This window comes from Variovorax sp. efr-133-TYG-130 (assembly GCF_030208835.1).
In the GTDB taxonomy this organism is placed as follows: domain Bacteria; phylum Pseudomonadota; class Gammaproteobacteria; order Burkholderiales; family Burkholderiaceae_C; genus Variovorax.
Window position 1 is genome coordinate 57672 of record NZ_JARVTD010000037.1, and the last position, 57671, is coordinate 115342.

46 protein-coding genes and 2 pseudogenes (2 of these 48 cut by a window edge) are annotated in these 57671 nt (G+C 68.0%); 34 read left to right on the forward strand and 14 right to left on the reverse strand.

The features are described from left to right. The 9 genes and pseudogenes from QRN67_RS28725 to QRN67_RS28765 form a co-directional block, all read left to right on the forward strand. Positions 1 to 783 carry the 3' portion of an MFS transporter gene (locus tag QRN67_RS28725; protein WP_106937165.1) on the forward strand. Its footprint begins 435 nt before the window's first position, so the window shows 783 of its 1218 coding nt (coding positions 436–1218); its start codon lies off the left edge, out of view; the stop codon is at positions 781 to 783. 14 nt (positions 784 to 797) lie between these two features. Beyond that, on the forward strand, positions 798 to 1778 hold the full coding sequence (locus QRN67_RS28730; RefSeq protein ID WP_285414628.1) for a hypothetical protein: 981 nt from the start codon (positions 798 to 800) through the stop codon (positions 1776 to 1778). Positions 1779 to 1845: 67 nt separating this feature from the next. Then, positions 1846 to 3219 carry a cache domain-containing protein gene (locus tag QRN67_RS28735; protein ID WP_285414629.1) on the forward strand — a complete coding sequence of 458 codons (1374 nt, stop codon included), beginning with the start codon at positions 1846 to 1848 and terminating at the stop codon, positions 3217 to 3219. Next, positions 3216 to 3851: a response regulator transcription factor gene (locus QRN67_RS28740; RefSeq protein WP_106937168.1), complete on the forward strand. Its 636-nt coding sequence runs from the start codon at positions 3216 to 3218 to the stop codon at positions 3849 to 3851. Before QRN67_RS28735 ends, QRN67_RS28740 begins: the two co-directional genes overlap by 4 nt. 759 nt (positions 3852 to 4610) lie before the next feature. Further along, complete coding sequence (locus QRN67_RS28745) at positions 4611 to 5075, forward strand: hypothetical protein (protein ID WP_285414630.1); 465 nt, start codon at positions 4611 to 4613, stop codon at positions 5073 to 5075. 13 nt (positions 5076 to 5088) lie between these two features. Further along, the gene (locus QRN67_RS28750; RefSeq protein WP_285414631.1) at positions 5089 to 5565 is read left to right on the forward strand and encodes a hypothetical protein; all 477 of its coding nucleotides are present in this window, start codon (positions 5089 to 5091) and stop codon (positions 5563 to 5565) included. 369 nt (positions 5566 to 5934) lie between these two features. Next, positions 5935 to 6495, forward strand: a pseudogene (locus QRN67_RS28755) (class I SAM-dependent methyltransferase); the annotation flags it as partial. Positions 6496 to 6715: 220 nt separating this feature from the next. Continuing rightward, complete coding sequence (locus tag QRN67_RS28760; RefSeq protein WP_285414632.1) at positions 6716 to 7195, forward strand: type VI secretion system amidase effector protein Tae4; 480 nt, start codon at positions 6716 to 6718, stop codon at positions 7193 to 7195. Continuing rightward, the gene (locus tag QRN67_RS28765; RefSeq protein ID WP_285414633.1) at positions 7192 to 7437 is read left to right on the forward strand and encodes a hypothetical protein; all 246 of its coding nucleotides are present in this window, start codon (positions 7192 to 7194) and stop codon (positions 7435 to 7437) included. Before QRN67_RS28760 ends, QRN67_RS28765 begins: the two co-directional genes overlap by 4 nt. Position 7438: 1 nt before the next feature. On the opposite strand, the gene QRN67_RS28770 is transcribed toward QRN67_RS28765, so the two are convergent. Continuing rightward, the gene (locus QRN67_RS28770) at positions 7439 to 9568 is read right to left on the reverse strand and encodes a putative bifunctional diguanylate cyclase/phosphodiesterase (RefSeq protein WP_285414634.1); all 2130 of its coding nucleotides are present in this window, start codon (positions 9566 to 9568) and stop codon (positions 7439 to 7441) included. A gap of 217 nt (positions 9569 to 9785) precedes the next feature. Between QRN67_RS28770 and QRN67_RS28775 the strand changes: the two genes are divergently transcribed. From QRN67_RS28775 to QRN67_RS28790, 4 genes are all read left to right on the forward strand, one after another. Beyond that, a complete protein-coding gene (locus QRN67_RS28775; protein ID WP_285414635.1) occupies positions 9786 to 10829 on the forward strand; it encodes an SAM-dependent methyltransferase in 1044 nt (347 codons plus the stop codon). 121 nt (positions 10830 to 10950) lie between these two features. Next, positions 10951 to 11751 carry a DUF1295 domain-containing protein gene (locus tag QRN67_RS28780; protein WP_285414636.1) on the forward strand — a complete coding sequence of 267 codons (801 nt, stop codon included), beginning with the start codon at positions 10951 to 10953 and terminating at the stop codon, positions 11749 to 11751. Positions 11752 to 11756: 5 nt separating this feature from the next. Next, positions 11757 to 12413, forward strand: a complete 657-nt coding sequence (locus QRN67_RS28785; protein ID WP_106937715.1) for a DUF6134 family protein — start codon at positions 11757 to 11759, stop codon at positions 12411 to 12413. 76 nt (positions 12414 to 12489) lie between these two features. Beyond that, on the forward strand, positions 12490 to 13494 hold the full coding sequence (locus tag QRN67_RS28790; protein ID WP_285414637.1) for an alpha/beta fold hydrolase: 1005 nt from the start codon (positions 12490 to 12492) through the stop codon (positions 13492 to 13494). Between the two features lie 41 nt (positions 13495 to 13535). Here the strand turns inward: QRN67_RS28790 and QRN67_RS28795 are convergent, their stop codons facing one another. Both QRN67_RS28795 and QRN67_RS28800 read right to left on the reverse strand, forming a co-directional pair. Then, positions 13536 to 16655, reverse strand: a complete 3120-nt coding sequence (locus tag QRN67_RS28795) for an autotransporter outer membrane beta-barrel domain-containing protein (RefSeq protein WP_285414638.1) — start codon at positions 16653 to 16655, stop codon at positions 13536 to 13538. 287 nt (positions 16656 to 16942) lie between these two features. Then, entirely contained in the window at positions 16943 to 17167 is a 225-nt protein-coding gene (locus QRN67_RS28800) for a DUF1059 domain-containing protein (RefSeq protein WP_285414639.1), read from the reverse strand. A 155-nt stretch (positions 17168 to 17322) separates the two neighbouring features. Between QRN67_RS28800 and QRN67_RS33240 the strand changes: the two genes are divergently transcribed. After that, entirely contained in the window at positions 17323 to 17757 is a 435-nt protein-coding gene (locus tag QRN67_RS33240) for a helix-turn-helix transcriptional regulator (RefSeq protein WP_350226958.1), read from the forward strand. A gap of 18 nt (positions 17758 to 17775) precedes the next feature. Here the strand turns inward: QRN67_RS33240 and QRN67_RS28810 are convergent, their stop codons facing one another. Both QRN67_RS28810 and QRN67_RS28815 read right to left on the reverse strand, forming a co-directional pair. Beyond that, positions 17776 to 19089 carry an MFS transporter gene (locus QRN67_RS28810; protein WP_285414640.1) on the reverse strand — a complete coding sequence of 438 codons (1314 nt, stop codon included), beginning with the start codon at positions 19087 to 19089 and terminating at the stop codon, positions 17776 to 17778. A gap of 60 nt (positions 19090 to 19149) precedes the next feature. After that, the gene (locus tag QRN67_RS28815) at positions 19150 to 20790 is read right to left on the reverse strand and encodes a GMC family oxidoreductase (RefSeq protein WP_285414641.1); all 1641 of its coding nucleotides are present in this window, start codon (positions 20788 to 20790) and stop codon (positions 19150 to 19152) included. 107 nt (positions 20791 to 20897) lie between these two features. On the opposite strand from QRN67_RS28815, the gene QRN67_RS28820 reads away from it, so the two are divergent. Both QRN67_RS28820 and QRN67_RS28825 read left to right on the forward strand, forming a co-directional pair. Beyond that, a complete protein-coding gene (locus QRN67_RS28820) occupies positions 20898 to 21704 on the forward strand; it encodes an IclR family transcriptional regulator (RefSeq protein WP_285414642.1) in 807 nt (268 codons plus the stop codon). Between the two features lie 64 nt (positions 21705 to 21768). Next, positions 21769 to 22995: a DUF2252 domain-containing protein gene (locus tag QRN67_RS28825; RefSeq protein WP_285414643.1), complete on the forward strand. Its 1227-nt coding sequence runs from the start codon at positions 21769 to 21771 to the stop codon at positions 22993 to 22995. Positions 22996 to 23005: 10 nt separating this feature from the next. On the opposite strand, the gene QRN67_RS28830 is transcribed toward QRN67_RS28825, so the two are convergent. From QRN67_RS28830 to QRN67_RS28845, 4 genes are read right to left on the reverse strand one after another with little or no spacing between them, the layout of a single operon-like run. After that, positions 23006 to 23797: a sulfite exporter TauE/SafE family protein gene (locus tag QRN67_RS28830; protein ID WP_285414644.1), complete on the reverse strand. Its 792-nt coding sequence runs from the start codon at positions 23795 to 23797 to the stop codon at positions 23006 to 23008. Positions 23798 to 23832: 35 nt separating this feature from the next. Beyond that, the gene (locus QRN67_RS28835) at positions 23833 to 25569 is read right to left on the reverse strand and encodes a cobaltochelatase CobT-related protein (RefSeq protein WP_285414645.1); all 1737 of its coding nucleotides are present in this window, start codon (positions 25567 to 25569) and stop codon (positions 23833 to 23835) included. Next, positions 25566 to 26549 carry an AAA family ATPase gene (locus tag QRN67_RS28840; protein ID WP_285414646.1) on the reverse strand — a complete coding sequence of 328 codons (984 nt, stop codon included), beginning with the start codon at positions 26547 to 26549 and terminating at the stop codon, positions 25566 to 25568. The genes QRN67_RS28835 and QRN67_RS28840 overlap by 4 nt, the downstream gene beginning before the upstream one ends. 26 nt (positions 26550 to 26575) lie before the next feature. Further along, entirely contained in the window at positions 26576 to 27409 is an 834-nt protein-coding gene (locus tag QRN67_RS28845) for an IclR family transcriptional regulator (RefSeq protein WP_285414647.1), read from the reverse strand. Positions 27410 to 27570: 161 nt separating this feature from the next. Between QRN67_RS28845 and xsc the strand changes: the two genes are divergently transcribed. After that, positions 27571 to 29394: a sulfoacetaldehyde acetyltransferase gene (gene xsc, locus QRN67_RS28850; RefSeq protein WP_285414648.1), complete on the forward strand. Its 1824-nt coding sequence runs from the start codon at positions 27571 to 27573 to the stop codon at positions 29392 to 29394. A 7-nt stretch (positions 29395 to 29401) separates the two neighbouring features. After that, positions 29402 to 30604, forward strand: coding sequence for an acetate/propionate family kinase (locus tag QRN67_RS28855; protein ID WP_285414649.1), 1203 nt, complete (start codon positions 29402 to 29404; stop codon positions 30602 to 30604). A gap of 15 nt (positions 30605 to 30619) precedes the next feature. Here QRN67_RS28855 and QRN67_RS28860 read toward each other — a convergent pair whose 3' ends face one another. Then, a complete protein-coding gene (locus tag QRN67_RS28860) occupies positions 30620 to 31561 on the reverse strand; it encodes a LysR family transcriptional regulator (protein WP_285414650.1) in 942 nt (313 codons plus the stop codon). Positions 31562 to 31643: 82 nt separating this feature from the next. On the opposite strand from QRN67_RS28860, the gene QRN67_RS28865 reads away from it, so the two are divergent. From QRN67_RS28865 to QRN67_RS28880, 4 genes are all read left to right on the forward strand, one after another. Then, positions 31644 to 34589, forward strand: a complete 2946-nt coding sequence (locus tag QRN67_RS28865) for a molybdopterin oxidoreductase family protein (protein ID WP_285414651.1) — start codon at positions 31644 to 31646, stop codon at positions 34587 to 34589. Then, positions 34586 to 35416 (forward strand): 4Fe-4S dicluster domain-containing protein, encoded by an 831-nt coding sequence (locus QRN67_RS28870; RefSeq protein ID WP_350226960.1) that lies wholly within the window; start codon positions 34586 to 34588, stop codon positions 35414 to 35416. The genes QRN67_RS28865 and QRN67_RS28870 overlap by 4 nt, the downstream gene beginning before the upstream one ends. Before the next feature lie 4 nt (positions 35417 to 35420). Then, positions 35421 to 36353 carry a dimethyl sulfoxide reductase anchor subunit family protein gene (locus QRN67_RS28875; RefSeq protein ID WP_285414653.1) on the forward strand — a complete coding sequence of 311 codons (933 nt, stop codon included), beginning with the start codon at positions 35421 to 35423 and terminating at the stop codon, positions 36351 to 36353. An 84-nt stretch (positions 36354 to 36437) separates the two neighbouring features. Further along, a complete protein-coding gene (locus QRN67_RS28880) occupies positions 36438 to 38630 on the forward strand; it encodes a histidine phosphatase family protein (RefSeq protein WP_285414654.1) in 2193 nt (730 codons plus the stop codon). A gap of 40 nt (positions 38631 to 38670) precedes the next feature. Here QRN67_RS28880 and QRN67_RS28885 read toward each other — a convergent pair whose 3' ends face one another. The 3 genes from QRN67_RS28885 to QRN67_RS28895 all read right to left on the reverse strand — a co-directional run bounded on the left by QRN67_RS28885 (position 38671) and on the right by QRN67_RS28895 (position 40986). Next, positions 38671 to 39495, reverse strand: coding sequence for a hypothetical protein (locus QRN67_RS28885; protein WP_285414655.1), 825 nt, complete (start codon positions 39493 to 39495; stop codon positions 38671 to 38673). An 82-nt stretch (positions 39496 to 39577) separates the two neighbouring features. After that, positions 39578 to 40108 (reverse strand): Lrp/AsnC family transcriptional regulator, encoded by a 531-nt coding sequence (locus QRN67_RS28890; RefSeq protein WP_285414656.1) that lies wholly within the window; start codon positions 40106 to 40108, stop codon positions 39578 to 39580. An 89-nt stretch (positions 40109 to 40197) separates the two neighbouring features. Beyond that, a complete protein-coding gene (locus tag QRN67_RS28895; protein ID WP_285414657.1) occupies positions 40198 to 40986 on the reverse strand; it encodes a DeoR/GlpR family DNA-binding transcription regulator in 789 nt (262 codons plus the stop codon). A 225-nt stretch (positions 40987 to 41211) separates the two neighbouring features. Between QRN67_RS28895 and deoC the strand changes: the two genes are divergently transcribed. From deoC to QRN67_RS28940, 9 genes are all read left to right on the forward strand, one after another. Further along, a complete protein-coding gene (gene deoC, locus QRN67_RS28900; RefSeq protein WP_106937203.1) occupies positions 41212 to 42279 on the forward strand; it encodes a deoxyribose-phosphate aldolase in 1068 nt (355 codons plus the stop codon). Between the two features lie 5 nt (positions 42280 to 42284). Continuing rightward, a complete protein-coding gene (locus QRN67_RS28905; protein ID WP_285414658.1) occupies positions 42285 to 44726 on the forward strand; it encodes an aldehyde dehydrogenase family protein in 2442 nt (813 codons plus the stop codon). 126 nt (positions 44727 to 44852) lie between these two features. Then, on the forward strand, positions 44853 to 45305 hold the full coding sequence (locus QRN67_RS28910; protein WP_106937205.1) for an RbsD/FucU family protein: 453 nt from the start codon (positions 44853 to 44855) through the stop codon (positions 45303 to 45305). A gap of 6 nt (positions 45306 to 45311) precedes the next feature. Continuing rightward, on the forward strand, positions 45312 to 46259 hold the full coding sequence (locus QRN67_RS28915; protein ID WP_106937206.1) for a ribokinase: 948 nt from the start codon (positions 45312 to 45314) through the stop codon (positions 46257 to 46259). A gap of 25 nt (positions 46260 to 46284) precedes the next feature. Further along, a complete protein-coding gene (locus QRN67_RS28920; RefSeq protein ID WP_285414659.1) occupies positions 46285 to 47337 on the forward strand; it encodes an ABC transporter permease in 1053 nt (350 codons plus the stop codon). 13 nt (positions 47338 to 47350) lie between these two features. Continuing rightward, positions 47351 to 48355 carry a substrate-binding domain-containing protein gene (locus QRN67_RS28925; RefSeq protein WP_285414660.1) on the forward strand — a complete coding sequence of 335 codons (1005 nt, stop codon included), beginning with the start codon at positions 47351 to 47353 and terminating at the stop codon, positions 48353 to 48355. Between the two features lie 11 nt (positions 48356 to 48366). Beyond that, the gene (locus tag QRN67_RS28930; RefSeq protein WP_172839966.1) at positions 48367 to 49944 is read left to right on the forward strand and encodes a sugar ABC transporter ATP-binding protein; all 1578 of its coding nucleotides are present in this window, start codon (positions 48367 to 48369) and stop codon (positions 49942 to 49944) included. After that, positions 49941 to 50978 (forward strand): ABC transporter permease, encoded by a 1038-nt coding sequence (locus QRN67_RS28935; protein WP_285414661.1) that lies wholly within the window; start codon positions 49941 to 49943, stop codon positions 50976 to 50978. The genes QRN67_RS28930 and QRN67_RS28935 overlap by 4 nt, the downstream gene beginning before the upstream one ends. A gap of 151 nt (positions 50979 to 51129) precedes the next feature. Then, a complete protein-coding gene (locus QRN67_RS28940; protein ID WP_285414662.1) occupies positions 51130 to 54741 on the forward strand; it encodes an indolepyruvate ferredoxin oxidoreductase family protein in 3612 nt (1203 codons plus the stop codon). Between the two features lie 10 nt (positions 54742 to 54751). On the opposite strand, the gene QRN67_RS28945 is transcribed toward QRN67_RS28940, so the two are convergent. Then, complete coding sequence (locus QRN67_RS28945) at positions 54752 to 55705, reverse strand: phosphate acetyltransferase (RefSeq protein ID WP_081271249.1); 954 nt, start codon at positions 55703 to 55705, stop codon at positions 54752 to 54754. Between the two features lie 98 nt (positions 55706 to 55803). On the opposite strand from QRN67_RS28945, the gene QRN67_RS28950 reads away from it, so the two are divergent. From QRN67_RS28950 to QRN67_RS28955, 3 genes and pseudogenes are all read left to right on the forward strand, one after another. After that, positions 55804 to 56520 carry an SIR2 family NAD-dependent protein deacylase gene (locus tag QRN67_RS28950; protein ID WP_285414663.1) on the forward strand — a complete coding sequence of 239 codons (717 nt, stop codon included), beginning with the start codon at positions 55804 to 55806 and terminating at the stop codon, positions 56518 to 56520. 278 nt (positions 56521 to 56798) lie between these two features. Further along, positions 56799 to 56900: pseudogene (locus QRN67_RS33245) on the forward strand (type VI secretion system tube protein Hcp); the annotation flags it as partial. Between the two features lie 131 nt (positions 56901 to 57031). Then, positions 57032 to 57671: the start of a type VI secretion system Vgr family protein gene (locus tag QRN67_RS28955; RefSeq protein ID WP_285414664.1), read on the forward strand. 1352 nt of this gene lie beyond the right edge of the window; the window shows 640 of its 1992 coding nt (coding positions 1–640); the start codon lies at positions 57032 to 57034; the stop codon falls past the right edge of the window.

A 57671-nucleotide genomic window follows, 5' to 3' on the forward strand; every position in this document is an offset into this window, starting at 1 on the left:
ATGGCCGGCCTGCTCGGCGGCATCATGCTGGCGCGGCCCTTTGCCAGCATGGTGGCTTCCGCATTGGGCTGGCGCGCGGTGTTCTGGCTGTCGGCGGTGCTGATGGCCGCGCTCATCGTGGTGCTGTGGCGCGTGCTGCCGCAGCGCCGCCCGCACGCGTCGGTGGGCTATGCGCGCACCATGGCCTCGCTGCCGGGCATCGTCTGGAACACGCCGGTGCTGCGCCGGCGCGGGCTGTACCAGGGAATGATGTTCTCCGGCTTCCAGGCCTTCTGGACGGCAGTGCCGCTGGCGCTGGCGCATGAATTCGGCATGGGGCAGGGCGGCATCGCGGCATTCGCGCTGGCCGGCGCCGCCGGTGCGCTCATGGCGCCCATCGCCGGCCGGCTGGCCGACCGCGGGCTGACCCGTCCGGCCACGGGCATCGCCATTGCGGTGGCGCTGTTCTCCTTCCTGCTGGGGGCGGTGGCCATGCACTACCGCTCGCTGGCCGGGCTGGTGGCGGCCGGCATCCTGCTCGATGGCGCGGTGCAGCTGTGCCAGGTGCTCAACTTCCGCAGCCTCTTCATGCTGGCGCCGGAGCTGCGCGGCCGGCTCAACGGGCTGTTCATGACCTTCATCTTCATCTGCGCGGCGGTGGCCTCCGGCATTGCGGCGGCCGTGTATGCCTTCCATGGCTGGAGCGGGCTGTGCCTGCTGGGTGGCGGCTATGTGCTGGTGGCGCTGCTGTACTACGCGACCGAGTTCCGCCAGCAGCCTGCTGCGGCGGCGGCCAGCCGGTAGTTGCCTTGCAGCCGATGAGTTCGCCGGTTTTTTCGCGCTCCATCCAGGTAACCCAGACAGACGCCAGCGGCATCTGGCCCATCCTGGTGCTCTGCACGGCCTACTCCGCGTTGCTGGTCGCCGGGGCGGCATGGGCGATCGACCTGGACGCCAAGGGCTGGCACATCGCGCTGGACATGTTGGCCTTGCTCGCACTCGTGGCGCTGTGGCTGGTGGGCCTGGTGGCCGTTGTGCGCGCATGGATCTGGGTCGAGACGCATTGGCTGGCCAAGGGCCGGGCCAGGCCGTTCAGCGAATGCACGCCCGTCGACATCGGCGAAGCCGGCTTCTCCGTGCAGGGCCTCGGCCACGTCGACTGGATCGACGTGCTGGCCCTCGAAGGCATTCCCGACAGCGACAACTACCTGATCGTTCATACACGGCCATTCAGAAAGCTGATGCTGGCGGCGCCCGTCGATGAACTCGTGCCGGTCTTCAACCACTATCTTGCACAGGCAGGCAGCGCCAAGGCAACGCGGGCAGGCACGCTGCAAAGCCGCGCCCTGGTTTTCTGCTGGCGGTGCTTTCTGGCGTGGATCTGGGCGGGCTATGCGCTGGCGGGCGCAGGTGGCATCGCGCTGCTGCTCAATGCGTCGAATGCGGGATTCGTGAAGACCATGGTGGGCCTCTGCGTTCTCATGCCGCTGGTTGCCTGGCTGGTCTGGGCCGTTCCGATCTCGCGGATCAGCACCTTCGCGCCCTCGCGTGTGCGGGCCTTCGAGCTCCACGGTACGCGGCTGCGCAGCACCGACGACGAATGGCAGTCCGACCTGCTGCAATCGCGCATCAGCCTTCGCCGTGCGAGCGGCATCGGCTACGAATTTTCTTTCCTGGCCATCCGCCCTCCTGCGGGCAAGGGGCTCGACCTGATCCTGCAAGGCGGCGCCGAGCAGGAGGCATTGCTCGACGCACTGAGTGACCGAGGCCTGCTGCCCGCGTTGAACCCGCAAGACTGAGCAGCATCAGCAGCCCGCCCAGGCGGCCGGCATCGGCAGAAGTGCGCGGTGGTAGGCTTGCCGCCCGATGAATCTCCGCCTCAAGATCGTTGCGCTTGCCGTCGCGCCCTTGCTCATCGCACTGGTGCTGGTGGCCCTTGCCGTGCGCCACCAGGAGCACGACCTTGCCCAGCGCGAGCGCGCCCTCATCGAGAACAGCTACATGGCCCAGCGCCGCAGCGAACTGCGCAGCTACGTGGACCTGGCCGTGAGCAACCTGCTGCCGCTGTACGAATCCGGCCAGGACGACGAGGCCACCCGCAACGAGGCACTGCGCCGGCTGGCCGCGCTCAACTATGGCGACGACGGCTACTTCTTCGTCTACGACATGGAAGGCAACTCCCTCATGCATTCGCGCCAGCCCGAGCTGGTGGGCCAGAACCTCTGGGGCATGCGCGATTCGCAAGGCCGCTACACCATCCAGGACCTGATCAAGGGCGCGAAGGAAAAAGGCGGCGCCTACGTCGAATACGAATGGCGCAAGCCGTCGAGCGCGCAGCTGGCGCCCAAGCTCGGCTACGTCACCGCCATGCCGCGCTGGAACTGGATGGTCGGCACCGGCCTGTACCTGGACGACATCCAGTCGACCATGGACACCCTCGACCGGCAGATGAACGCCAACGTCACCGCCACGCTGCTGTGGATAGCCGGCATTGCCGCGCTGTGCCTGGGCGTGGTCAGCGCCGCCGGGCTGCTGCTGAACCTCAGCGAACACCGCACGGCCGAAGCCAAGCTGCGGCTGCTCGCGCGGCGCGTGGTGCAGTCGCAGGAAGAAGAGCGCGGCCACCTTGCGCGCGAACTGCACGACGGCACCAGCCAGACGCTGGTGTCGGCCAAGCTGCTCATCGAATCGGCCGTGGAGTCGCTGGAAAGCCGGCACCAGCCCACGCCGACCGCGCTGCCCAAGGCGCTGCAAAGGCTGAACGATTCGCTGCTGGAGGTGCGCCGCATATCGCACCGGCTGCGCCCCGCGCTGCTCGACACCCTGGGCCTGCCCGCCGCGCTGGAGCGGCTGGTCGACGAGTTCCGGGACGAAGGCGTCGTCGATGCGTCGATGATGATCGAGGGCGAAGCCTTCGAGCTGCAGCCCGAGGTGAAGACCGCGCTCTTCCGCCTCACGCAGGAAGCGCTGACCAACGTGCGCAAGCATGCCGACGCACAGCACGTGCACGTGGCGCTGGCCTTCGACGAGAAAGACGGCGTGCGGCTCGAGGTGAGCGACGACGGCACCGGCTTCGACATCGATGCCGTGCAGCTCGACCCGCGCCGCGGCATCGGCCTGCGCAACATGCGCGAGCGCATGGAAGCCATAGGCGGGCAGCTGGCCATGCACTCGAACCAAGGCCGCACCTCCATCGAGGCCGAAGTGCCGGCCCGCAACGCAAGGGCCGCATCCGCATGACCGCCGACACCATTCGCCTCTTCCTGGTGGACGACCACCCGCTGGTGCGCGACGGCCTGCGCGCGCGGCTGGGCAGCATGCCCAACCTGGAGATCGTCGGCGAGGCCGGCAGCGCGGCCGAGGCGCTCGCGCAAGTCGACAGCGTGCGGCCCGACCTCATGCTCATGGACGTCGGCATGAAGGACATGAACGGCATCGAGCTTGCGGCCCTGCTGCTGCAGCGCCAGGGCGCGCCGCACATCGTGATGCTCAGCATGTACGACAACCCCGAGTACGTGCAGAAGGCCCTGCAGGCCGGCGCGCGCGGCTACGTGCTGAAAGACGCGCCGGCGGCGGAGATCGTCGCGGCCATCGAGGCCGTGTCGGCGGGCGGCACCTTCCTGAGCCCCGCCGTGTCGAAGAAGCTCTTCCGCACGCAGGAGCCGCGCCCCCTGCTCACGCCGCGAGAGAGCGAGATCCTCTCGGCGCTGGGGCGAGGGGAATCGAGCAAGCAGATCGCGCGCGACCTCGGCCTGAGCGTGCGCACGGTGGAGGCGCACCGGCAGAGCATCAAGCGGCGGCTGGGCATCGAGGGGCAGGCGGAGCTGATCAAGTACGCCGTGGAGCACGCGCGGAAGTTCGGGCAGAGCTGATTCGACTGGCCGATAGCGGTCGCATCGCGAATACCTGCGCCATTCGAGAACTTCTGGGCAGAAGTTTTTCTCGCGCCGGGCTGGTTTTCTCTACAGTGAATGCCCTTGTGATTCCACACCCTGCTACCGGTGCAACGCGCATTGATGCAGGCGTGGAGCGCAAAAGGCGACGGCCAAGGTGCGCGAACACCTTGACCGTCTAACCAAGTGACGTGCATTTACTTTGGAAAGCGAGCACACCAAATGGCTGGACGAATTATGGCCGGGCCTGCAAGGCCGGCATCCGCGGACGCGACCACTCCCACTACACCGGGGGCGTCCGATCTTCTCGAGAACAAGCTGGAGCAACTGAACTCGCTGCTGTGGTGCTTCTACGGCGCCGGGGACGGATGGTTCCAGGATGCGGGGGAGGCGCATCGGGAGAATCTGCTTTGGATTGCTTCGGATTTGGCGCGGGAGGCTGTGGCGTTGTTTCAGGAGATGAGTCCGGCTGGGTAGGGGGCTCGGGGCGCCGAGTCTCTAGCGATGGCTTGGTGCTTACCGTGGCCTTTTGGCCCCATTCGCGCGTTTCCGCTTTGCGGCGGAAGCTGACCACCGCTGGCCGGGGATAGACTTCGCTTTTAGGCCAAGATCAGACATTCCGTTGCCGATTTGGAACGTCCTCTGACTGCGAGAAGACGTTCGAATCTACGCAGTTCAAATGACCGCTTTCGGCAGTGGCCAAGTGACCCAATACCCCTCACGGTACATTTTTCACCCATGGACATCACACTTCTTACGGGGCTAGCGAGCAGCCTCAAGACCACCTATGACCTCGGCGTTGCTGCTGTGGGAATACGCGATGCAAACAAGCTAGCGCTGACGGTGAGCGAGATGAACCAAAAGCTGCTGTCCGCTCAGCATGCTGTCTTCGGAGCCTTAAATGAGTCCATGGAACTCCAGAAGCGTCTTTTAGAGTCAGAGGAGCTGAACAAGCAATTACAGGCGAAGCTCAGCGAACGCGGTAGGTATAGCTTGGCGGAGGTTTGCTTCGGAAATTTCGCTTACGTGAGCACCCCGAACGACAGTACGCCCAACCCAGAACCAGTGCATTACGTTTGCCAAGCGTGTTTCGACAAGGGTCAGAAGTCAGTCCTGCGCTATCTCCATGGGGCCAATAACTCGGCTTACCTGCTGTGCCCCTCGTGCACGAGTCAGATATGGCTCGCACAACCCACCGTGTAGCGCTGGAAAACCTATGACGCAAAGCCACCTTGCCCGCGTAATTGATCGGACCGCTCTGATCGAAAACATGCTCGATCAGATCCTGTCCGGCTTCTGTAGGCCGGCGCAGACCGCTCAGTTGTTCTTTGGCGAGGTTCTCCTAGACAGTTCTGTGATGCCCCTGGGATCGAAGGTAAAAGCAGTGATGGCGCTGGCTCAGATGCTGGACATCAAGCTGGACCCAGCCGCTATGCATAAGGTGATTTCTTTGCGCAACGCTTTCGCCCATCACGCGACAGACTCCCATATGACGTTTGATGTCACAGACGATCCAAGTGCTGCCAGCATTTCCCCAAAGCTGTACATCCTCAGCACCTCGGGAAAGATTCGTAAGGTCAAGCACACGGAGGCGTTGGAGGAGTTTGACCTTGCGTTTATAGAAGCACGGAACGCTCTCCTTGCCTTGAGTGCGCAAGTTGCGAGCCTAGTGGCACAGCCGCGGGCCGGCTAGAGTTCCTGCGCGTTGGGGACGTAAGGGAAAATAAAGCAGACGAAGGAATTCGTCGCACGCTCTCCGGGTGAGGCTCAGTCGGTGAGGTCTGGCCGTTGTTCAGGTTTGAGCCCGATCGGGACAGTCAGTCGTCGCGGCCTTACGACCGGAATCCGCCGCGCGCAATAGACACTTCACTTCCTCCTAGTCGCATTTAATGCCGACGGTCTGCTTGCCTACGTCGGCAAGGATTTCCTTCGCCCACTCTGCTATTTACTGGCTGGGGCCTGTGGCGCGTCCGAGCAGTCGCGGACGCTGCGCCATGACCATGTACCGCAGTTTTTGGAACGCTGCTGTCTGATCTGGTCGGTCGACGTAAATGCGGCGCCTGCGGATGGCCGCATCAACATCGAATGGCAGCAGGCCGACGCGCTCGAGCTGCCATTCGAAGACGCCTCGTTCGATGTCGTCTGCTGCCAGTTCGGCGCGATGTTCTTCCCCGACCGCACCGCCGGCTATGCCGAGGCGCGCCGCGTGCTGAGGCCGGGCGGGCGCTTCGTCTTCAGCGTGTGGGACCGCATCGAGGAGAACGCCTTTGCCGATGAGGTCACCGAGGCCATGGCCGAGCTGTTCCCGCAAGACCCTCCGCGATTCCTGGCGCGCACGCCGCACGGCTATCACGACGTTGCGCTGATCCGCGAAGACCTGCGCCGCGCCGGCTTCGCCAGCATCCATATCGACACGCGCGAGAAGCAGAGCCGCTCGCCCTCGGCGCGCGACGTGGCCACTGCCTATTGCCAGGGAACGCCGCTGTGCAACGAGATCGAGTCGCGCGACGCCAACGCGCTGCAGCGCGCCACGGACCATGCGGCACAGGCCATTGAGAGCCGTCATGGCGAAGGCCCGGTGGCCGGCAAGATCCGGGCGCATGTGATTGTGGCGGCGGGATAAGTTTGGGGCTTGGCATGCAATGGCTGCGAACAAGTTGCTGTTGTTCGTAGGCGCCCAAGGCGGCTCTGCGCGATGGCGCTTCTGTGGCTTTCAGCCGGATCGTGCCGGATCGCTTGTGCAGTTTCACCTTCATCGATATCTCGTCCGGGTCGCGTAGGATGGCAAGCTCAAACGAGAGCCTTGCAAGGCTCCAAGATCCGATCTTCATCAGGGGGAATCAATGCCAACATTCGCTACGCTTTGGGCCAATCATCCGAAGGTCAAAGGTGATGACACCTTGTTGGATGAGAAGGTCTACACAGATCAATGTGCGATTGATGTCGGTGCAGCCTTCATTCGATCTGCCATGGATATGCGATCCTTCAAAGGGGTCTATTCGTGGCAGAAGGACAAGCCCAGGTATCCGATACGAGCGCAGGAACTCGCAAACTGGCTTGATTCTCCAGCGGCAGGGCTGATGCATCGAACCGAGAAGTACACAGGCAAGGACGGGTTCGAAAAAATTGCCGGCCGCACCGGAATCATCTTCATCCAGAACTATTGGGGAGAGGGACGGCAGGGTGACCACATTGATCTATGGAATGGCTCCCGCTTGACCAAATTCTCTTCCTGGTTTCGTATTCACTGGCATTTGTCGGTCGAAGGATGGGCAACCGATATGAGGAAGGCAGAAGCCATTTGGTTCTGGCACGTACCATGAACGTAGTTCTTCGAATTCTCTTCATCGCCTGCGGCGCACTGCTGCTCGGATTCATCTCGAATGCCATCCTGATCGGAATCGGGCATTGGTATGAAATGAAAGTGGCGCGCAGCGAATACGACCTTTCCGATGCCTTCATGATCGCGATCTTTGTGCAGGCACTTTGCGTCGTTGCCGGCGCTTTCACCGGCAACTGGCTGTACCGGCGCTGGCGCAACAAGAAGAAAAGCGCCGGAACCTGACCTAAGCCGCCTCCGCGTACCGGCTCGAATACCAATCCAGCAAATCCCCCGCAGGCAGCGGACGCGAAAACAGAAAGCCCTGCAGCTCGTCGCATCCCATCGCGATCAGTATGTCGCGCTGGGCCTCGTTCTCCACGCCTTCGGCCACCACGCTCAGGCCCAGCGCGTGGGCCAGGCGGATGACGGCGTCGATCACGGCCCTGGCGTCTTCCTTGGTCTGCAGGTCCTGCACGAAGCTGCGGTCGATCTTGACCTGGCGCGCGGGCAGTTTGCGCAGGTGGCTCAGGCTCGAATAGCCGGTGCCGAAGTCGTCGATCGACAGGAACACGCCGACCCGCGCCAGCCCTTCGAAGGTGCGCTGCGTGGCCTTGATGTCTTCCATGGCGACGGATTCCGTGATCTCGCACAGCAGCAGCGTGGCCGGCACGTCGTGGCGCAGCAGTGCCCGTTCGACGCGCGCGACGAAGTCGACCTCGCGCAGCTGCATGACCGACAGGTTCACGGCCACGCACATGCGCGTGCCCTGGGCCTGCCATTGCGCGATCTGCCGGCAGGCCTCGTCGAGGATCCAGTCGCCCAGGTGCACGATGAGGCCGAAGCGCTCGGCCAGTCCGATGAATTCGGTCGGGCCGATCAGGCCGTGCTGCGGATGGTTCCAGCGCACCAGCGCTTCCACGCCGCTGATGCCGTGGCCTGTTCCGTTGATCTTGGGCTGGTAGTAGAGCTCGAACTGCTTGAGCTCCACCGCGCGGCGCAGGTCGCTCTGCAACTGCAGTTGCTTGGCGGCATCGGCGCCCATGTGCGACTCGAACATCACGTAGTTGCCGCCGCCCGCGCGCTTGGCCTCGTACATGGCCGCGTCGGCGTTGGCCACCAGCTTGTCGGGCTCGCCCTGTTCAGGGTGCAGCACGATGCCGATGGAGCATGCGATCTGCAGCTGCTTGCCCTGCACGCTGAAGGGCTCGCCGAGCGCGCGCAGCACGCGGTTGGCGGCTTCCGCGCATTCGGCCCGGTCGCGCACGCCTTCGAGCAGCAGCAGGAACTCGTCGCCGCCGATGCGGGCCACGGTGTCGCCTTCCCGGGTGGTGCGGGCCAGCCGCTCGGCGGCGACGCAAAGGATGCGGTCACCGGCCGAGTGGCCGAAGGAGTCGTTGATGGGCTTGAACCCGTCGAGGTCGACGAAAAGAACCGCAATGCGCTCTTCGACCTGCAGCTGGTTGGCGCGGTTCATGCGCGCCAGGGCGTGGCGCAGCCGGTCTTCGAACAGCACGCGGTTGGGCAGGCCGGTCAGCGCGTCGGTGAAGGCGCGCTTCTGCAGTTCCTGGTTGGCCTGGGTGAGTTCGGCATTGGCCTCTTCGAGCGAGCGCGACAGGCGCCTGGCGACCAGCTGCAGCCGCGATTCCAGTATGGAGGTGAAGAGCGTGCCCAGCAGCAGCAGCCCCGAGGCCAGCCCGACGATGGCGGTGAGCCCGGTGCCGCCCAGCTGGCCGGCGCTGAGGCAGACCGAATCGGCCGGGAAGCTGGCCGCCGCCATGCCGGTGTAGTGCATGCCGCAGATCGCGATGCCCATGACCACCGAGGCCAGAAACTGGAAGGCCACCCGGTGGTTGCTGTGGGCATTGCCCAGGTACTTGAAGATGAACAGCGCCGCGGCCGAGGCGCCCAGGCCTATCAACAGCGACAGCAGCACGGTGGGGGCGTGCCAGACGATGGGCGGCGCCATGTCGAGCGCGGCCATGCCGATGTAGTGCATGCCGCAGATGCCGACGGCCATTGCCAGCGAGGCCACGGCGATGCGGCGCAGTCCGTAGTCGGCCTTGCTGGCCACCCACAGCGCGACGCCCGACGCCATGACGCCGGCCACCCACGAGGCCAGGGTCAGCCCGCCGGAGAAGCCGAGCGAAATGGGCAGCGAAAAACCCAGCATGCCCACGAAGTGCATCGACCAGATGCCCGTGCCCATGGCCAGCGAGCCCAGCGCCCACCACAGCAGGTGCGGCCGTCCGCTGGCGTGCCGCACGCGGCGCGACAGGTCGAGGGCCACGTAGGAAGCAAGGGTCGCGAGGAGCAGGGACGCGGCGACGGCCCACAGGTTGTGCTGCGACGGAAGAAAGGCGGGGAGATTGTTCACGGTGACGGTGCAAAAGCCGTGCGAGGGCGCCTGGCGAGCACCGCGCCGGCGCTCATGTCCTCAGGCAGAAGCCGGCCATCGCGGATGAGTCTGCCACAGTTTTTCCGGCGGCCGCCTTACCATGCGATCAGGAAAAACGGGTGCATCCAGTCGCCGCTTGGCTGCGTACGGGTGTCAGTGGCACGCATTCCGGCGTGCCTTCAGCCGAGGAAAAGTCATGCCGCAGGACATCGCATTCGCCATCCGCTGGGTCGAAAAGGGCCTGGTGCCTGACCCGGTGGTTCGCCGGGGCATTCGCCGGTTGCTGAAAGACCGGCTCGCGGAGCTGCATTCGGGCAACGCGCTGGCGGTGGCGGAGCTGACGCAGGATTTCGTCGCCCGCATGGGCGCGGCCAACCTGGCGCCGCTGCCCGAAAAAGCCAACGAGCAGCACTACGAGGTTCCGGCCGCCTTCTTCGGCGAAGTGCTGGGAAACCACCGCAAGTACAGCAGCTGCTACTGGCCCGAGGGCACCCGCACGCTGGAAGAGGCCGAATCCGCCGCGCTGGCCGCCACCTGCGAGCGCGCCGGCCTGGCCGACGGGCAGGACGTGCTGGAGCTGGGCTGCGGCTGGGGCTCGCTCACGCTCTGGATGGCCGAGCACTACCCGGGCAGCTGCATCACGGCGCTGTCCAACTCCAATTCCCAGCGCGAATACATCGAGGCGGAGGCGGCGCGCCGCGGCCTGGGCAACGTGCGGGTGCTCACGCGCGACATCAACGTGTTCGACACCGACGAGCGCTTCGACCGCGTGGTGTCGGTCGAGATGTTCGAGCACCTGCGCAACTGGCCGCAGGCCTTTGCCAACGTGGCGCGCTGGCTCCGGCCGGGCGGGCGCTTCTTCATGCACGTGTTCGCCCACAAGGAGGCGCCGTACCCCTTCGAGGTGCGCGACCCCAGCGACTGGATGAGCAAGTATTTCTTCTCCGGCGGCATGATGCCCAGCGACGACCTGGCGCTGCACTGCCAGGACGACCTGCGCCTGCTGCGCCGCTGGCGCTGGGAAGGCAGCCACTACCAGCGCACGGCCGAGGCCTGGCTGCGCAACATGGACGCGCGACGCGACACGCTGCGCCCGCTGTTCCAGGCCACCTACGGCGCCGAGGCCAACGTATGGTGGACGCGCTGGCGGCTGTTCTTCATGTCGGTGGCGGAACTGTTCGGCTTCGACCACGGCCAGCGCTGGTGGGTGAGCCACTATCTGTTCGAGCGACGTACATGAGGCTCGCCCCCAGGCTTCGCGCACTTCGTGTCGCTTCTCCTTCCCCCTGCCGGGGGCGCCGCCTGTGGCCCGGCGGAGCCGGTTCCACGGCGTCTCTTGAATCTTCGAGGGCGGTTGCGTCATGAGCGGCATGGTGTCGGTTGCATTCGCCGGTTTGGCCCTGACGGCGTCTCTGGGCTTCCTGACATGGGTGGCCAGCGTGGTGCGGCATGACGTCAGCCTGATCGACCGCATCTGGTCGGTCTGCATCGTGGGGGCGGGCATCGTCTATTTCCTGCTGCTGCCGGTGCAGACGGTGCGCGGGCTGTGCATGGCGGTGCTGGGCGCGGCGTGGGCGGTGCGGCTTTGCCTGTATGTCACCTGGCGCAACTGGGGCCACGGCGAAGACCGGCGCTACCAGGCGATCCGCGCGCGCAACCAGCCGAACTTCGGCTTCAAGAGCCTGTACCTGGTGTTTGCGCTGCAGGCGGTGCTGGCCTGGATCGTTTCGGCGCCGTTCCTGCCGGGCATGGCGGCGGCGCGGCCGCTGGGCGCGCTCGATACGCTGGGCATGGTGCTGGCGCTGTTCGGCATCTTATTCGAGGCGATCGGCGACGCGCAGATGGCGCGCTTCAAGGCCGACCCGAAGAACAAGGGCCAGGTGATGGACCGCGGCCTGTGGCGCTACACGCGCCATCCCAACTACTTCGGCGAAGTGTGCGTCTGGTGGGGCCTGTGGCTGCTGGCACTTGGCGGCGCGGGGTGGAGCGGGGCATGGAGCGTGGTGTCGCCGCTGCTCATGACCTGGCTGCTGCTGAAGGTCTCGGGCGTGAGCATGCTCGAAAGCGACATCGGCGAGCGCCGCCCGGCGTATCGCGACTACATCGCGCGCACCAATGCCTTCCTGCCGGGGCCGGTGCGCGGAAACCGCAAGGCGCCGTGAGCAAAATGACGAAGAAGCACTGGCTCTGCGCGCTGGCCGCATTGGCCGCGCTGTCGAACGGGGCGGCCACCGCCTCGGCCGCCGGCCCGTCGGGCGGTGAATGGGATTTCCGCGTGCTGCTGGACGACTCCCCCATCGGCGAGCATCGCTTTGCGCTGGCCACCAACGGCGGCGAGCGCAAGCTGGTGAGCGACGCGCGCTTCGCGGTCAAGCTGCTGGGCGTGACGGTGTACCGCTACCGGCACGAGGCCACCGAACTGTGGCGCGGCGACTGCCTGCACCGGCTCACCTCCAAGACCGACGACGACGGCACGCCCGAGAAGGTCACCGCCGAGCCCGCTGGCGACAACGCGCTGGCCGTTGCCACGCCCAAGGGCACCCAGTCGGTCGACGGCTGCGTGATGAGCTTCGCCTACTGGAACCCCGCGATCCGCACGCAGGCCAGGCTGCTGAATTCGCAGAGCGGCAAGCTGGAGCAGGTGCGCATCAGCAAGGCCGGCAGCGGCACGGTGGAGGTGCGCGGCCAGCCGGTGGAGGCCACCCGCTGGCGCATTGCGACCGACGCGCAGCCGATCGACGTCTGGTATTCGCAGCAGGGCGAATGGCTGGGGCTGGACTCCACGGTCAGCGGCAACCGCAAGCTCAGCTACCGGCTGAAGTAGCGGGGGCTGTGGCGGTGCCCGCCCGGCGGTGGCACCATCTGCCGCAGTGAAGCCCTCGTTGAAACATATGTCGTCGATGCGCATCGTCCTGGCTGGCGCGGCTTGCCTCGCCTTCGCCGTGCTGGCGGGGGTGGTGTGCGAGCAGCTCGGCCGCTACCGCGCAATGCGCGACTTTCCCCCGCCCGGCAGGATGATCGACGTCGGCGGCGGGCGGCGCATTCAGCTCGACTGCCGCGGCAGCGGCTCGCCCACCGTGGTGTTCGAGGCGGGCCTGAGCATCGACGGCTCGCTGAGCTGGGCGCCGGTGCAGCCGCAGGTGGCCGCCCACACGCGCGCCTGCTCGTACAGCCGCGCGGGGCTGATGTGGAGCGACCCTTCGGACGCGCCCTACAGCGCCAGGCAGGTCGCGCAAGACCTGCATACGGCACTGGCCCGCGCGGGCGAGCGGGGGCCGTTCGTGCTGGTGGGCCAGTCCATGGGCGGGCTCTACGCCATGAACTTCACGCAGCATTTCGGCGACGAGGTGGCGGGGCTGGTGCTGGTCGATCCCTCGCACCCGGACCAGGTGGCGCGGGTGGCGGCCTTCATGGTGGAAACGCGGTCGCTGCAGTCGCGCATCGGCGTGGCGCTGGCGTGGTCGGGGTTGTTGCGGGCTGCGGCCTCGGCGCTTCTCTCGCACGCGCCGCACCAGACGGCGCACGACGCGCAGGCGGTTCGCGCCTTCGCGCCCAAGTCGATGCGCACGCAGCTGATGGAAGGCGATGCGATGGACGACACGCTTGCCGAGACGCGCGGCTTCAGGAACCTGGGCAACCGCCCGCTGGTGGTGCTGACGGCGATGGCGCCCTACACCGAAGCCGAGCTGCACGGCATGAAGATCACGCCAGCCCAGGGCACGCAGGTGCAGGCCATATGGAAGCAGATGCACGCGGAAATGGCAGGCTGGTCTTCGCGCAGCGTGCACCGGCTGCTGCCGAATGCGGGGCACGACATCCAGTTCGACGACCCGCAGGCGGTGATCGACGCGGTGCTGTCGGTCGTCACCACCGTGCGGTCCGACCAGGGGGCCGCGCCGCACTGAAGCGCGGCGCCCCCGCCTGGCCTACCTGCCTGCCTGCCTGCCTACCAGCGGATCTTCACGCCCACGCTGCCGTTGATGCCGCTGCGCACACGGGTGTCGCCACCCGAAGACCACAGCTTGCCGAGCTCCGCATAGAGGCTCGTGCTCTGCGTGAGCTGCAGCGTGGCGCCGGTCGCCAGCTCGCTGCTGGTGCCGCCGGTGCGCGTGGCGATGGGGGTGCTGCCGGCCGGGCCGATGAAGTTCGCCACGTCGGTGCCGCTGCTGCTGCGGTACACGTTCACGCGAACATAAGGCTGCAGCCGGCCGGCGGACGTGTCGATCTCGCCCTTGAGCCGTACGCCCGCACGCGCGAGCCAGCCGTCGTGGTTGTTCTGCTGCACCAGCGCGCCGCTGATACCGGTGTCACCCAGGTCGAGCCGCTGGCGCACCAGCTGCACCTGCGGCTCGATGACCCAGCCGTCCGCGATGGCGAAGGACTGGCCCACTTCCACGGACGCCAGCAGGCTGTTGCCCTTGCCGCTGCTCGAGAAGCCCAGCGTGGGCGAAGCGGTGTAGCGGTGGCGCCCGGCCTGCAGTACGCCGTCCACGTACAGGCCGCTGTCGTTCTTCCAGGTGGCATAGGCGCCCAGGTATTCGCTGCGCAGGTTGTTGGTGCCGGCCGCTGCGTTCTGCAGTCCGCCGACGAAGCCGTTCACGCGCATGTCGCCCTCGAGCTGGCCGACGTACACGCCCACGCGCCAGTTCGGGTCGGCCCACAGGTCGGTGCCGGCCTGGAAGCCCGTGAGGCGCCCGCTGCTGTTGGGGCTGACCGTGCCGCTCTGGCCGATGGTGCGGTCGGTGCTGATGACGCGGCCCCAGGCCTGCCGGTAGCCCATCTCGGGCGTGGCGGTGTTGGTGCCCGAAAGGCCGGTGCCGGTGTCGTCGCCCACGCGCTGGTGCAGGTTGGACAGCATCGCGAGGTTGGACTGGCGCAGCTGCTCCGGCAGCGCCGCGTACAGCGGTACTTCGGCGCGGTAGGTGGGTACGAGCACGCCACCCCCAGTGCCGCCCCCGGTGCCACCTCCGGTGCCGCCGCCCGTGCTGCCGGTTCCGCCGCCCGTGACGGGCGCGCCCGTGACCGGATCGACGGTCATGGTCGAGCGCAGATACCAGTTCTCGCCCGCACCGCTGGCGTCGGCCGCGTACAGGCGGTACTGGTAGGCGCCAGCGTCCACATGGCCGCCCGCGAGGTTGAAGGCGCTCTTGGTGGTCTGCGCGGTGGTCGTCGCGCCGTTCACGGCGCTGATCACCTCGATGCCGTTGCCGCTGGTGAGCGCGCCCAGGCCGCCCAGGTTGGTGATCTGCACGTTGGTGGTACCGCTGGCAATGGCGGTGCTGCCGCTGAGGATCAGCCGGTCGGTCGCGCTGCTGTTGCCGCCCAGCGCCGTGCCCAGCCGCAGCGTGCCGCCGTTGCCCACCCACGGGCCGGTGACGGTGAGCGTGGTGCCGGGCGCGCTGCCCACCAGGGAGACGGTGCCGCTGTTGGCCACCGAGGCCACCGTCTGGCTGCGGCCCGCCAGGTCCAGCGTGGCGCCCGAGCCGACCGTGAAGGCGCTGGCGCTGCTGAAGGTGTTGGCCGCGCCGGCGGCCAGCGTGCCTGCCGATACGTTGGTGCTGCCGGCGTACGTGTTGGCGCCGCTCAGCGTCAGCGTGCCCGCGCCGCTCTTCACGAGTCCGCTGGCGCCCGAGATGGGGCCGGTCCAGCTCAGGTTGTTGCCGTTGGTGTTGATGGTGCCGGTGCCGCCGAGCAGCAGGGCGCTGCCCACGCTCAGGCCGTTGGCGCCGGCGATCACGCTGGCGGTGGCGCCGCTGTCGATGGCCACGGCGCCCGTCAGCGAGTTGCCGGTGTTCAAGGTCAGGCTGTTGGCGCCGCCGGTGAATTCGATGGCCGAAGCGCGCGTCACGCCGTCGCCGCCCAGACCGCCCGCGATGCTGCCGCTGTTGACGATGGCGATGTTCGCGCCCGCCACGCCCACGCCGCCCACGCCGTTGGCGCCGATCGCGCCGCCGTTGCTGTTGGCGCCGCCCGCGCCACCGGCGCCGCCGGTGATGCTGCCGCTGTTGGTGAGGGTTGCGCCGCTGCCGGAGGACCATACGCCGGCGCCGCCGTCGCCGCCGCCGCCCGGCGTGCCGGTGCCGCCAGCGCCGCCGCCGGCCGCACCGCCGGCGCCACCCGCGCCACCGGTGATCTGGCCGGTGTTGGTCATGAGCACGGTGCTGCCCGCGAGCGTGACGCCGTCGCCGCCGGCCCCGCCGCCGCCGCCCGAGGCGTTGGGGCGCGGCGTCGCCAGTTCGGCGCCGCCCGCGCCGCCCACGCCGCCGGCGATGGTGCCGGTGTTGCCGAACGTGAGCCCCGGCGTGGTGGCGTTCAGGTAGAAGCCGACGCCGCCGCTGCCGCCGCCGCCGGCCTGCGAGAACGCATTGCCGCCCGCGCCGCCTGCACCACCCGTCGACGAGCCGGTGGCCGTGTAGCTGCCCAGCGGGCCGTTGAGGATGGAGCCGTAGCCGCCCGCGCCGCCGCCGCCGGCCGCCCAGTAACCGTTGCCGCCCGCTCCGCCGTTGCCGCCGGTGTAGCTGTTGGACGTGGTGCCGACGTTGTTGCCGATCGTCGCGCCCTGGAAGCCGCCGCCGCCGCCCCCGCCGTAGCCGTTTCCGTTGTTGGCGTCGCCTGTCTGGGCCTGGCCGGCGCCGCCGTCCGCTCCCTGTATCACGCCGGGGCTGACGACCGTGCTGCCGCTGCCCGCCGCGCCGCCCGCGCCCGCCGTGGCACCGCCGGGGAAGTTGGTGGTGCTGGCGGCCGAGCCGGCCGTGACGCCGGAGGGCGTCGACGAGCCGCCGGTGCCCCCGGTCGCGTTGATCGTGGTGTCGTTCAGGCCGCCGTTGCCGCCGCTGCCGTTGCTGCCGCCGGAGCCGGCGTTCAGCGTCGGGTCGCCGACAGGCTGGCCGCCCGTGCCGCCCGCGGCCAGCACCGGCCCCGCTCCGAGGAGCAGTGCGGCGGCCACGGCCACGGCCCGCAGGTCGCCGCCCTTGGCGGACGACCGTGAATGGCCGCGCGAAGTTTCAGGCGCGGCCACCCAAGTACCGAGCGTTGGATTCCAGAGGGTGCGGAAAATCTTGTTCATGGCGTCTTTTCATTAGTGGCTTGTTGCGTGCAGGCGCCCGTATGCAGCAGCAAGCTCTTCCTCTTGCTCCTCCACACGCCGCGAATCTCAAACTTCAAGCCAAAAATGTAAGTACGCGTACAGGCTGGCGATATGCCTGAAAGGGGGTACCTGCCTGGAGCGCACCGACGCCCGAAAGGCGTGCTTCCAGACCCTGCGCAAGCCCTTGGGCGGGCTTGGCACCGAACTGCATCCACACGTAACCGATGTTTCTTGGTGGATGCAAAAGTATTCAGTTTGCCGAGGCCTCAGGCCGGAACCTTCTGCGCGGGCGAGGTTTGCAGCGGTGGCGTACCGGCCTTGAACATGCCCGCCAGCTGCTTGCGCAGTTCCGGCGTGTCGGTGTGGCCGTGAACGGCCACGGCGTGCTGGACGGCGGCATCGAGCAATTCGCTCTCGGTGTCGGCCGAGAGCGCGACGCTGCAGTTCATCGTGCTCGGGTACTCGCGGCAGTCGATGTATTGGCGTGACATGGCAGCTCCTGGAACATGTCCTTGCGGACGGGCGGCTTGCTGGCCCCATGCCTGCCTATACTGAATTCGCGGCAAGGAGCCCGCGAGCATCCTGCGTCCCGATGCGAGCGGGCGCCATACGCAGCAATGCGTATCCGCCGTGAAAGGGGCATGCCATGACGCATCTGACGCGCAACGATTGCGCGAGCGCGCTTCGCCTGCTGGAGCAGCTCGAGTCCTGGCGTTCGCCCGTGCGTTATCGCGGCACGGGCCGCGGCAACGGCTTGCGCGAATTGCGTCGCGCCGAACTGCAGGCCGACTACTACCGGCGCGTGGGGCTGGAGCATGCGGTGGCGGTGGCCTTCCTGTACCGGCTGGCCTGCCGCGCGGAGGCGCCGTTGCCTGAGGTGCCGCCTGTCGGCCTGACGCCCCGCGAGGGCGACGTCATGCACTGGCTCTCGCGCGGCAAGACCGACGCCGAGATCGCCGCCTTGCTGTCGATAAGCCCCCGCACCGTCCACAAGCATCTGGAGCATGTGTACGTGAAGCTGGGCGTGGAGACCCGGACGGCGGCCGTGATGCGTGCACTCGCCATGGGCAGGACCCCATGACGAACAAAGGCTGCGCCGTCAGCGCGAGGCCACCGCCACCGGCGCATCCGCCGGCGACGCACTCCGGCCGATCATCCACGCGCACACCGCCGACACCACGCCCGCGAACAGCACGTACAGGCAGATCTGCCACGGCTCGCCGCCGCCGGACTTCAGCAGCGCGGTGGCAATGATGGGCGTGATGCCCGAGGCGAAGATGCCCGAGAACTGGTAGACGAAGCTGATGCCCGTGTAGCGGACCTTGGCGTCGAACAGGTCGCAGAACAGGGCAGCCTCCGGCCCGTACACCGACGCATACAGGATGCCGAAGGGCACGATGATCGACAGCCATATCAGCAGCACGTTGCCGCCGCTGTGCGTCATCAGCCAGAAGCCCGGGAACGCCGACACGGCGGTGATGAGCGAACCCCACATGTACACCTTGGGCCGCCCCAGCCGGTCCGACATGCGCCCGAAGAACGGAATGGCGAAGCACATCGCCACCGCCGCGGCCATCACGCCCAGCAGCGCCTCGGTGCGGCTGATCTTGATGGTGCTGGTGAGGTAGTTGATGGAGAACACGCCGAAGATGTTGAAGAACACCCCGTCGATGTAGCGCGCGCCCATGCCCTTGAGCACGTTGCCGGGGTAGCGCCGGATCATGTCCATGAACGGAATGCGCAGCTCGGCGTTGCGCGCCTTCACGGCCGCGAACTCCGGCGTTTCCTTCACGTGCAGGCGGATGTACATGCCCACCATCACCATCGCGCCCGAAATCAGGAAGGCGATGCGCCAGCCCCACGACAGGAACTGCTCGTCGGTCAGCAGCCACGACAGCAGTGCCACCACGCCCGAGGCCAGGCACAGGCCGATGGCCAGCCCGATCTGCGGCAGCGAGGCATAGAAGCCGCGCTTTTCCTTCGGCGCGTATTCGTAAGCCATGAGCACCGCGCCGCCCCATTCGCCGCCCAGGCCGATGCCCTGCGCCACGCGCAGCAGCAACAGCAGCAGCGGCGCCGCGATGCCGATCTGCGCATAGGTGGGCACCAGCCCGATCAGGAAGGTGGCCACGCCCATGATCATCAGCGTGATGACGAGCATGCTCTTGCGGCCGATCTTGTCGCCGAAGTGGCCGAAGATCACGCCGCCCAGCGGCCGCGTGACGAAGCCCACCGCAAAGGTGGTGTACGCCAGCAAGGTCGACACCACCGGGTCGCTGCCCGGGAAGTAGAGCTTGTTGAACACGATGCCGGCCACCACGCCGTACAGGAAGAAGTCGTACCACTCGATGGTGGCGCCCACCAGCGCCGAAACCACCACCCTGCGAATCGCTTTCTCGTCGCTTGCGCTCATGTCGTTGTCTCCGATGAGGTTGTCGTGGCGGCCTCTGCGGGCCGTGGGTTTGCAAAAAACTCAGTGCGCGGCGGTTGCCGCTCTCACGTCCTCTCTGATCAGGTCGACGGCCTTCTCGGCCATCATCACGGCGGGTGCGTTGGTGTTGCCCGACACCAGCGTCGGCATTGCCGAGCAGTCGATCACGCGCAGCCCCGCCACGCCGTGCACCCGCAGCCGCGCGTCGACCACCGCGAGCGCGTCGCTGCCCATGCGGCAGGTGCCGGTGGGGTGGAAGATGGTGGCGCCGTTGTTGCGGCAGAACTCCAGCAGCCTGTCGTCGCTCGTGATGTCGGGGCCGGGCTTCACCTCGCGCTTCACGTAGGGCCGCATCGCGGGAGACTCGGCAATCGCGCGCGCCGCCCTCACGCCGGCCACGGTGGTGGCGCGGTCCAGTTCGGTGGCGAGGTAGTTGGGCTGCATCGAAGGCGGCTCGGCCGCGTCGGTCGAGCGGATGCGGATGTACCCGCGCGACTCCGGCCGCAGCTGGCACACCGACATCGTGAAGCCGGAGTAGGGGTGCACCTTGCCGCCCGCCATGTCGGCCGACAGCGTGGCCACGTGGAACTGGATGTCGGGCGTGGCCGCCACGGGCCGGCCGTGCGCATCCTTCAGCGCGCGCATGAAGCAGCCGCCCTGGTTGATGCCCACGGCCAGCGGGCCGGTGCGGTGCAGCAGCCATTCCAGGCCCATGCCCATCTGGCCGAACCAGGAGTTGAGCTGGTCGTTGGTGGTGATGGGCTTGGTGCACTCGTAGCCCAGGCGGATCTGCAGATGGTCCTGCAGGTTCTCGCCCACGCCCGGCAGCTCGCGCACCACCGCAATGCCGAAGCGGTCGAGCAGCGCGCGCGGTCCGATGCCCGAGAGCTGCAGCAGCTGCGGCGACTGGATCGACCCCGCCGACAGCAGCACCTCGGCGCGGCAGCGCGCGGTCTTGAGCACGTGGTCTTGCCGGTAGGTGATGCCGACGGCGCGGCGCCCCTCGAACACCAGCTTGTCCGCCAGTGCGCCGGTCTCGATGCGCAGGTTGGGCCGCCGCTTCACGGCCGGCGTCAGGTAGGCCTTGGCCGTGCTGCAGCGCCAGCCCTTGTGCGTGGTCAGCTGGTAGTAGCCGGCGCCTTCCTGCGCGGCGCCGTTGAAGTCGCCGGTGCGCGGCACGCCGGTCTGCTGCGCGCCGTCGATGAAGGCTTCGATCAGCTCGTGCCTGGCCGCGATTTCCGACACCTTCAGCGGCCCGTTGCCGCCGTGGAAGGCGTCGGCGCCGCGCTGGTTGCCTTCGGACTTGATGAAGTAGGGCAGCACGTCGTCGTAGCCCCAGCCGGGGTTGCCGAGCGCGGCCCAGTGGTCGTAGTCCTCGCGCTGGCCGCGGATGTAGATCAGCCCGTTGATCGAGCTGGAGCCGCCCAGCGTCTTGCCGCGCGGCCAGTAGATGCGCCGGCCGTTCATGTTCGGGTCCGCGTCGGTCTCGAAGCGCCAGTTGTAGGTGGGGCTCCACATCGTCTTGCCGTAGCCGATGGGCAGGTGGATCCACAGCGACCGGTCCGCCGGCCCCGCCTCGAGCAGCAGCACGCGGGTGGCCGGGTCTTCGCTCAGCCGGGCGGCCAGCACGCAGCCGGCGGAACCGGCGCCGACGACGATGTAGTCGAACGCTTCTTCAGACATGCAATGGGCGCCTGTTGCTTCGGTGGAGTGGAACAATCGCTTCGCTCGGCCGCATCCTAGGCCAATGATTTTCGGAACGCAACGTTCCATTTTTAAGGTTTACCCGCATGCCCCGTCCAGCGCGCCCGTCCGCCGCAGTGGTTTCCATCGAGGAGCCGGAGTCCGCATCCGCCTCCGGTTCGTCGGCCGAACGCAGCCTTCGCCTGCTGGCGCTGCTGGCCAACGAGGGCAGGGCGCTCACGCTCGCCGACCTGGCCGCGCAGCTGGGCCTGCCCAAGGGCACCGCGCACCGCATCTGCACGCAACTGCTGGCCGGCGGCTTCCTGGCGCGCGACGTGGACGAGCGCTCGTTCAGCGTCGGCCCCGCGCTGCGCAAGCTGGCCTTCGACACGCTGAACCACGGCGTGGTGCGCGGACTGCGCCACGAAGTGCTGTCGGCACTGGTGCGCGAGGTCGGCGAGACCTGCAACCTCACCACGCTCGATGGCGCGCAGGTGCTCTACCTCGACCGCGTGGAAGCGCAATGGCCGCTGCGGCTGACGCTCGACGTGGGCTCGCACGTGCCGCTGCACTGCACCGCCAGCGGCAAGCTGTTCCTGGCGCAGATGCCGAAGAAAGAACGCGACGCGCTCATCGACGGGCTGCCGCTGGAGCGCATGACCGCCAACTCCATCACCGGCGCTGTAGCGCTGCGCGCCGAGTGCGACGCCATCGCCAAACAGGGCTATTCATGCGACCGCGAGGAGTTCATTGCCGGCCTGGTGGCGGTGGCCGTGCCGGTGCGCGATGCGCAGGGCGCGGTGCGCGCCGCGCTGGCGGTGCATGCACCCACCGCGCGGATGTCGATGGACGATGCACTCGAGCGCATCGACGCGCTCAAGGCTGCCGCCGCAAAGATGACCGCGCTGCTCTGAAACCTGCCGGCTCCGCCGTGCCGGCGGCTTCGGAATCCGCCATGACGCCAAAGGGAACACACGCATGCTGAACGTCGCCGATACCATCCGCAACTACAACGCCGGCCGCGACCCCGAGCGCCTGGCGATGAAATACGCCAACCTGCGCACCAACCCCTTCGTGTTCCTGCGCGGCACCTGCCACCTGTTCTACGAGCGCCTGCCCCAGGACGCGCTGTTCGCCGGCAAGGCGCCCGCCGGCTGGGTTTGCGGCGATGCGCACCTGGAGAACTTCGGCAGCTACAAGGGCGACAACCGCCTCGTGTACTTCGACCTCAACGACTTCGACGAAGCCGCGCTGGCGCCCGTCACCTGGGATCTTGTGCGTTTCCTGTCGAGCATCCTCGTGGCCGGAGACGGCCTCTGCGCCACCACCGACGACGCCGATGCGCTTTGCAACACCGCGCTCGACGCGTACGCCGGTGCGCTGCAGTCGGGCAAGGCGCGGTGGGTGGACCGCGACAACGCCGGCGGCCTGATCGGGCAACTGCTCGACACCCTCAAGGCGCGCACCAGGCCGGCCTTCCTGGACAAGCGCACCGACCGCAAGGGCCACGGGCGCGTCATTCGCATCGACAACAAGCGTGCGCTCGCCGCCACCGATGCGCAGCGCGACCGCGCGACGAAGCTGGTCGACGGCTACGCCGCGACGCAGGACAAGCCCGGGTTCTTCAAGGTGCTCGACGTGGCGAGGCGCGTCGCCGGCACCGGCAGCCTGGGCGTGGAGCGCTACATCGTGCTGGTCGAGGGCAAGGGCTCGCCCGACGGCAACTACCTGCTCGACCTGAAGGAGGCGCTACCTTCATCGCTGGTGCCGCGCCTGAAGCTCGCGCAACCCGCCTGGCCTTCGCAGGCGCACCGCGTGGTGGGGCTGCAGCGCCGCATGCAGGCCGTGTCGATGGCCTTCCTGCAGCCCATCGCCGGCGCCGGGCCGGATGCTGCCGCCTCCTACGTGCTGCGCGGCCTGCAGCCCAGCGAAGACCGCGTGAGCCTTGACGTGAAGCGAACCTCGCCCGACCAGATCCGCGGCGTCACCGACGAAATGGGGCAGCTCATGGCATGGGCGCAGCTGCGCAGTTCAGGCCGCCAGGGCTCGGCCACCGCCGACGCCTTGATCGACTTCGGCGGCTCGGCGAAGTCCTGGCGCAAGGACCTGATGGCGGCTGCGCACCAGTGCGCGGCGCAGGTGGTGAAAGACTGGAAGGATTACTGCGGGGCTTTTGACGCGGGGGCGATGGGGCCGTCCAAATAGCGCCAGCCACTTACCCGATCAAACCCGCCACCGACCGCACCACACTCACCGCCGCCAACCCGATCAGCAGATTCAGCACATGCTTCCTGAACTGCTCCGGCGACACGCCCTTGAACGAGCGCTGTCCCCACCAGATGCCTGCAAGCATCGCCGGTGCCAGCCACAGCGCCCACTTCAGCGTGTCCGGCCCCAGCAGGTTGCCGGATGCATGCGCCGATGACGGCATCAGCGCCGCGCAGACAAGCGACACCACGTCGCTGAACAGCAGCAGCGCGATCAGCGTGGCGCGCAATCGGGCCGGCGCCATCTTCGCGGTGCTCAGCAGCACGGCGATGGCGATGCCGCCGATGGCGGCCACGCCGTTGATGAAGCCCGATGCCAGGCCCGCCGACAGCCGCACGCCGCGTGTCGGCACCAGCGTGGCGCGCGCGCCGGCGCGCAGCAGCAAGGCGGCCGACATCAGCAGGGCGCCGATCAGCAGCCGCAGCGGCGTCTCCGGCAGCCACGCGAGCAGCGCCACGCCGACGGGAATGCAGATCAGGTTGCCCAGCATCAGCCAACTGAGCCACGGCATGTCGATGTCGCGCGCGATGCCGCGCAGCTGGCTCAGGCTCGCCAGTATCTCGAGCATGAAGATCGCGGGCACCACCAGCGCGGGCGACACCACCAGCGACATGCCCGCCACCGTGATGGCCGAGAAGCCGAAGCCCGCGAAGCCGCGCACGATGCCGGCCGCGAACACCACGCACAGGCTGTAGGCCAGCGTGGCCGGTGCCAGTGGTGGCACCAGGAGCGCGGACACGATTGCCGACATTGAGTCCATGAGACCGTAACGCGTCAGCGGCGGTGGCGTCCGGCCATCAACCCGATCACCTCGCGAAAGATGGTGTTGCCGCTGCTGCCGGCCAGGTCGAGCACATGGCTGCGGCTGTAGCAGGGGCTCAGATCGAGGCCCACGCCGATGCCTGCAAGGGCGATGTCGCCGCGCTGCTCCTGGCGCGCGACCACGTCTCGCAGGTGGTGGTCGAGGTAGTGCGCGTCGTTGGCCAGGTGCGTGGCGCTGTCCATCGGCGAGCCGTCGGAAATCACGAGCAGCAGCTTGCGCGCCTCGCCGCGCTGGCGCAGCCGCGTGCAGGCCCAGTCGACCGCTTCGCCGTCGATGCCTTCGCGGAACAGGTCGGCCTTCAGCAGCGCCGCCATTGCGGGGCGCGCGCGACGCCACGGTGTGCCGGCGGCCTTGAAGACGATGTGGCTGCGCTCGTTGAGGCGGCCGGGATGCGGCGGCCGGCCGGCACGCACCCATTCGCGCTGCGGGCGACCGCCGTTCCATGCGCCGGTGGTGAAGCCCAGCACTTCGCTGGCCACGCCGGCCTGTTCGAGCGCGCGTGCGAACACGTCGACCATCATCGCGACCGATTCGGCATGCTCCTTCATCGAGCCCGAGCAGTCGATGAGGAAAGTGACGATGCAGTCGGCCAGCGGCTCCATGCGCTCGGTGCGGAACAGGCGGCGCTCGGTGGGCGATGCGACGAGCTGCGCGAGCCGGCGCCCGTCGATGAGGCCTTCTTCCTGCCCGCCGTCCCAGCCGTCGCGCTCCGGCTCTGCCAGCAGGGCGCGCAATTCGCGCGCGAGGCGGGCGATGTTCACGCCCTGCGCGGCGATGCGGCGGTCGAGCTTTTCCCGGTGCTGCGCGAGCACTTCCTTGCGCGCGAGCGTGGCGGCGTCGTGCTCGCGGTCGTAGGCCGTGGTGAAGACGCGGTAGGCGCCGCCCGCGTCGTCGAGCACCGTGCTGCGGCCCGACTCGGCGGTGGTGAAGCGCTCGACGATCTCCTGGTCCATGTCGGCCACGAGGCTGAACACGCTGCGCTTGTCGTCCACATGCGGATCGCGCGCGGTGTCGCTGCCTTCCTCGCCGGCCTCGTGCAGCATCGCGGCCACGGTGCGCGCGATGGCGAGGGCGTGCACCGCATAGGCGGCCTGGTCGTCGCGGTCTCTGCGCAAGCCCGCCAGCGCATGGCCGATCAGCGGCGCAAGCGCGAAGCGCGTGGCTTCGAGCATGTCCTCTGTTTCTTCCACCACCTGCTGGCCGCTCACGCGGGCGCGGCAGATCTGCGCCACGGCGTACAGCAGCAGGCCGCGCGCAGTGTCGGTCAGCCCCGAGTGATGGAAGGCCAGCGACCATTGCTCATGCCGGTGCCGCAGGTTGCGGCGCATGCCGGCCATGGCGTCGGGCGCCAGCGCCTCGGCGCGGAACTGCTCCAGCATTTCGAACAGCATGCGTTCGACCGGCTCCTGTGGCTGCAGTGTTGCATGCAGCGCCGCATCCGACACGGTGAGCCGCAGCGCGAGCCCGTCGGCCACGCCGCGGAACGAAGCAAAGTCGTCGGTGTCGGGCGAGGGATGCAGGTGCGGCGCGAACCACGGCAGCGCGATGCGGCCGCGGTGCAGCCGCCGTCCGCGAAAGTGCAGGTCGCGCTCGCCGCTGAAGGCGCGCACCACGCCCGCGCAGAGCTCCGCGACCTGCTCCTCCTGCCGCACGCGGCGCTGCATCGCGCTCGCGGGCTCGGGGCTCATTCGCGCGGACCTGCGCAGAGCTGGTGCGACTCCTTCAGCTCGCGGTCGAAGCAGCGCTGGAAGTACTCGGCCACCAGCGGCCGTTCGGCGTCGTCGCACTTGTTGACGAAGGAGAGACGGAATGCGAGCGCCGGGTCCTTGAATATCTCGATGTTCTCGGCCCAGGTGATGACGGTGCGCGGCGACATCAGCGTCGACAGGTCGCCCGCCGCAAACCCTTTGCGCGTGAGGTCGGCCACGGCCACCATCGACGCGACCAGCTTCGTGCCCGCCTCGCCGGCCAGCGAAGGCACGCGCGCCTGCACGATGGCGATTTCTTCTTCGGCCGGCAGGTAGTTGAGCGAGGCCACGATGTTCCAGCGGTCGATCTGCGCATGGTTGAGCCGCTGCGCGCCGTGGTACAGGCCGTTGAGGTTGCCCAGGCCCACCGTGTTGGCGGTGGCGAACAGGCGGAAGAAGGGGTGCGGCCGCAGCACCTTGTTCTGGTCCATGAGCGTGAACTTGCCGTCGCGCTCCAGGATGCGCTGGATGACGAACATCACGTCGGGCCGGCCCGCGTCGTACTCGTCGAAGATCAGCGCCACCGGCCGCTGCAGCGCCCAGGGCACGATGCCTTCCTGGAACTCGGTGACCTGCTTGCCTTCGCGCAGCACCACCGCGTCCTTGCCGACGAGGTCGAGCCGGCTGATGTGGCCGTCGAGGTTCAGGCGTACGCAGGGCCAGTTCAGGCGCGCCGCCACCTGCTCGATGTGCGTCGACTTGCCGGTGCCGTGCAGCCCCTGCACCATCACGCGCCGGTCGCGCGTGAAGCCGGCCAGGATGGCGAGCGTCACGTCGGGGTTGAAGCGGTAGACGGCATCGACCTCGGGCACGTGATCGTCACGTTCGCTGAAGGCGGGCACCTGCAGATCGGTGTCGATGCCGAACACCTCGCGCACGCTGAGCATCCGGTCGGGGCGAAGGTCGGCGGTGTCGGTCACGTTGGGCTTTCTGGAAAGAAGAAGGGTCAGGCCTGCGCGCGGTCGGAGAACGCCGCGCTGGCATCGATGCGGCTCAGTGCCTTGGCTGCACGCTGCATTGCTGGCAGCAGCGTCTTCGCCTTGGCCGCATCGAGTCGCATCACCGGCGCCTGCACCGCGATGCAGAGGTTGGAGGGCGCGTCGTCGCCTGAAGGCACCAGCGTGGCGATGCACAGGAGGCCGGGCAGGAACTCTTCGTGGTCGATGGCGTAGCCGTCCTTGCGGATGCGCTGCACTTCCTTTTCCAGCGCATCGGGGTCGGTCAGTGTCTTGGGCGTGTACGGCTCCAGCGGCGCGTTCGACAGCAGCCGCCGGCGTTGCGCCGGGCTCATCTGGGAGAGAAAGATCTTGCCGCTGGCCGAGCAGTGCACAGGCACGCGCGAGCCCGAGTGCAGGTAGAAGCGCAGCGGCGCGGCGGTTTCCACGCGGTCGAGGTACACCACCTCGCTGCCCGACAGCGCCGTGAGGTTGCAGCTCTCGCCGATTTCTTCCACCAGCTGGCGCAGCACCGTGTGGCGCGCGCCGTGCAGGCTGTCGTTGAGCAGCAGGTTCTCGGCCAGCCGCCGCAGCCGCGTGCCGATGCCGTAGTGCCGGCCGTCGCCTTCGCGCTGCAGCAGCCCCGCGCCCTCGAGCTGCTGGAGCATGCGGTGCAGCGTGGGCTTGGGCAGGCCGGTTTCTTCCACCAGCCCCTGCAACGAGTAGCGCTGGTCTTTCGCGGCCATGACTTCGAGCAGCGCGAACAGGCGCATGGTGGGCGTGTCGCCCGCCGGTTCGGCGGCTTCCACGGGGAGCCCTTTGACGATCTTCATGGGCCGGATCATAGATGTTTTACAAAAAAAGAGACAAGGCGTACCGATTTTTGTAAATTGTTTGACGCGGTGCCGATGCCGTCCTATATTCCGCCGGAATGAATTCCGGAACAAGTCGTTCCGACTTTTTGGGTGCAAGCCAACGCCCATCATCCTTTCAGGAGACGCCTTCCATGAGCCAGAAGCCAGCCGCAGCCCCCACCCGCGAAGCCGTCAAGGGCGTGCAGAAGATGACGCCCTCCGAGGCATTCGTCGAGACCATGGTCGCCAACGGCGTGACCGACATCTTCGGCATCATGGGCTCGGCCTTCATGGACGCGATGGACATCTTCGCGCCCGCCGGCATCCGGCTGATCCCGGTGGTGCACGAGCAGGGCGGCGCCCACATGGCCGACGGCTATGCGCGCGTGTCGGGCCGCCACGGCCTGGTCATCGGCCAGAACGGCCCCGGCATCAGCAACTGCGTGACGGCCATTGCCGCGGCCTACTGGGCGCACAGCCCGGTGGTGATGATCACGCCCGAGACCGGCACCATGGGCATGGGCCTCGGCGGCTTTCAGGAAGCCAACCAGCTGCCGATGTTCCAGGAGTTCACCAAGTACCAGGGCCACGTCAACAACCCCAAGCGCATGGCCGAGTACACCGCGCGCTGCTTCGACCGCGCCATCTCCGAGATGGGCCCGACGCAGCTCAACATTCCGCGCGACTACTTCTATGGCGAGATCCAGTGCGAGATCCCGAAGCCGATGCGCGTGGAGCGCGGCGCGGGCGGAGAGAACAGCCTGAACGCGGCGGTCGAGCTGCTGGCCTCGGCCAGGTTCCCTGTGATCCTCTCGGGCGGCGGCGTGGTCATGGGCGATGCGGTGGAAGAGTGCAAGGCCCTGGCGGAGCGCCTGGGCGCGCCGGTGGCCAACGGCTACCTGCGCAACGACTCCTTCCCCGCGAGCCATCCGCTGTGGGCCGGCCCGCTGGGCTACCAGGGCTCCAAGGCGGCGATGAAGCTCATCGCGCAGGCCGACGTGGTGCTGGCTCTGGGCTCGCGCATGGGCCCCTTCGGCACGCTGCCGCAGCACGGCATGGACTACTGGCCGAAAGACGCGAAGATCATCCAGGTCGAGGCCGACCACACCAACCTGGGCCTGGTGAAGAAGATCACCGTCGGCATCCACGGCGACGCCAAGGCCACGGCCAAGGAACTGCTCAAGCGCCTGCAGGGCAAGACGCTGGCCTGCGACGCCACCAAGGCCGAGCGCGCCGAAAAGATCAAGGCCGAAAAGGCCGCGTGGGAAAAGGAACTCGACGAGTGGACCCACGAGCGCGACCAGTTCAGCCTCGACGCCATCGAGGAAGCCAAGGGCGAGAAGACGCCCACCGGCGGCAGCTACCTGCACCCGCGCCAGGTGCTGCGCGAGCTTGAGAAGGCCATGCCGCCGCGCGTGATGGTCTCCACCGACATCGGCAACATCAACGCCATTGCCAACAGCTACCTGCGCTTCGAGGAGCCGCGCAGCTTCTTCGCGCCGATGAGCTTCGGCAACTGCGGCTACTCGCTGCCCACCATGATCGGCGCCAAGTGCGCCGCACCCGACCGCCCGGCCGTGGCCTATGCCGGCGACGGCGCCTGGGGCATGAGCATGGTGGAAATCATGACGGCCGTGCGCCACGACATTCCGGTGACGGCCGTGGTGTTCCACAACCGCCAGTGGGGCGCGGAGAAGAAGAACCAGGTCGACTTCTACAACCGCCGCTTCGTGGCCGGCGAACTGGAAAGCGAGAGCTTCGCGGGCATCGCCAAGGCCATGGGCGCCGAAGGCATCGTGGTCGACAAGCTCGAAGACGTGGGCCCGGCGCTGAAGAAGGCCATCGACATGCAGATGAACGAAGGCAAGACCTGCGTCATCGAGATCATGTGCACCCGCGAGCTGGGCGACCCCTTCCGCCGCGACGCGCTGTCCAAGCCGGTACGATTCCTCGACAAGTACAAGGACTACGTCTGAAGAACCCATGACCGATTCGCTGCTGACGCTCAACGCGGGCTCCTCGTCCATCAAGGTCGCATTGTTCGGTGCGGCACATCCGGGCGGCGGCGATGCGTTGCCGTCGGCGCGCTGGTCGGGCCAGGCGGACGGTCTGGGCGCGGGCCTGCAGGCGCGGCTGCGCATTCGCGATGCACAGGGCAAGACGCTGCTCGACGAGCCGCTCGATGGCGCACGCGCCTCGCACCAGGGCGCGCTGGCCGCGCTGCTCGAATGGCATGCGCAGCAAGGCGAGGGCGGGCGCATCGCGGCGGTGGGGCACCGCATCGTGCATGGCGGCACGGACTTCGTGGCGCCGGTGCGCGTCGACGCGGCATTGCTCGATGCACTCGCCAAGCTGGAGCCTTTGGCGCCACTGCACCAGCCGCACAACCTGGCGGGCGTGCGCGCGGCCATGGCCGCCTTCGAGGGCGTGCCGCAGGTGGCGTGCTTCGACACGGCCTTCCATGCGGTGGAGCCGGAGGTCAACCGGCGCTTTGCGTTGCCGCGCGAGTTGCACGACGCTGGCGTGCGGCGCTACGGCTTCCACGGCCTCTCGTATGAATCGATCGTTGCGCAGTTCGCGGGCATCGCGCCCGAGCTGGCGCAGCGGCGCGTGATCGTCGCGCACCTGGGCAATGGCGCGTCGATGTGCGGCATGGTCAACGGCCGCTCGGTCGCGACGACCATGACCTTCTCTCCGCTGGACGGCCTGACCATGGGCACGCGCTGCGGCCGCATCGACGCGGCCGTGGTGCCCTACCTGATGCGATCGCGCGGCATGTCGGCCGACGCGGTCGAGAAGCTGCTGTTCCGCGAATCGGGCTTGCTGGGGCTGTCGGGCGTGTCGAGCGACATGCGTGCGCTGCAGGCTTCGGCAGAGCCGGCGGCTGCCGAGGCGATCGCGCATTTCGTGGAGCAGGTGGTGCAGCACATGGGCATGCTGGCGGGCGCCTTGCGCGGCGTGGATGCCATCGTGTTCACCGGAGGCATCGGCGAGAACGACGCGCCGCTGCGCCAACGCATGCTCGAAGACTGCGCCTGGCTGGGCGTGCAGATGGATGCAGCCGCCAACCGGGACGGCGCTGCGCGGCTCACCATGGCCGGCAGCCCTGTGAGCGCCTGGGTGCTGCGCACCGACGAAGAAGCGGTGATCGCGCGCCACACCGCGCGCGTGCTGCACATGGGCTGAGCGCGGGCTGAGCGCTCAGCGCGCGGCGGCGCTGGTGGCCATGCGCGGCACCGTTGCGCCGCAGTGGCGCAGGAAGTCGGCGGTTGCGCCGCCCAGCAGCTTGTCGCGGTGCATCACCGTCGCCAGCTTGCGCACGCCGGCCGGCAGCCGCGTGCGCAGTTCGACCAGGTGCCCGTCTTCCAGCGCCTGCGCCACGGTGTAGCGCGACAGGCAGGCCAGCCCGGTGCCCGTGGCCACCACGCGCTTGATGGCCTCGGTGCTGCCGAGTTCGAAGCCCACGTTCACCTGCTCCAGGTTCTGGATCAGCCAGGCATCGGTGACCTGCCGCGTGCCCGAGCCGTGCTCGCGCAGCACCCAGGTGGCCTGCGACAGTTGCTTGTGCGTGGCCACGCGGCCGGCCAGTGCATGGCCCGGCGCGGCCACGATCACCAGTTCGTCGCTGCGCCATGCGCGCACCACCAGGTCGGGGTGGGTCTGCGGGCCTTCGATGAAACCCACGTCGACGTCGAAGCCCGCCACCGCCTCGATCACGTCGCGCGTGTTGGCGATGTGCAGCCGCACCTGGCTCTGCGGATGCAGCGCGGTCCATTGCGACATGCGCTCGGGCAGCAGGTATTCGCCGATGGTGAAGCTCGCCGCCACGCGCAACGGCGCCGCATGCTCGGCGCTGAAGAGGGCCTGCACCTCGCCCGCCTGGTCGAGCAGCGCCTGCGCCTTGGGCAGCAGGGCGCGGCCGTTCTCGTTGAGCACCAGCCGGCGGCCGATGCGGTCGAACAGCAGCACGCCGACCGAGGTTTCCAGGTCGGCCAGCGCGCTGCTCGAGGCCGACTGCGAACGCGCGATGCGGTCTGCCGCCGCACGGGTGCTGCCGCCGCGCGCGGTGGCCACGAACACCTCCAGCTGCCGCAGGTTCAGGCGCAGGCGCTGCGCCGAAAGTTGATCTGTTTTTCCGGTCATGGTGAGAGATATTCTGCGCTTTTCCGATTGATCGGGTGTGCCTAACATCGGCTGCGCCACGCCTGAAAACAAAGGACCGACAGTGTTCAGTTTCCTGTCCCGCGAGCCCGTGCACGACCCGCTGTCGGCGCCCACTCCCACGGCCGACACCACGGTCAAGACCACCACCTGCTACATGTGCGCCTGCCGCTGCGGCATCCGCGTGCACCTGCGCGAGGGCGAGAAGGGCCCGGAGGTGCGCTACATCGACGGCAACCCGGACCATCCGCTGAACCAGGGCGTGATCTGCGCCAAGGGTTCGTCGGGGATCATGAAGCAGGTGTCGCCCGCGCGCATCACGCAGCCGCTGTTGCGCAAGGCCGGCAGCGAGCGCGGAGCGGCCGAGTTCGAGCCCATCAGCTGGGAGCGCGCCTACGACCTGCTGACCGAGCGCCTCGCGAAGATCCGCGCCACCGACCCCAAGAAGTTCGCGCTGTTCACCGGCCGCGACCAGATGCAGGCGCTCACCGGCCTGTTCGCGCGCCAGTTCGGCACGCCCAACTATGCGGCGCACGGCGGCTTCTGCTCGGTCAACATGGCCGCGGGGATGATCTACACCATCGGCGGCAGCTTCTGGGAGTTCGGCGGGCCCGACCTGGAGCGCGCCAAGCTGTTCGTGATGATCGGCACCGCCGAAGACCATCACAGCAACCCGATGAAGATCGCGATCAGCAAGTTCAAGCGCTCGGGCGGGCGCTTCATTTCGATCAACCCGGTGCGCACGGGCTATTCGGCCATTGCCGACGAGTGGATTCCCATCAAGCCGGGAACCGACGGCGCGCTGTTCATGGCGCTGCTGCACGAGCTGATCGCAAGCGAACTCGTGGACCATGCCTTCCTCAAGCGCTTCACCAATGCGCCGCAGCTCGTGGTGCTCGACGACTGCGAGCGGCAGGGCCTGTTCGCCTTCGACCCCGACCCGCAACGCGGCCCGCCCGGCGACGGACGCAATCCGCACAACAAGCTGGTGTGGGACAAGGCCAGCGGCAGCGTGAAAAACGCCTACCCCGAAGGCATCGAGGAAGGCTGCGACCCGGCGCTCGAAGGTCACTACACGCTGGCCGACGGCACGCGCGTGGCGCCGTCGTTCCAGTTGCTGCGCGATCGCGTCGCCGCCTGCACGCCCGAGTGGGCGCAGTCCATCACCGGCATCGACGCGGCGCGCATCCGCAAGCTGGCGCGAGAAATGGGCGAGACCGCGCTCAAGCAGGCCTTCGAGCTGCCGATTCCGTGGACCGACGCCTGGGGCAAGAAGCACCCGACCACGCAGGCGCGGCCGGTGGCCTTCCATGCGATGCGCGGGCTGGCGGCGCACTCCAACGGCTTCCAGACGGTGCGCGCGCTGGCGGTGCTGATGAGCGTGCTCGGCACCATCGACGCACCCGGCGGCTTCCGGCACAAGGCGCCGTATCCGCGCCACATCGTGCCCAACTACCGGGCCTTCAACGACCCCGGCATGATCCAGCCGAACACGCCGCTCAATGCGGCTCCGCTGGGCTTTCCGGCCGGCCCGGACGAGCTGGCCATCAACCCCGACGGCTCGCCGATACGCATCGACCATGCCTTCTCGTGGGAGCACCCGCTGTCGGCGCACGGGCTCATGCACAACGTGATCACCAACGCGGCCAAGGGCGACCCCTACCGCATCGACACGCTGCTGATCTTCATGGCCAACATGGCCTGGAATTCGAGCATGAACACCATGGCCGTGCGCGAGATGCTCAACCGCAAGGACGAGAAGGGCGAGCACATGATCCCGTTCCTGGTGGTGTGCGACGCCTTCCAGAGCGAGACCGTGGCCTTCGCAGACCTGGTGCTGCCCGACACCACGTACCTCGAGCGGCACGACGTGATGGGCATGCTCGACCGGCCGATCTCGGAGTTCGACGGGCCGGTCGATTCGGTGCGCGTGCCGGTGGTGCCGCCGACGGGCGAGTGCAGGCCGTTCCAGGAGGTGCTGATCGAGCTGGCTTCGCGGCTGAAGTTTCCGGCCTTCACCACGCCGGAGGGCGGGCGCAAGTACACGGGCTACCCGGACTTCGTCGTCAACTTCGAGCCGCAGCCGGGCATCGGCTTTCTCATGGGCTGGCGCGGCAAGGACGGCACCGAGCACCTGCGCGGCGCGCCCAACCCCAAGCAGTGGGAGGCCTATGCGCAGAACAACTGCGTGTTCCAGTACCACATGCCCGAGACCATGCACTACATGCGCAACTGGAACCGCGAGTACCTGGACTTTGCCAAGGACAAGGGCTGGCGCCAGCGCAACGACCCGGTGCAGCTGGCGCTGTATTCCGACACGCTGCAGAGCTTCAGGCTCGCGGCACAGGGCAAGAGCCCGGGGCGGCAGCCGCCCGATGCATTGCGCGAGCGCATCGACAAATACTTCGACCCGCTGCCGTTCTGGTATCCGCCGCTCGAAGAAGCGGCGACCGACCTGGCCGCCTATCCGCTCAACGCGCTCACGCAGCGGCCGATGGCGATGTACCACTCGTGGGACTCGCAGAACGCATGGCTGCGGCAGATCCACAGCCATAACTACCTGCACGTGAATCCGCTGACCGCGCAGGCGGCGGGCATTGCGGACGGCGGCTGGTGCTGGGTCGAGAGCCGGTGGGGCCAGGTGCGCTGCATGCTGCGCTACAGCGAGGCGGTGGAGCCGGGCACGGTGTGGACCTGGAACGCCATCGGCAAGGCCGACGGTGCATGGCAACTGGCACCGGGAGCCGACGAGGCGCGCAAGGGCTTCCTGCTGAACCACCTGATCAGCGAGGAACTGCCCTGCGCAGGCACCGCGAGCGGGACCATCAGCAACTCGGATCCGATCACCGGGCAGGCGGGGTGGTACGACGTGCGGGTGCGCATACGGCCGGCGGAGCCCGGCGAGCCTGAAGAAAGCTATCCGCAGGTTGCGAGCATGCCGGCGGTGCCTGGGGTGCTGGGGAAGGCGGCGAGTGTGCTGACGTACTTTGCGGGGAGGGGGAAGAAATGATGCAGTGGCTCAAGGATCTGCTGTCCCCCGTGTCGCTCCCTCCCCCTCTGGGGGAGGGCGGGGGTGGGGGCATCGGCGTTGGAGCTGGAAGCCTTGTTGCATCGAAGGCCGGCGTGCCCCCACCCCGACCCTCCCCCAGAGGGGGAGGGAGCAATGCAACCCAGCGCGCAGAGCAGGGCGAAACCCTCGCCAAGCAACTCGCCCTCGTCATCGACCTCAACGTCTGCGTCGGCTGCCACGCCTGCGTCACGTCCTGCAAGCAATGGAACACCTCCGGCAGCGCAGGCCCGCTGGCCGATGAACGCCCCTATGCCGCCAACCCCACCGGCACCTTCTTCAACCGCGTGCAGACCTACGAGGCCGGCGCCTTTCCCGTCACCGAGACCATCCATTTCCCCAAGAGCTGCCTGCACTGCGAAGACCCGCCGTGCGTTCCGGTGTGCCCCACGGGCGCGAGCTACAAGCGCAAGGAAGACGGCATCGTGCTGGTCGACTACGACAAGTGCATCGGCTGCAAGTACTGCGCATGGGCCTGCCCCTACGGCGCGCGCGAGCTCGACGAGGAGCGCCAGGTCATGACCAAGTGCACGCTGTGCGTGGACCGCATCTACGACGAGCAGTTGCCCAAGGAAGACCGCAAGCCGGCCTGCGTGAAGGCCTGCCCGACCGGCGCGCGCATCTTCGGCGACGTGAAGGACCCGGACTCCGAAGTGTCGAAGGCCATCCGCGAGCGCGGCGGCTACCAGCTGATGCCCGAGTGGGAGACCGGCCCGGCCAACCAGTACCTGCCCCGGCACATCACGCAGCCGGCGGACGCGAAGGAGTAGCCGCATGCATCCCGCGTTCTCGATTCTTTTCTTCACCACGCTGGCCGGCGCCGCGCAGGGGCTGGTGTTCGCGCTGGCGCTGGCCGTGCTGTTCGGCCTGGAACTGGCGCCGGGCTTCCTGGGCATTGCGCTGGGCGTGGCCGAGGTGCTGCTGGTGGCGGGCCTTGCCGCATCGTTCATGCACCTGGGCCGCAAGACGCGCGCATGGCGGGCGGTGTTGATGTGGCGCACTTCGTGGATGTCGCGCGAGGTCATCGTGCTGCCGGTGTTCATCGCGCTGGTGGCGTCGTGGTGGCTGTCGCTGCGGCTGGGCGCGGGCGCGCCGTGGTCGTGGCTGTTGCCGCTGCTGGTGCTGTGCGGTGCGATGCTGCTCTGGTACTGCACCGCAATGATCTACGCCTGCCTGCGCTTCATCGAGGAATGGGCGCACCCGCTGACGGTGCTCAACTTCACGTTGATCGGCCTGTCTTCGGGGCTGGTGCTGGCATGCGCGATGGCGGCCCCGAGCGGCGAGGCGCGCTTCGTGCAGGTGTTCGGGCCATGGGCGCTCGTCGCCACGCTGGCCGCCTGGGCCGCGCGCGGCGGCGCCTTGCGGCGCAATGCGCGCCTGCGCCACAAGTCGACCTTGCAGTCGGCCACGGGCATCCGCGCGCAGAAGCTGGTGCAGAAGTCCATGGGCATGTCGGCCGGGTCGTTCAACACGCGGGAGTTCTTCCATGGCGTGTCGCTCGCGGCGCTCGGGAACATGAAGCTCGGTTTTCTGCTGCTGGCCTTCGTGCTGCCCGCGTTGCTGGCGGCATGGGGCGTCGCGAGCGCGTCGGTGCTGCCGTGGCTGCTGGCGGTCGCCGTGCAGGCGCCGGGCCTGCTGGCCGAGCGCTGGTTTTTCTTCGCGCAGGCCAGGCATCCGCAGAACCTCTATTACCAGGTCGTTTCCTAGGCTTGTTGCGGTTTGCGCCACGGGTCATCGGCGCGTCATGCACGGATGGAAGGATTCGAAACTTTTGTTTCCTGCCCTTCCTCCATGTTGCCGAACCTGCCCCTTCCCCGTGCCTTGACCGGCCTGCCGTCTTCGTCCCTCGGCCTTGTTGCGCTGCTGCTGGCCTCTTGCGGCGGGGGAGGCGGCGGCGGCGGCGGCGTTCTTTTCGCACTGCCTCCGGCCGCCACGACGCCCGCGCCCGCACCTGCGGCTTCTTCGAACGTGAGCGGTGTGGTCGTGGGAAGCTATTTCGTCAACGCGAAGGTCTGCCTCGACATCAACGCCAACGGCCGCTGCGATGCCGACGAACCCTCCACGCGCACCGACAAGCAGGGCGGCTTCACGCTGGCTGGCGCAAGCGCAGGCATCGTGGCCGAGATCGGCACCGATGCCACCGAGCTCGATCCCGCCACCTCCACCTCGAAGCCCGTGACCTCGCGGCTCGTGCTGCGCGCGCCGAAAGAGGCACCGGGCGTCGTCGACTACCAGTCGACCGCCGTGGTCGCCGAAATGGAAGCCGGCGGCCTGGACTTCAAGGCGGCCAGCAGCAAGGTCGCCATCTCGGTCGGCGTGGTGGCAGCCAAGCTGCTCGGCGACTTCAACACCGAGGGCGATCCGGTGGCCAAGGCCGCGCTCAAGGCCGCGTCCGACGAGGGGCTGCAGCGCATCCGCGATGCGCTTGCGTCGGCCGCCGCCGGCGACGACGTCAAGGCCGTGCTGACCGCCGCGGCCCTGACCGACCGCTACTACCAGACCAAGGCCCCGTACCGTCCGCAGCAGGACGTGAGCACCTACGAGGCGCCGCCCGCGGGCTTTGCGCCGGTCTACACCGAGATGATCGCGCGCCACGGCTCGCGCGGACTGTCCAGCCTCAAGTACGACCTGGCCGTCTACAACATGTGGGAGAAGGCACGGGACGATGGTGCGCTCACGCCGCTCGGGCAGAAGCTCGGGCCCGACGTGCTGAAGATCATGAAGGCCAACTTCCTGCTGGGCTACGGCGTGGCGGGCATCAGCACGCCTGGCTACGGCAACGAGACGCAGGTCGGCATCAACGAACACACGCAGTTGGCGGCGCGGCTGGTGCAGCGGCTGCCGGCCTACTGGAAGCAGGTCGGCGACAGCGCCGGCTCGGCGCCCCGGCAGATCGTGACCGTCACTTCCGGCGTCGACCGCGCGGTCGACAGCGGCAACTTCTTCGTGCAGTCGCTCAAGGCGGCGCAGCCCGCGCTGGCGCCGCTCGTCACCTACCCGGCGGCACCGGTGCCTTACCCCGACACCGGCGCCGCGGTGAGCCAGCCGGCCGGCACCAACCGCTTCCTGCTGTACTTCCACAAGCTCGTGAAGGCCACCGACCAGGTGACCAAGCCGGCTGACCCGCTCTACACGACCTACCAGGACAGCCAGGCCTACCAGGCCTACAAGTCCGGCGACGCCGACCTGGCCGCCAAGCAGAGCGGCCTCACGGTCACGCCCGAGGCCGCGGCGGCCGGCCGGGTGCTGCTGGAGCGCCTGTTCGCCAAGAGCTTCGTCGACAAGATCGCCGACGGCAGCTACAGCTTCGCGAATACAGGCACCCGCACTTTCGCGAGCGACGACGGCAAGTTCTCGTCCAGCCTGAGCGGTGACGGCAAGACCACGATCAAGTCCCTGGGCGACGCCGGTTCGCTGCTGTACGAGCTCTACGTGATCGCTCCGGCCATGCGCAGCGAGGCCGGCGTCGACTTCGCCGCCTACATGCCCGCCGCGCAGGCGAAGTTTTTCGCCGCGCTCAACGACGGCTCCGACTTCTACGACAAGGGCCCCGGCATGACCGAGAAGGGCGACATCACTTCGCGCATGTCGCAGATCCTGGTGGACGACATGTTCAACGAGGTCGACGCCATCGCGCGCGGCGACCGCTCGCACGCCGCCAAGCTGCGCTTCGCGCACGCCGAGATCCTCATGCCCTTTGCCGTGCGCATGGGCCTGAAGGGCTTGGACCAGAGCGTGCCCAAGGCCGCCAACTTCAGCTACGGCAGCAATGCATGGCGCGGCGAGTACGTGTCGCCGATGGCTGCCAACATGCAGTGGGACGTGTATGCCGACGCCAGCGGCAAGCTGCTGGTGAAGATGCTCTACAACGAGAAGGAAACCGACTTCAAGGCCGCCTGCGACGGCGCGAAGAAGGCGGGCACCGCCCACTACTACGACTACACGGCCCTGAAGGCCTGCTACGGCCACGCGGTGGCGCAGTAGGCCTGCTTCGTGTTGCCGCGGCGGTCGGCAGCGGCTGCGCCTACTTGCGTACCGGTTCGCGTATCGCGGCCCGCGCGAGCCGCCACGCCGCCAACAGGAACACCAGCGGCAGCACGATGGTCTGCAGCACGAACAGGGAGATCAGCTTCACGATGCGCTCCGCCCAGTCGGAGGCGGATTTCAGGATCTGGTCGTAGGTCGCCTTGAGGTTGGGCAGCTTCGGCAGCCAGCGTTCGACGCGATCGCGCCAGCCTTCCTGCGCCACGGGGGCTTCCTGCGTGGCATCGACGACGGCGATCGGCGACTTCTCGATGCCCGAGAGCGCTGCCTGGTAGTCGTTGGCCATGAACACGCGGTAGAGGCCTTCGTTGGCCACGGCCGCAAGCGGCACCGCGAAGCGCACCAGCAGCAGGCCGATCAACGCCGATTGCAGCCAGCGCGGCGAACTGCCGCGCCGCCAGCGCCACACGATCCAGGCCAGCGCCACCGCGCAGACCAGGTAAGACATGAGGTGGTGCGCGCCGATGCTCAGCAGCACCAGCTGAATGCCGAAAGACACGCTGGCCGCGAGCATCACCGCCGCGAATTGCTCGATGAGTTCGTTCAGCGGCTTCAGCGCCTGCCCCGGCGCGAAGCTCACGCCCACGCCGCCCGGCGTGGCGTCGACCTGCGTGCCCTGCGCCACCGACACCACCGCGCCCAGCGCGCGTGCCGCGGCAAAGGTGGTCAGCGCGCGCTTCAGCCCGTCGTTGACCTGGGCTCGCGCGGGCGCGTCGATGGGCGCGACCCAGCAGCCGACGAACACCAGCACGGCGATGAGCAGGAGATAGGCGCGTTGCAGCAGGAGGGGCTTGGGCAGGGGCATGGTCGAGGCGCGGTCGGGGCGGAGGATGCGGCCATTCTCCACACGGCCCCCGGCACGCGGTGCCGATACCCTTGAGCGGCGTCTAGCTTCTGCGCGGGCCCGTGGCGCGCGGCTTGCCTGGCGTGCCCGGCAGCAGGTGGTCGAGCGGCAGCGCCGTTTCCGACTTGATCTCGCGCAGCACGATGCTCGAGCGCACATGCGTCACGCCCGGCAGGCTGAACAGCACCTCGTGCAGGAAGCGCTCGTAGTGCTTCATGTCGGGCACGGTCACGTTGAGGATGTAGTCCGCCGGGCCGGTGGCCGACACGCAGCGGATGATCTGTGGGCTCGCCGCCACGGCTTCTTCGAAGCGCTGCACCATCGCCTCGCTGTGGCGGTCGAGGTTGACCTCGGCCACGGCCGACACGTGCAGGCCGACCTGCTCGGGGTCGACCAGCGTGGTGTAGCCGCGAATGACGCCGGCCGCCTCCATGTCCTTGATGCGCTTCCAGCAAGGCGTGGGCGACAGCCCGATGGTCTCGGAAATCTGCTGCACGGTCTGTCGCCCGTCGTGCTGCAGCGCGGAGAGGATCTTGAGGCAGTGCTCGTCGAGTGAAACGGTGCCGGCATTCATCGCGGGATCGCAGGTAGTGGCGTCGCAGCGATTCTCACTGATCGATGTGTCCGGCCGGTGCTGTGCCCCGGCCGCCGCCGGCGCCGAATCTATGCGTCGCGGGCGCGCGCGAATTCCAGCGGCAGGTCCTTGAACTGCTTCTTCAGCGAAGCGTCGGGCGAGCCGCCCACCACGATGCGCGCGAAGGCATCGAGCGGACTGAAGAACGCCGGGCGCAGGGTGCCGAGCTTGCTTTCGTCCACCACCAGGAAGCTCTGCGACGCGCAGCGGATGGCCGCCTGCTTCACTGGCACTTCGTGGAAGTTGGAGCAGCTCGCGCCGCGTTTCAGGTCGATCCCGCCCGCCGAGATGAAGGCCTTGCTCACGCCCAGCCTGGCGAGGTACTGCAGGCCCTCGTCGGAGAAGAAGGTGGCCGAAGAGGGGTGGTAGAGCCCGCCCATCAGCATCAGCTGCGTGTTCGGACGGCGGCTCAGCACCTGCGCAATGTTCGTGGAGTAACACGCCACGCTCAGCGGCATTTCTGGCGGCAGCGCCTCGGCGAAATGGACCATGGTGGTGCCGCAGTCGATGAACAGGCTGTCGTGCGGCTGCACCAGCCTGGCGGCGTGTTCGCAGGCCAGGCGCTTGTTGGCCGCGTGCTGGTCGCTGGCCTCGTCGAGCGAGTAGCGCTCGGCACCGGGCAGCGTGGTGGCCAGCACGTAGCCCCCGAGGACGGAGAGGGGCGATTCAGCCGACGACAGGTCGCGGCGGATGGTCATTTCCGTCACGTCGAGCTGCAGCGCCGCCTGCTTGATCGGCAGCGGGCCGCCGGCCTCGACGAGTTCCTGCATCCTGGCCAGGCGCATGGCCCGGGCTTCGGCTCCGGCTGTTCTTCGCATGTTCGGTTTTCTCAGATCCACGTGGCGGAGTATCGGTCATGGCACGCTGGATTAATGTTTCTTGAAAAACATATTGCGCTGATAAATGTTGTTGTAATAACATTTAGGCCAACACGAACAGCATCAAGGCTGAGCAGCCACGCGGCGCAGCCCGGAGACAAAAGACATGCCCATTGCCTGCCCGCCGCAGCCGCGGCCCTTGCGCCTGACGGCGCCCGCCCATCCATGACCTCCACTTCCCTCGTTCGCCCCAGCGGCGCGGTGCGCTCGCGCCCGGCGCCGCCGGCTTCCGCCAATGCGGATGCCCCGGCCTTGCCGGCGGCGCCCGCGCAGGCGCATGCCGCCGCTGCCCGCAACACCGCCCAGCCGTTCGACGCGGGCTGGATCGAAGGCATCCGCTTCAACCTCTCGGCTGCGGAGCGCCGCGTGGCCACGCTGCCCGGCCGCCGCTCGGTCAAGAAGGACGCGCAGGCCGGCTGGCTGCTCAAGGCGATCACCTGCATCGACCTCACCACGCTCAGCGGCGACGATACCGCCGAGCGCGTGAAGCGGCTCTGCGCCAAGGCCGCGATGCCGGTGCGCCCGGACCTGCTGGCCGCCCTCGGCTTCGCCGACCGCAAGCTGCACACCGGGGCTGTGTGCGTGTACCACCGCTTCGTCTCGACCGCGGTCGAGGCGCTGGCGGGCACCGGCATTCCGGTGGCGGCGGTGTCCACGGGCTTTCCGGCGGGCCTGATTCCGCACGAGCTCAAGCTCAAGGAAATCGAAGCCTCGGTGCGCGACGGCGCCTCGGAGATCGACATCGTCATCACCCGCGAGCATGTGCTCACCGGCCAGTGGAAGAAGCTCTACGACGAGATGCTCGATTTCCGCCGCGCGGCGGGCGCGGCGCACGTGAAGGCGATCCTCGCGACGGGCGAGCTCAAGACGCTGCGCAACGTCGCCAAGGCCTCGATGGTCTGCATGATGGCCGGCGCCGACTTCATCAAGACCTCCACCGGCAAGGAGGGCGTCAACGCCACGCCGCTGGTCACGCTCGCGATGCTGCGGATGATCCGCCAGTACGAGGCCCGCACCGGCCTGCGCGTGGGCTACAAGCCGGCGGGCGGCGTTTCCACCGCCAAGACCGCGCTCGACTACCAGGTGCTCATGAAGGAAGAGCTGGGCCGCGACTGGCTCGAGCCCGATCTGTTCCGCATCGGCGCTTCCACGCTGCTGGCCGACATCGAGCGCCAGCTGGAGCACCACATCACCGGCCGCTACTCGGCCTACAACCGCCACCCGATCGGATGAGCCCGATGAGCAGCAGCAACAACAACTCCGCCGCCGGCAGCAGCGTCGCGCGCTATTTCGACACCATGGACTACGGCCCCGCGCCCGAGAGCGACACCGACGCACGCGAATGGCTCGCGCGCCATGCCGAAGGCTTCGGCCACTTCATCGACGGGCGCTTCACGTCCGCTTCCGGCGGCGTGCATTTCGACACGGCCGAGCCGGCCACCGGCCAGCGCCTGGCGCGCGTTGCGCAGGGTTCCGCGAAGGACGTGGACGCCGCGGTGGCTGCGGCGCGCGCCGCGCAGCCCGGCTGGCATGCGCTCGGCGGCCATGGCCGCGCACGGCACCTGTACGCATTGGCGCGCATGGTGCAGCGCCATGCGCGCCTGCTCGCGGTGGTCGAGGCGCTGGACAACGGCAAGCCGATCCGCGAGACGCGCGATCTCGACGTGCCGCTGGCCGCGCGCCATTTCTATCACCACGCCGGCTGGGCGCAGCTGCAGGAGCGCGAGTTCGCCGACCAGGTGCCGCTGGGCGTGGTCGGCCAGATCATTCCGTGGAACTTCCCGCTGCTGATGCTCGCGTGGAAGATCGCTCCCGCGCTGGCGCTGGGCAACACCGTGGTGCTGAAGCCGGCGGAGCTCACGCCGCTGAGCGCCTTGCTCTTCGCTGAACTGGCGGCGCAGGCGGGCCTGCCGGACGGCGTGCTCAACGTGGTGACGGGCGACGGCGCCACGGGCGCGGCGCTGGTCGCGCACAAGGGCGTGGACAAGATCGCCTTCACCGGCTCGACGGAAGTAGGGCGGCTGATCCGCGCCGCCACGGCGGGCACGGGCAAGTCGCTCACGCTGGAGCTGGGCGGCAAGTCGCCCTTCATCGTGTTCGACGACGCGGACATCGACGCCGCCGTCGAAGGCGTGGTCGACGCCATCTGGTTCAACCAGGGCCAGGTGTGCTGTGCCGGTTCGCGGCTGCTGCTGCAGGAAGGCATCGCGGACGACTTCATCGCGCGCCTGAAGCGCCGCATGCAGACCCTGCGCGTGGGCCTGCCGCTGGACAAGGCGATCGACATGGGCAGCCTGATCGACCCCACGCAGCTCGAACGCGTGCGCTCGCTGGTGGCCGCCGGCGTGCGCGAGGGCGCGACCTGCTACCAGGCGCCGGGCGAGCTGCCGCCGGGCGGCAGCTTCTTTGCGCCGACGCTGCTGACGGGCGTGCAACCGGCATCCACCGTGGCGACCGAGGAGATCTTCGGGCCCGTGATGGTCACGATGACTTTCCGCACGCCCGACGAAGCCGTGGCGATCGCCAACAACACCCGCTACGGCCTCGCCGCCAGCGTGTGGAGCGAGACCATCGGCCTCGCGCTGGGCATCGCGCCGCAGCTGCAGGCAGGCGTGGTCTGGGTCAACGCGACCAACCTGTTCGACGCGGGCGTGGGCTTCGGCGGCTACCGCGAATCGGGCTACGGGCGCGAGGGCGGAAGAGAAGGCTGCTACGAATACCTGAAGCCGCGTGCCTGGGCGCAGCGCAAGCCGCGCCTGGCAGATGTGGCCGCTGCGGTGGCGGCGAACGAAGCCGCCGCGAAGACCGGTAACGGTTCTTCGCCCGCGCTGCCCGCCATCGACCGCACCGCCAAGCTCTTCATCGGCGGCAAGCAGGTGCGGCCCGACGGCGAGCTGTCGCGCCCGGTCTTCGCGGCCGGCGGAGAGCGCGCCGGCGAAGTGGGGGTGGGCAACCGCAAGGACATCCGCAACGCGGTGGCCGCTGCGCGCGCCGCGGCGAGCTGGTCGAGCGCGACGCCGCATCGCCGCGCGCAGGCGCTGTACTACCTCGCGGAAAACCTCTCGGCCCGCGCCGGCGAGTTTGCCGCGCGCATCGCCAGCCTGACCGGTGTTGGCGCGCAAGCCGCTCAGGCCGAGGTCGACGCATCGGTGGGCCGCCTGTTCGCCTACGGCGCCTGGGCCGACAAGTACGAGGGCGCGGTGCATGTGCCGCCGCTGCGCGGCGTGGCGCTGGCCACTGTCGAGGCGATCGGCGTGGTGGGGGTGGTGTGTCCCGACGAGGCGCCGCTGCTGTCCTTCGTGAGCCTGCTCGCGCCCCTCATGGCCATGGGCAACCGCACGGTGATCGTGCCCGGCGAGAAACACGCGCTGGTCGCCACCGACTTCTATCAGGTGCTGGAGACCTCCGACCTGCCGGCCGGCGTCGTCAACCTCGTGACCGGTCCGGCCGCGAGCCTCGCGCGCACGCTGGCCGAGCACGACGATGTCGATGCGCTGTGGGTTTTCGGTGCGAAGGAACTGTCGCGCGATGCCGAACTGCTGTCGGTCGGCAACCTCAAGCGCACGCTGGCCGACCACGGCCTTGCCACCGACTGGCACGACCCGGCCTCTTCCGAGGGCCCCGCGTTCCTGCGGCACGCCACGCAGGTCAAGAACATCTGGATTCCCTATGGCGAATGAGCGGGCGGCCGTCGTGCCCGTCACACGAACCAAGGGAAATCCCCAAATAGCAAACGTTTGCGCAAACGTTTTCTTTACTTAAGATCGCAACCGCGACAGCCGTTCCAATTCGAGGAGACAGACCGCATGCTGAAGTCCATTCATCCGCTGCTCAACGCCGACGTGCTCTACGCCCTGCGCGCCATGGGTCATGGCGACGAACTGGTGCTGTGCGACGCCAACTTCCCGGCCGACTCGGTCGCACGCCAGACCACGCTGGGCCGGCTGCTGCGCATCGACGGCGTGGGCACCACCGAAGCGGCGCGCGCCATTCTTTCGGTGCTGCCGCTGGACAACGCGGTGGACGATCCGGCGCGGCGCATGGAAATCATGGGCCAGTCCGACGAGATCCCGCCGGTGCAACTTGAAATGCAGCGCGAGATCGACGCGGCCGAAGGGCGCCCACGGCCGATGGGCTCCATCGAGCGCTTCGCCTTCTACGAGGCCGCGCGCCGCGCGTACTGCGTGATCGCCACGGGCGAGCGCCGCTTCTACGGCTGCTTCGTGTTCAAGAAGGGCGTGCTCGCCCCCGAGGCCTGAATCGCGATGACCGCCTTTTCCTCGCAGCAGCACGGCGTGGCCGTGCTCGGCATCTTCGTGGCCGACCTCGCCTTTCGCGCGGCCGATCTTCCGGGCGTCGGCCAGACCATCGCCGGCTCCGGCTTTGCCATGGGCCCCGGCGGCAAGGGCTCCAACCAATCTGTGGCGGCGGCGCGCGCAGGCGCGCAGGTGACTTTCATCTCCAAGCTCGGGCAGGACTCCTTCGGCGCCAACGCGCTCGCACTGTGGGCGCAGGAAGGCATCACGCCGCGCGTGCCGCAGGTGGCGACGCAGCCGACCGGCGCGGCCTTCATCTACGTGCACGAGGTCACGGGCGCCAACGCCATCATCGTGGTGCCCGGCGCGGCGGCGCTCATCGACACCGCGGACGTGGATGCCGCCGCCGACGCCATCCGCGGCGCGCGCGTGTTCGTCACGCAACTCGAGCAGCCGGCCGGCGCCGCGCAGCGCGGTCTGGAACTCGCGCGTGCGGCAGGCACGGTCACGGTGTTCAACCCCGCGCCCGCGTTGCCCTTCGACGATGCCGTGTACCCGCTGTGCGACTACATCACGCCGAACGAGCACGAAGCCGCCGCGCTCAGCGGCATTGCCGTCGAGACCGTCGAGGACGCGCGTCGTGCTGGCGACTTCTTTCTTTCCAAGGGCGTGGGCTGCGCGCTCATCACGCTCGGAGACAAGGGCGCGCTGCTGCACAGCGCGAACCAGTCGGTGCACCTGCCCGTGTTCAACGCCGGCGCGGTGAAGGAAACGGCCGGCGCGGGCGATGCCTTCAACGGCGGCTTCGCGGCCGCGCTGGCCGAAGGCGCCTCGCCGCTGGAAGCCGCGCGTTTCGGCTCCGCCGTGGCGGCCATTTCGGTCACGCGCGCGGGCACCGCGCCGTCGATGCCCACGCGCGCCGAGGTCGACGCGCTGCTGGGCCGGGCGGCAGCCTGAACCGCGAACCGCAAAGGAGTCTTTCGTGAAATTCAGGTTCTCGGACCGCGAGCTCAACTTCCTGGTCGGCATCAACGTCGCGATCCTCGTGGTCGCCACCGTGCTTTCGAAGGGCGACTTCCTCGACGTCTACAACTTCCAGTCGATGGGCGGCCAACTGCCCGAACTCGGCCTGCTCGCCATGGGCGTCGCGCTGTCGATGATCTCAGGCAACGGCGGCATCGACCTCTCCGGCGTGGCGCTGGCCAATCTCTCGGGCGTGGTGGCTGCCACGCTGGCACCGATGCTGGTGCAGCCCGATGCCTCGCCGTGGCTCTACACCGGCGCGTTCGCGGCCATTGCCATCGCAGTGGGGCTGGCGGGCGGGCTGCTCAACGGCGTGCTGATCGCGCGCGTCGGCCTCACGCCCATTCTCTGCACGCTGGGCACGCAACTGGTCTACACCGGCCTGGCCGTGGTGCTCACCGGAGGCTCCAGCCTGCGCGTGGGCAATGCGGATCCGCTGTCGGCCATCGGCAACGAGACGGTGCTGGGCGTGCCGATTCCGTTCGCGATCTTCGTGGTGATGCTGCTGGCCGTCGGCTGGCTGCTCAAGGAGAGCCCGTTCGGCATCCGGCTCTTCCTGCTGGGCACCAATGCCAAGGCGGCGCGCTACGCGGGCATTCCACAGGGCCGCATGCTGATTGCCACGTACGCGCTGTGCGGCGTGCTGGCGGCGGTGGCGGGCGTGATCATCGCGGGCCGCACGGCCAGCGTGAAGTCGGACTACGGCAACTCCTACCTGCTGATCGCCATCCTCATCACGGTGATGGCGGGCGTGCGGCCGCAGGGCGGCTACGGGCGCATGGTTTGCCTGTTCTTCTCGGCCGTGGCGCTGCAGCTGCTGTCCAGCACCTTCAACCTGCTGGGCATTTCCAACTTCTTCCGCGACTGCGCCTGGGGCCTGCTGCTGCTGTTCTTCCTGGCATCGGCGCGCCTGAGCCTGGGCGACCTGCGCAGCTTCATTTCCGTTTCGCGCACCAGCGCACCGCCGCATCAGCCCCCTCCTGGCGCGACGCAGAGAACCACCGAGGGCTAGGAGACAAACGAACATGCTGAAGAAAACCAAGATCGCCTGCACCGTGCTGGCACTGGGCACCGTGGCTTTCGCGTCGGCGCCGCATGCGCAGGGCAAGCCGCAGGACATCGTCACCGTGGTGAAGATCACCGGCATCAGCTGGTTCAACCGCATGGAAGTGGGCGTGAAGGAGTTCGGCGCGAGCACGCCGGGCGTCGCCACGCGCCAGATCGGCCCGGCCCAGTCCGACGCCGCGCAGCAGCAGCGCCTGGTGGAAGACCTGGTGGCCAAGAAGGTCGACGCGATCGCGGTCGTGTCGATGGACCCGCCCACGCTGGAGCCGGTGCTCAAGCGCGCGATGGAGCGCGGCATCAAGGTCGTCACGCACGAGGCGGACAACCAGAAGAACACCATGGTCGACATCGAGGCCTTCGACAACACGGCCTACGGCGCGCGCATCAACGAGCGCCTGGCCGCCTGCATGGGCCAGCAGGGCAAGTGGACCTCGCTGGTCGGCTCGCTGGGCAGCCAGTCGCAGGTGCAATGGGCCGACGGCGGCGCGGCGAACGCGAAGAAGTACCCCAAGATGCAGCTGGTCGACGCCAAGAACGAGTCGCTCAACGACGCCGAGAAGGCCTACGGCAAGGCCAAGGAAATGCTGCGCAAGCATCCGGACCTGAAGGGCTTCCAGGGCTCGTCCTCGCTGGACGTGCTGGGCATCGGCCGGGCGGTGGAAGAGGCCGGCCTGCAAGGCAAGGTCTGCGTCTTCGGCACCGGCCTGCCGAGCGAGGCGGCCAAGTTCCTGGAGTCGGGCGCGGTCGGCGGCATCGCCTTCTGGGACCCGAAGGACGCCGGCATCGTCATGAACAAGGCGGCCAAGATGCTGCTCGACGGCAAGACCATCACCGAGGGCACCGACATGGGCGTGCCGGGCTACAACAAGGTCTCGGTGAAGAAGGGGCCGGGCGTCGGCATTGTCGTCACGGGCCAGGCCTGGGTCGAAGTCGACAAGCAGAACTACAAGAAGTACGCCTTCTGAGCCTGCGAGCCATGACCCTTGAAGCGCTCTCTACCCACGCCCCGGCCGCGCCGGCGGGGCGCCGCGTCTTTCTCGAGGTGCAGGACGTGCACAAGCGCTTCGCGGGCGTGCACGCGCTGCGCGGCATCGACCTGACCATCGAGGCCGGCGAGATCTACCACCTGCTCGGCGAGAACGGCTGCGGCAAGAGCACGCTGATCAAGATCATCTCGGGCGCGCAGCCCCCGAGCCAGGGCCGCATCGTGATCGACGGCAAGCCGTACGAATCGCTGTCCCCGCTGCAGGCGCTCGCGCTGGGCATCGAGACGGTCTACCAGGACCTGTCGCTGCTGCCGAACATGAGCGTGGCCGAGAACGTCGCGCTCAGCGAGCAGCTTGTCGCCACCGGCGGCAGGCTGGCGCGGCGCTTCGACCGCAAGGCACTGGCGGCCACGGCCGCGCGTGCGCTGCAGGCGGTGAAGCTGCCGACCGACGCGGCGTTTCTCGCGCGGCGCGTCGACGAAATGCCCATTGCCACGCGGCAGCTCGTGGCCATCGCGCGTGCCGTGGCCACGCGCGCGCGCATGGTCATCATGGACGAACCCACCACCTCGCTCACGCAGAAGGAAGTGGACAACCTCGTGCACGTGGTGGAGGCGCTGCGCGAGCAGGGCGTGGCCGTGCTGTTCGTGAGCCACAAGCTCGACGAGTGCATCGCCATGGGCGGCCAGGCCATCGTTTTTCGCGACGGCACGAAGGTGGCGCAGGGACCGATCCGCGACTTCACCAAGGCCGAGCTCGCCCACTGGATGACCGGCAAGCACCTCGACGGCGAGCGCTACCGCCACGGCTCGCACGGCGGCGAAGAGCTGCTGAAGGTGGAGTCGCTCGGCCGCGGCGCGCTGTTCAGCGACGTGAGCTTCACGCTGCGCAAGGGCGAGATCCTCGGCGTGACCGGGCTACTCGACTCCGGCCGCAACGAACTGGCGCTGGCGCTGGCGGGCGTCCAGGCCGCCGACCGCGGGCGCGTGCTGCTCGACGCACGCGAGATCACGCTGAAGACGCCCACCGACGGCATCCGCCAGGGCATCGGCTATGTGCCCGAAGACCGCCTGAGCGAGGGCCTGTTCCTCGACAAGCCGATTCGCGACAACATCGTCACCGCGGTGCTCGACCGCCTGCGCGGGCGCTTCGGCGCGCTCGACGCGCGGCAGTGCCAGGCGCTGGCCGAACGCACCGTGGCCGATCTGCAGATTGCCACGCCCGACGTGGACCGGCCGGTGCAGTCGCTGTCGGGCGGCAACCAGCAGCGCGTGCTCATCGGGCGCTGGCTGGCCATCGGGCCGCGCGTGCTGATCCTGCACGGCCCCACCGTGGGCGTGGACGTGGGCTCCAAGGACACCATCTACCGCATCGTGCAGCGGCTGGCCGAGCAGGGGCTGGGCGTGATCCTGGTGAGCGACGACCTGCAGGAGCTGCTGCAGAACTGCGACCGCATCCTGCTGATGCGCAAGGGCCGCATCGCCAACGACTTCGACGCGCCGGGGCTCGCCGAGAGCGATCTCTATCACGCGCTGGTTTCAGACACACCTTCTCCCGCATTCCCATGACGGCTTCCACCATGCAAGCGCATTCCGCGCCGGCCACGCCCCCGCCCCAGGCGCGGGCCTCCCTGCGCGGCTGGCTCGCGCAGCGCCCCTCCGTCTTCACGCTGGCGCTGATCGTGCTGGCGAGCCTGGCGGTCGGCGCCATCAACCCGAGCTTCTTCCAGCTGCCCGTGCTGTTCGACATCGTGCGCGCCTGCACGGTGCTGGGCCTGTTCGCGCTGGGCGTGCTGATCGTGCTGGCGGCCGGCGGCATCGACGTGTCGTTCGCGGCCATTGCAGCGCTCACCATGTACAGCATCACCAAGCTGGTGCTGAACTATTTTCCGGAAGCGCCCATCGCGCTGCTGCTGATAGCCGGTGCCGCGAGCGGCGCGGTGCTGGGCGTGCTCAACGGGCTGCTGGTGCACTGGCTCAAGGCGCCTTCGCTGATCGTGACCATCGGCACGCAGTACCTGTACCGGGGCATTCTTCTGACCTTCGTGGGCACCGTGTTCTTCATGAACGTGCCGGCGCCCATGGACGCCTTCGGCAAGCTGGCGCTCTGGCGCTTCGACACGCCGCAGGGCCTGCACGCGGTGCTGCCCGCGACCGTGCTGGTGCTCGCCTTCGCGGCGGTGCTGACATGGTGGCTGCTGAACCGCACGCTGATCGGGCGCGCTGTGTACGCCATCGGCGGCAGCCTACCCATCGCGGAGCGGCTCGGCTACAACCTGCGCACGGTGCATGTCTTCGTGTTCGCGTACGCGGGCTTCCTGTCGGGGCTGGCGGGCATCGTGCACGTGTCGAGCACGCGGCTGGCGAACCCCTTCGACCTGGTGGGCAACGAGCTGGACGTGATCGCCGCGGTGATCCTGGGCGGCGCGCGCATCACCGGCGGCAGCGGCACGGTGGGCGGCACGCTGCTGGGCGTGGTGCTGGTCACGCTGATCAACAACGTGCTGATCATGGCCGGCGTGCCGAGCACCTGGCAGAAGGTGATCATCGGCGCGTTCATCCTGGTGGCGGGCGGCTTCTTCGCGATGCGCAGGCAGGACTGAGCTCGGCCGGTCGGGTTTTCTCGGGATTCGGGTAATCGGAGAAGAGGGGCAACTTTTTCTGCCTTATAGAAGTGAATTCTTCTCCAAACAAGGGTCTGCGCTAGTGCATTGAAGAAGCACTTCCCCGGAATGCGGCAGAACAATTCCGGGCATGAACGCCCCACACAACGCGACCGCGCTCAAGCGGCCCGGCTACCAGCTTTCCGACAATCTCTGGGCCCCTTCGGGCTCGGTCTTCATCACCGGCACCCAGGCGCTGATCCGTGTGCTGGTCATGCAGGGCTGGCGCGACGCGGCGCGCGGCCTGCACACCCAGGGCTTCGTCAGCGGCTACCGCGGCTCGCCGCTGGGCATGGTCGACCAGGCCATCTGGAAGGCAGGCGAGCGCTTCAGGCAGACCGGCATCCGCTTCGTGCCGGCGGTGAACGAAGAGCTTGCGGCCACCCAGGTGCTGGGCACGCAGCGTGTCGAGTCCGACCCCGAGCGCACCGTCGACGGCGTATTCGCCATGTGGTACGGCAAGGGCCCGGGCGTGGACCGCGCGGGCGACGCGCTCAAGCACGGCAATGCGTACGGCTCGTCGCCGCACGGCGGCGTGCTGGTGGTGGCGGGGGATGACCACGGCTGCGTGTCGTCGTCGATGCCGCACCAGAGCGACCACGCCTTCATGGCCTGGCGCATGCCGATCATGCAACCGTCCAGCGTGGCCGAATACCTGGAGTTCGGCCTGTACGGCTACGAGCTGTCGCGCTATTCGGGCGCGTGGGTCGGCATGGCGGCGCTGTCGGAAGTGGTCGAAAGCGCGGGCACGGTGGACCTGGACGTGGTCAACGCGCGCGTCGAGGCCTGGGAAGACGCCGACGCCGTGCGCGCCGCCACCGGCCACAGCGCGCCGGGGGACGGCCTGCACTACCGCTGGCCCGACCTGCCTTCGCTGCGCATCGAATCGCGGCTCGAAGACAAGCTCGCGGCCGTGGCTGCTTTCTCCAGGCGCAACAGCATCGACCGCGACGTGATCGTGAGCGAGCACGCCAGGGTGGGCATCGTCACCTGCGGCAAGGCGCACCACGACCTGATGGAAGTGCTGCGCCGGCTCGAGCTTTCGCCGGAGCAGCTGGCCCGCGCCGGCGTGCGGCTCTACAAGATCGGCCTGAGCTTCCCGGTCGAGCAGACGCGCATCAAGGCATTTGCGAAGGGGCTCGAAGAAATTCTCATCGTCGAGGAGAAGGGCGCCGTCGTCGAGACGCAGCTGCGCGACATCTTCTACAACGCACCGCCCGATGCGCGGCCCGTGCTCGTGGGCAAGCACGACCGCGAGGGGCAGCCGCTGGTGTCGGCGCTCGGCGAACTGCGGCCTTCGCGGCTCATCGAGCTGGTGGCGCACTGGCTGGCGGTGCACTTTCCCGACAACCGCGACCTGGGCGACCACCTGCAGCACGTGCGCGACTTCACGCCGCCCGAGCTGCTGGGCAACGCGAGCGATGCCGTGAAGCGCCTGCCTTACTTCTGCGCGGGTTGCCCGCACAACACCAGCACCAAGGTGCCCGAAGGCTCCACCGCGCGCGCGGGCATCGGCTGCCACTTCATGGCCAACTGGATGGACCGCAGCACGGCGGGGCTGATACAGATGGGCGGGGAGGGCGTCGACTGGATCTCGCACGCCATGTTCACGAAGACGCCGCATGTGTTCCAGAACCTGGGCGACGGCACCTACTACCACTCGGGCTACCTCGCCATCCGGCAGGCCGTGGCGGCCAAGGCCACGCTGACCTACAAGATCCTGTTCAACGACGCGGTCGCGATGACGGGCGGCCAGCCGGTGGACGGCGTCATCAGCGTGGACGCCATCGCACGGCAGGTGGAATCGGAGGGCGTGAGCAAGGTCGTGGTGGTGAGCGACGCGATCGGCAAGTACGACGACATCAAAGGCCGTTTTCCGCAAGGCACCGAGTTCCATGACCGCGCCGCGCTCGACGACGTGCAGCGCCGCCTGCGGGAAATCAAGGGCGTGACGGTGCTCATCTACGAACAGACCTGCGCCGCCGAGAAGCGCCGCCGCCGCAAGAAGGGCGAGCTGGCCGATCCGCCCAAGCGCCTGTTCATCAACGAGGCGGTGTGCGAAGGCTGCGGCGACTGCACCGTGCAGAGCAACTGCGTGGCCGTGCTGCCGCACGAAACCCCGATGGGCCGCAAGCGCAAGATCGACCAGACCAGCTGCAACAAGGACTATTCCTGCGCCAAGGGCTTCTGCCCCAGCTTCGTGGGCGTCACCGGCGGCAAGCTGCGCCGCAAGAGCGGTGCGCTGGCGGCGGGGCGCGATGCGTTCCTGCATCGCGTGGCCGCCTTGCCGCATCCGGCCGCGCACGCGTGGAGCGCGCCCTACGACCTGCTCGTGACCGGCGTGGGCGGCACCGGCGTGGTGACGGTCGGCGCGGTGATCGCGATGGCCGCGCACCTGGAAGGCAAGGCCGCCAGCGTGCTCGACTTCATGGGCTTCGCGCAGAAGGGCGGCTCGGTGCTGAGCTTCGTGCGGCTCGCGGATTCGCGCGAGCGGCTGCACCAGGTGCGCATCGACACGCAGCAGGCCGATGCCATCCTGGCCTGCGACGTGGTGGTGGGCGCATCGGCCGACGCGTTGCAGACCGTGCGTCACGGCCGCACGCGGGTGCTCGCGAACATCCACGAGATTCCGGTGGCCGAGTCGCTGCGCAACCCGGACGCCGACCTGCACGTGGACCTGCTGCTGGAGAAGATGCGCTTCGTGGCCGGCGAAGAGCAGGTCGAGACCTTCGACGCGCAGAGCCTGGCGGAAGAGTTCCTGGGCGACACGCTGGCGGCGAACATCGTGGCGACCGGCTACGCATGGCAGCGCGGGCTGGTGCCGCTGAGCCTGGAGGCGCTGATGCATGCGATCGAGCTCAACGGCGTGGCCGTGGCCGCGAACCAGTCGGCGTTTTCGCTGGGCCGGCTGGCGGCGGGAGACCCTGCGGCGCTCGACCAGCTGCGCGCCGCGCCTGCCGCCGATGCGCAGTCGTCGCAGGCCGATGAGCTTCCGCTCGACATGCTCATCGCCGATGCGCGCCGCCATCTGACCGGCTACCAGAACGCCGCATGGGCGGATCGCTTCGAAACGCGCATCCGCGGCCTGCAGGCGCGCGAGGCCGCATTGCAGGGCGGTGATGCAAGCCTGCCGTTCACGCGCAATGCCGCGCGCAGCCTGCTGAAGCTCATGAGCTACAAGGACGAATACGAGGTGGCGCGGCTCTACACCGATGGCGCGTTTCTCAAGAAGCTTTCGGAGCAGTTCGAAGGCGAACTGAAGCTCGAATTCCACATGGCACCGCCCGTGGTGGCGCGCGGCACGCACGGCCGTGCGCCTGCCAAGATCCGCATCGGCAGCTGGATGCTGCCCGCGATGCGGTGGCTTGCGCATGGCAAGCGGCTGCGCGGCACCGCGTTCGACCCCTTCGGCCGCACCGGGGAGCGGCGCATGGAGCGCGAGCTGATCGCGCACTTCGACGGGCTCTTCGACGCGATGGCCAATGAGCTGTCAGTCGACAACCAGTCGCTGGCCGCGCGCATCGCCGCGCTGCCGATGTCGATTCGCGGCTTCGGGCACGTCAAGCTCGCGAACCTGGAAGCGGCAAAGCTGCGGGAGGCGGAGTTGCTGTATCGCTTTGCGCCGTCGCGCTACGCGAAGCCGGCGTTCGCATCGGGTGCCGGGCAGATCCGCGGCATTGCGATCGTGGCCGGCGCGCGCTGACCGTCGCCGTTCAGCCGACCGCCTTGATGAGCTTGTCGCGGCCTGCCTTGGCGAGCATGGATGCGACCGCGCACGATGCCAGCCGGGCCGGTTCGGAATCGGCACGGCTCGTGAGGATCACCGGCACCTTGGTGCCCAGCACGATGCCCGCCGCATAGGCGCCGCCAAGAAAGGTCAGGCTCTTCGCGAGCATGTTGCCGGCATCGAGGTCGGGCACGATCAGCACGTTGGCACGGCCCGCCACCGGCGAATTGATGCCCTTGATGCGCGCGGCCTCGGCGTCGATGGCGTTGTCCATGGCCAGCGGACCGTCGAGCACCGCGCCGGTGATCTGGCCCCGGTCGGCCATCTTGCACAGCACGGCGGCATCGAGCGTCGACGGTACCTTCGCGTTGACCGTTTCCGTGGCTGACAGTATTGCCACGCGCACCGCGGGCATCTGCAGCGCGTGCGCAAGATCGATCGCGTTCTGCACGATGTCGACTTTCTCTTCGAGCGTGGGCGCGATGTTGATGGCCGCGTCCGAAATGATCAGCGGCTGCCCATGGCCCGGCACGTCCATCACGAAGCAATGGCTGATGCGGCGCGAGGTGCGCAGTCCGCCTTCGCGGCGCACCACCGCGCCCATCAGTTCGTCGGTGTGCAGGCTGCCCTTCATCAATGCATCGACCTCGCCGCGCAGGGCCATCGCGACCGCTGCGTCGGCCGCGGCATGGCTGTGCGGCGCATCGACGATGGGGGTGTTCGAGAGATCGATGCCGACCTCGCGCGCCGCCGCTTCTATCTTTGCGCGCGGCCCCACCAGCGTCGGCGCGATCAGGCCCAAGGCTGCCGATGAGAAGGCCGCTTCGAGCGACACGGCATTGGCCGGATGAACCACGGCCACGCGCAACGGCGGCAGGCTGCGTGCAGCGGAGATCAGGCGGTCGTAGTGCGGATGTGCTGCAAGGGGCGAAGACGCCATGCGGGCTCCTGGAGGTGAAGGGGAGAATGCGTTGCCGCAACGGTACTTGAAAAAATCTGCATCGAAGATGCCGACGGTTGCGTAAAGAATATCTGCACATGAAGCCCCAGGTCCAACCGAACAAGATCGTCGTTCTCTCAGGCTCCGGCGTGAGCGCCGAGAGCGGCCTGCCCACATTCCGCGATGCCAAGGGCTTGTGGAACACCTATTCCTGGCAGGAACTCGCAAGCCCCGAAGGCTGGCGAAAGTACCCCGAGGCAGTGCTTGCCTTCTACAACGAGCGGCGCGCGAAAGCCTGGCAGGCGCAGCCGAATGCGGCGCACCTTGCCATCGCATCGCTCGAGTCGGCATACGAGGTCGTGATCGTCACGCAGAACGTCGATGCACTGCACGAGCGTGCGGGCTCGCGCAACGTGCTGCACCTGCACGGCCAACTCGCGTATGCGCGCGGCACGTCGGAGCCGGAACCCACGCGCTATCGCGTGGACGGCGAACCCATCGCCATGGGCCAGTTGTGCGAAGACGGCACTCAGCTGCGGCCCGACATCGTGTGGTTCGGCGAAGCGGTGCAGCACTTCGAGGAAGCGGAAATGCATGTGGCCAGCGCGGCGCGCGTGCTGGTGGTGGGCACGTCGCTCACCGTCAATCCGGCGGCATCGTTGGTTCGGTACGCGGATCGCGCTGCGCAGAAGGTGCTGGTTGCGCTCGACATGGAAGACGTCCCGTACGGATTCACCTTCCTGCAAGGCAGGGCCACCGACGTCGTGCCCGCGCTTGCCGCAAAGTGGTTGAGCGAAGCGCGCGGAGCCCCGTAGCCGTTCCCGGTGCAGACAAATGGAAGGGCCCGCCATCGTTTGACGGCGGGCCTTTTTACCTGCGAGATGAAGCAGGCTAAAACTAATTGCTTTATTTCCTGGGCGATATGTCAGGCCATGGGAAATAAATCGTGAGGAATGGCGAAATCAGGATAGAGATTTGTCCAGATTCAATCGATTTGTCACAGTCGCGCCCGAACATCGCGCTCAAGAGTTTGCAAATGTGGATTCTCTTGATCGTGATGTGACAACTCAGGGAGCACTCAATCATGGCAGTAGCCGCGAAGGTGAAGCAGCAGTACCGGTAGCAGACCGCCAAGGGCGGCAAGGGCGTCGAGACGGTGCCGGGCTGGAACATCAAGGAAAACAAGGAAGCCTGATCCCTCTTGCGTGGGCCGCGAGTGCCGGCTTGCCGTCTTGCCTTTCGTGCGTTGATCAGATTTGGAGGGAGAGTGCCATGCCAACAGGCGCAGCACGGGCAATCCGCGTTCTCACCGCTTCTTGTGCCGCCATGCCCACACTGGGCGGGCAGCCCGCACTGGAGCCGCTGGCCATGGAAGGCGACGAAGGCCTGAGCAGCCTGTTTCGCTACACCGTCACGTTCAGCACGCCCGAGCAGGCCGGCTACAACGAGCGGCAGGCCGCCAACGTGAACATCAAGCAGCTCGTGGGCGAAACGCTCACGGTGCACATCGTGCTCGACGGTCGCCCCGGCGCCGGCGAAGCCAGGCGCCATATTTCGGGGCTGGTGACGCGCGTGCGCTTCCTGCGGCTGGAGAATCGCCGCGCGTTGTACGAAGCGGTGATGGAGCCTTGGCTCGCGCTGGCCACACGCACGAGCGACTACCGCATCTTCCAGAACAAGACCGTGCTCGACATCCTCGGCGAGGTGTTCTCCGACTACGAATTCGCCCATGAAGTGAAGGCTGCCCGCAGCTACCCGACGCGCGAGTTCCAGGTGCAGTACGGCGAGAGCGACTTCGACTTCGTCGCGCGGCTGATGCACGAGTGGGGGCTGTACTACTACTTCGAGCACGCCGAAGACAGCCACAAGCTCGTGATCGTGGACGACATGTCCGCGCACCAGCCGTACGCCAATGCGGGCTACCGGAAGATTCCGTTCTACGGTGCCGACGACACCGTGCGCGCCG

Excerpts from the sequence above, each read along its gene's own strand:
- QRN67_RS28730 (WP_285414628.1), top strand. The coding sequence starts at position 798 with ATGAGTTCGCCGGTTTTTTCGCGCTCCATCCAGGTAACCCAGACAGAC.
- QRN67_RS28735 (WP_285414629.1), top strand. The coding sequence starts at position 1,846 with ATGAATCTCCGCCTCAAGATCGTTGCGCTTGCCGTCGCGCCCTTGCTC.
- QRN67_RS28740 (WP_106937168.1), top strand. The coding sequence starts at position 3,216 with ATGACCGCCGACACCATTCGCCTCTTCCTGGTGGACGACCACCCGCTG.
- QRN67_RS28745 (WP_285414630.1), top strand. The coding sequence starts at position 4,611 with ATGGACATCACACTTCTTACGGGGCTAGCGAGCAGCCTCAAGACCACC.
- QRN67_RS28750 (WP_285414631.1), top strand. The coding sequence starts at position 5,089 with ATGACGCAAAGCCACCTTGCCCGCGTAATTGATCGGACCGCTCTGATC.
- QRN67_RS28760 (WP_285414632.1), top strand. The coding sequence starts at position 6,716 with ATGCCAACATTCGCTACGCTTTGGGCCAATCATCCGAAGGTCAAAGGT.
- QRN67_RS28765 (WP_285414633.1), top strand. The coding sequence starts at position 7,192 with ATGAACGTAGTTCTTCGAATTCTCTTCATCGCCTGCGGCGCACTGCTG.
- QRN67_RS28775 (WP_285414635.1), top strand. The coding sequence starts at position 9,786 with ATGCCGCAGGACATCGCATTCGCCATCCGCTGGGTCGAAAAGGGCCTG.
- QRN67_RS28780 (WP_285414636.1), top strand. The coding sequence starts at position 10,951 with ATGAGCGGCATGGTGTCGGTTGCATTCGCCGGTTTGGCCCTGACGGCG.
- QRN67_RS28785 (WP_106937715.1), top strand. The coding sequence starts at position 11,757 with ATGACGAAGAAGCACTGGCTCTGCGCGCTGGCCGCATTGGCCGCGCTG.
- QRN67_RS28790 (WP_285414637.1), top strand. The coding sequence starts at position 12,490 with ATGCGCATCGTCCTGGCTGGCGCGGCTTGCCTCGCCTTCGCCGTGCTG.
- QRN67_RS28795 (WP_285414638.1), bottom strand. The coding sequence starts at position 16,655 with ATGAACAAGATTTTCCGCACCCTCTGGAATCCAACGCTCGGTACTTGG.
- QRN67_RS28800 (WP_285414639.1), bottom strand. The coding sequence starts at position 17,167 with ATGTCACGCCAATACATCGACTGCCGCGAGTACCCGAGCACGATGAAC.
- QRN67_RS33240 (WP_350226958.1), top strand. The coding sequence starts at position 17,323 with ATGACGCATCTGACGCGCAACGATTGCGCGAGCGCGCTTCGCCTGCTG.
- QRN67_RS28810 (WP_285414640.1), bottom strand. The coding sequence starts at position 19,089 with ATGAGCGCAAGCGACGAGAAAGCGATTCGCAGGGTGGTGGTTTCGGCG.
- QRN67_RS28815 (WP_285414641.1), bottom strand. The coding sequence starts at position 20,790 with ATGTCTGAAGAAGCGTTCGACTACATCGTCGTCGGCGCCGGTTCCGCC.
- QRN67_RS28820 (WP_285414642.1), top strand. The coding sequence starts at position 20,898 with ATGCCCCGTCCAGCGCGCCCGTCCGCCGCAGTGGTTTCCATCGAGGAG.
- QRN67_RS28825 (WP_285414643.1), top strand. The coding sequence starts at position 21,769 with ATGCTGAACGTCGCCGATACCATCCGCAACTACAACGCCGGCCGCGAC.
- QRN67_RS28835 (WP_285414645.1), bottom strand. The coding sequence starts at position 25,569 with ATGAGCCCCGAGCCCGCGAGCGCGATGCAGCGCCGCGTGCGGCAGGAG.
- QRN67_RS28845 (WP_285414647.1), bottom strand. The coding sequence starts at position 27,409 with ATGATCCGGCCCATGAAGATCGTCAAAGGGCTCCCCGTGGAAGCCGCC.
- xsc (WP_285414648.1), top strand. The coding sequence starts at position 27,571 with ATGAGCCAGAAGCCAGCCGCAGCCCCCACCCGCGAAGCCGTCAAGGGC.
- QRN67_RS28855 (WP_285414649.1), top strand. The coding sequence starts at position 29,402 with ATGACCGATTCGCTGCTGACGCTCAACGCGGGCTCCTCGTCCATCAAG.
- QRN67_RS28860 (WP_285414650.1), bottom strand. The coding sequence starts at position 31,561 with ATGACCGGAAAAACAGATCAACTTTCGGCGCAGCGCCTGCGCCTGAAC.
- QRN67_RS28870 (WP_350226960.1), top strand. The coding sequence starts at position 34,586 with ATGATGCAGTGGCTCAAGGATCTGCTGTCCCCCGTGTCGCTCCCTCCC.
- QRN67_RS28875 (WP_285414653.1), top strand. The coding sequence starts at position 35,421 with ATGCATCCCGCGTTCTCGATTCTTTTCTTCACCACGCTGGCCGGCGCC.
- QRN67_RS28880 (WP_285414654.1), top strand. The coding sequence starts at position 36,438 with ATGTTGCCGAACCTGCCCCTTCCCCGTGCCTTGACCGGCCTGCCGTCT.
- QRN67_RS28885 (WP_285414655.1), bottom strand. The coding sequence starts at position 39,495 with ATGCCCCTGCCCAAGCCCCTCCTGCTGCAACGCGCCTATCTCCTGCTC.
- QRN67_RS28890 (WP_285414656.1), bottom strand. The coding sequence starts at position 40,108 with ATGAATGCCGGCACCGTTTCACTCGACGAGCACTGCCTCAAGATCCTC.
- QRN67_RS28895 (WP_285414657.1), bottom strand. The coding sequence starts at position 40,986 with ATGCGAAGAACAGCCGGAGCCGAAGCCCGGGCCATGCGCCTGGCCAGG.
- deoC (WP_106937203.1), top strand. The coding sequence starts at position 41,212 with ATGACCTCCACTTCCCTCGTTCGCCCCAGCGGCGCGGTGCGCTCGCGC.
- QRN67_RS28905 (WP_285414658.1), top strand. The coding sequence starts at position 42,285 with ATGAGCAGCAGCAACAACAACTCCGCCGCCGGCAGCAGCGTCGCGCGC.
- QRN67_RS28910 (WP_106937205.1), top strand. The coding sequence starts at position 44,853 with ATGCTGAAGTCCATTCATCCGCTGCTCAACGCCGACGTGCTCTACGCC.
- QRN67_RS28915 (WP_106937206.1), top strand. The coding sequence starts at position 45,312 with ATGACCGCCTTTTCCTCGCAGCAGCACGGCGTGGCCGTGCTCGGCATC.
- QRN67_RS28925 (WP_285414660.1), top strand. The coding sequence starts at position 47,351 with ATGCTGAAGAAAACCAAGATCGCCTGCACCGTGCTGGCACTGGGCACC.
- QRN67_RS28930 (WP_172839966.1), top strand. The coding sequence starts at position 48,367 with ATGACCCTTGAAGCGCTCTCTACCCACGCCCCGGCCGCGCCGGCGGGG.
- QRN67_RS28935 (WP_285414661.1), top strand. The coding sequence starts at position 49,941 with ATGACGGCTTCCACCATGCAAGCGCATTCCGCGCCGGCCACGCCCCCG.
- QRN67_RS28940 (WP_285414662.1), top strand. The coding sequence starts at position 51,130 with ATGAACGCCCCACACAACGCGACCGCGCTCAAGCGGCCCGGCTACCAG.
- QRN67_RS28945 (WP_081271249.1), bottom strand. The coding sequence starts at position 55,705 with ATGGCGTCTTCGCCCCTTGCAGCACATCCGCACTACGACCGCCTGATC.
- QRN67_RS28950 (WP_285414663.1), top strand. The coding sequence starts at position 55,804 with ATGAAGCCCCAGGTCCAACCGAACAAGATCGTCGTTCTCTCAGGCTCC.